45 protein-coding genes (1 of these 45 only partly in view) are annotated in these 45,261 nt (G+C 70.4%); 12 read left to right on the top strand and 33 right to left on the bottom strand.

The annotated features are described in order from the left end of the window. From LBW94_RS41160 to LBW94_RS41150, 3 genes are all read left to right on the top strand, one after another. Positions 1–1,080: carotenoid biosynthesis protein (locus LBW94_RS41160; RefSeq protein WP_416277056.1), on the top strand; the 1,080-nt coding region annotated here is incomplete at its 5' end. A 172-nt stretch (positions 1,081–1,252) separates the two neighbouring features. Beyond that, positions 1,253–1,882: an LppM family (lipo)protein gene (locus LBW94_RS41155; protein WP_225059869.1), complete on the top strand. Its 630-nt coding sequence runs from the start codon at positions 1,253–1,255 to the stop codon at positions 1,880–1,882. Beyond that, on the top strand, positions 1,879–3,063 hold the full coding sequence (locus tag LBW94_RS41150) for a glycosyltransferase family 2 protein (RefSeq protein WP_225059783.1): 1,185 nt from the start codon (positions 1,879–1,881) through the stop codon (positions 3,061–3,063). Before LBW94_RS41155 ends, LBW94_RS41150 begins: the two co-directional genes overlap by 4 nt. 104 nt (positions 3,064–3,167) lie before the next feature. On the opposite strand, the gene LBW94_RS41145 is transcribed toward LBW94_RS41150, so the two are convergent. The 4 genes from LBW94_RS41145 to LBW94_RS41130 form a co-directional block, all read right to left on the bottom strand. Continuing rightward, a complete protein-coding gene (locus tag LBW94_RS41145) occupies positions 3,168–4,286 on the bottom strand; it encodes a phytoene/squalene synthase family protein (RefSeq protein ID WP_225059784.1) in 1,119 nt (372 codons plus the stop codon). Continuing rightward, the gene (locus LBW94_RS41140) at positions 4,283–5,884 is read right to left on the bottom strand and encodes an alpha-(1->6)-mannopyranosyltransferase A (RefSeq protein ID WP_416277055.1); all 1,602 of its coding nucleotides are present in this window, start codon (positions 5,882–5,884) and stop codon (positions 4,283–4,285) included. The genes LBW94_RS41145 and LBW94_RS41140 overlap by 4 nt, the downstream gene beginning before the upstream one ends. 129 nt (positions 5,885–6,013) lie before the next feature. Next, a complete protein-coding gene (crtI, locus tag LBW94_RS41135; RefSeq protein ID WP_225059786.1) occupies positions 6,014–7,549 on the bottom strand; it encodes a phytoene desaturase family protein in 1,536 nt (511 codons plus the stop codon). Beyond that, positions 7,546–8,685 carry a polyprenyl synthetase family protein gene (locus LBW94_RS41130; protein ID WP_225059787.1) on the bottom strand — a complete coding sequence of 380 codons (1,140 nt, stop codon included), beginning with the start codon at positions 8,683–8,685 and terminating at the stop codon, positions 7,546–7,548. The genes crtI and LBW94_RS41130 overlap by 4 nt, the downstream gene beginning before the upstream one ends. A 258-nt stretch (positions 8,686–8,943) precedes the next feature. On the opposite strand from LBW94_RS41130, the gene LBW94_RS41125 reads away from it, so the two are divergent. Both LBW94_RS41125 and LBW94_RS41120 read left to right on the top strand, forming a co-directional pair. Then, complete coding sequence (locus LBW94_RS41125) at positions 8,944–9,864, top strand: methylenetetrahydrofolate reductase (RefSeq protein ID WP_225059870.1); 921 nt, start codon at positions 8,944–8,946, stop codon at positions 9,862–9,864. A 100-nt stretch (positions 9,865–9,964) separates the two neighbouring features. Beyond that, complete coding sequence (locus LBW94_RS41120) at positions 9,965–10,717, top strand: hypothetical protein (RefSeq protein WP_225059788.1); 753 nt, start codon at positions 9,965–9,967, stop codon at positions 10,715–10,717. Positions 10,718–10,791: 74 nt separating this feature from the next. Here LBW94_RS41120 and LBW94_RS41115 read toward each other — a convergent pair whose 3' ends face one another. Next, entirely contained in the window at positions 10,792–11,160 is a 369-nt protein-coding gene (locus LBW94_RS41115) for an Rv2175c family DNA-binding protein (protein ID WP_225059789.1), read from the bottom strand. Positions 11,161–11,295: 135 nt separating this feature from the next. Here LBW94_RS41115 and pknB point away from each other — a divergent pair, with 135 nt between their 5' ends. Further along, complete coding sequence (gene pknB, locus LBW94_RS41110; RefSeq protein WP_225059790.1) at positions 11,296–13,257, top strand: Stk1 family PASTA domain-containing Ser/Thr kinase; 1,962 nt, start codon at positions 11,296–11,298, stop codon at positions 13,255–13,257. An 85-nt stretch (positions 13,258–13,342) separates the two neighbouring features. Here pknB and LBW94_RS41105 read toward each other — a convergent pair whose 3' ends face one another. Further along, positions 13,343–13,642, bottom strand: a complete 300-nt coding sequence (locus LBW94_RS41105; RefSeq protein WP_266273345.1) for a hypothetical protein — start codon at positions 13,640–13,642, stop codon at positions 13,343–13,345. Positions 13,643–13,660: 18 nt separating this feature from the next. Further along, complete coding sequence (locus LBW94_RS41100; RefSeq protein ID WP_225059792.1) at positions 13,661–15,046, bottom strand: class II 3-deoxy-7-phosphoheptulonate synthase; 1,386 nt, start codon at positions 15,044–15,046, stop codon at positions 13,661–13,663. Between the two features lie 144 nt (positions 15,047–15,190). On the opposite strand from LBW94_RS41100, the gene LBW94_RS41095 reads away from it, so the two are divergent. Further along, entirely contained in the window at positions 15,191–15,685 is a 495-nt protein-coding gene (locus LBW94_RS41095) for a polyadenylate-specific 3'-exoribonuclease AS (protein WP_225059871.1), read from the top strand. 440 nt (positions 15,686–16,125) lie between these two features. Here LBW94_RS41095 and LBW94_RS41090 read toward each other — a convergent pair whose 3' ends face one another. From LBW94_RS41090 to LBW94_RS41045, 10 genes are all read right to left on the bottom strand, one after another. Then, complete coding sequence (locus LBW94_RS41090; RefSeq protein WP_225059793.1) at positions 16,126–16,851, bottom strand: lysophospholipid acyltransferase family protein; 726 nt, start codon at positions 16,849–16,851, stop codon at positions 16,126–16,128. A gap of 158 nt (positions 16,852–17,009) precedes the next feature. Continuing rightward, entirely contained in the window at positions 17,010–18,074 is a 1,065-nt protein-coding gene (locus tag LBW94_RS41085) for an ROK family glucokinase (protein WP_225059794.1), read from the bottom strand. Next, positions 18,071–18,439 (bottom strand): hypothetical protein, encoded by a 369-nt coding sequence (locus LBW94_RS41080; protein WP_225059795.1) that lies wholly within the window; start codon positions 18,437–18,439, stop codon positions 18,071–18,073. Before LBW94_RS41080 ends, LBW94_RS41085 begins: the two co-directional genes overlap by 4 nt. Then, positions 18,432–19,667, bottom strand: a complete 1,236-nt coding sequence (locus tag LBW94_RS41075) for an ArsA family ATPase (RefSeq protein WP_323138051.1) — start codon at positions 19,665–19,667, stop codon at positions 18,432–18,434. Before LBW94_RS41075 ends, LBW94_RS41080 begins: the two co-directional genes overlap by 8 nt. Before the next feature lie 32 nt (positions 19,668–19,699). Then, positions 19,700–20,137 (bottom strand): SRPBCC family protein, encoded by a 438-nt coding sequence (locus tag LBW94_RS41070; protein WP_225059796.1) that lies wholly within the window; start codon positions 20,135–20,137, stop codon positions 19,700–19,702. A gap of 59 nt (positions 20,138–20,196) precedes the next feature. After that, complete coding sequence (locus LBW94_RS41065) at positions 20,197–20,589, bottom strand: polyketide cyclase / dehydrase and lipid transport (RefSeq protein WP_225059797.1); 393 nt, start codon at positions 20,587–20,589, stop codon at positions 20,197–20,199. 10 nt (positions 20,590–20,599) lie between these two features. Then, positions 20,600–21,763, bottom strand: coding sequence for a glycosyltransferase family 4 protein (locus LBW94_RS41060; RefSeq protein WP_225059798.1), 1,164 nt, complete (start codon positions 21,761–21,763; stop codon positions 20,600–20,602). Positions 21,764–21,954: 191 nt separating this feature from the next. Further along, complete coding sequence (locus LBW94_RS41055) at positions 21,955–22,968, bottom strand: hypothetical protein (RefSeq protein ID WP_225059799.1); 1,014 nt, start codon at positions 22,966–22,968, stop codon at positions 21,955–21,957. A gap of 82 nt (positions 22,969–23,050) precedes the next feature. Beyond that, the gene (locus LBW94_RS41050) at positions 23,051–24,082 is read right to left on the bottom strand and encodes an NlpC/P60 family protein (protein WP_225059800.1); all 1,032 of its coding nucleotides are present in this window, start codon (positions 24,080–24,082) and stop codon (positions 23,051–23,053) included. 174 nt (positions 24,083–24,256) lie between these two features. Continuing rightward, on the bottom strand, positions 24,257–24,877 hold the full coding sequence (locus LBW94_RS41045) for an NlpC/P60 family protein (RefSeq protein ID WP_225059801.1): 621 nt from the start codon (positions 24,875–24,877) through the stop codon (positions 24,257–24,259). 536 nt (positions 24,878–25,413) lie between these two features. On the opposite strand from LBW94_RS41045, the gene LBW94_RS41040 reads away from it, so the two are divergent. After that, positions 25,414–27,426, top strand: coding sequence for a DEDD exonuclease domain-containing protein (locus LBW94_RS41040; protein ID WP_225059802.1), 2,013 nt, complete (start codon positions 25,414–25,416; stop codon positions 27,424–27,426). Positions 27,427–27,504: 78 nt separating this feature from the next. Further along, entirely contained in the window at positions 27,505–27,780 is a 276-nt protein-coding gene (locus LBW94_RS41035) for an Lrp/AsnC family transcriptional regulator (protein ID WP_225059803.1), read from the top strand. An 80-nt stretch (positions 27,781–27,860) separates the two neighbouring features. Here LBW94_RS41035 and LBW94_RS41030 read toward each other — a convergent pair whose 3' ends face one another. The 5 genes from LBW94_RS41030 to LBW94_RS41010 all read right to left on the bottom strand — a co-directional run bounded on the left by LBW94_RS41030 (position 27,861) and on the right by LBW94_RS41010 (position 32,898). After that, complete coding sequence (locus tag LBW94_RS41030) at positions 27,861–28,223, bottom strand: hypothetical protein (protein WP_225059804.1); 363 nt, start codon at positions 28,221–28,223, stop codon at positions 27,861–27,863. Positions 28,224–28,406: 183 nt separating this feature from the next. Beyond that, entirely contained in the window at positions 28,407–30,038 is a 1,632-nt protein-coding gene (locus LBW94_RS41025; protein ID WP_225059805.1) for a cytochrome b, read from the bottom strand. 73 nt (positions 30,039–30,111) lie between these two features. After that, positions 30,112–31,248: a ubiquinol-cytochrome c reductase iron-sulfur subunit gene (locus tag LBW94_RS41020; RefSeq protein WP_225059873.1), complete on the bottom strand. Its 1,137-nt coding sequence runs from the start codon at positions 31,246–31,248 to the stop codon at positions 30,112–30,114. 97 nt (positions 31,249–31,345) lie between these two features. Further along, the gene (locus LBW94_RS41015; protein ID WP_225059806.1) at positions 31,346–32,224 is read right to left on the bottom strand and encodes a c-type cytochrome; all 879 of its coding nucleotides are present in this window, start codon (positions 32,222–32,224) and stop codon (positions 31,346–31,348) included. A gap of 62 nt (positions 32,225–32,286) precedes the next feature. Next, the gene (locus tag LBW94_RS41010; protein ID WP_225059807.1) at positions 32,287–32,898 is read right to left on the bottom strand and encodes a cytochrome c oxidase subunit 3; all 612 of its coding nucleotides are present in this window, start codon (positions 32,896–32,898) and stop codon (positions 32,287–32,289) included. A gap of 244 nt (positions 32,899–33,142) precedes the next feature. Between LBW94_RS41010 and LBW94_RS41005 the strand changes: the two genes are divergently transcribed. Together LBW94_RS41005 and trpD are read left to right on the top strand one after the other, a co-directional pair. Beyond that, complete coding sequence (locus tag LBW94_RS41005) at positions 33,143–33,568, top strand: ribonuclease E inhibitor RraB (RefSeq protein WP_225059808.1); 426 nt, start codon at positions 33,143–33,145, stop codon at positions 33,566–33,568. Between the two features lie 57 nt (positions 33,569–33,625). After that, positions 33,626–34,681, top strand: a complete 1,056-nt coding sequence (gene trpD, locus LBW94_RS41000) for an anthranilate phosphoribosyltransferase (RefSeq protein ID WP_225059809.1) — start codon at positions 33,626–33,628, stop codon at positions 34,679–34,681. A gap of 18 nt (positions 34,682–34,699) precedes the next feature. Here the strand turns inward: trpD and LBW94_RS40995 are convergent, their stop codons facing one another. Further along, the gene (locus LBW94_RS40995) at positions 34,700–35,155 is read right to left on the bottom strand and encodes a MarR family winged helix-turn-helix transcriptional regulator (RefSeq protein ID WP_225059810.1); all 456 of its coding nucleotides are present in this window, start codon (positions 35,153–35,155) and stop codon (positions 34,700–34,702) included. A gap of 80 nt (positions 35,156–35,235) precedes the next feature. On the opposite strand from LBW94_RS40995, the gene LBW94_RS40990 reads away from it, so the two are divergent. After that, a complete protein-coding gene (locus LBW94_RS40990; RefSeq protein ID WP_225059811.1) occupies positions 35,236–36,084 on the top strand; it encodes an NAD(P)H-binding protein in 849 nt (282 codons plus the stop codon). 12 nt (positions 36,085–36,096) lie between these two features. Here LBW94_RS40990 and LBW94_RS40985 read toward each other — a convergent pair whose 3' ends face one another. From LBW94_RS40985 to LBW94_RS40940, 10 genes are all read right to left on the bottom strand, one after another. Further along, positions 36,097–36,516, bottom strand: coding sequence for a DoxX family membrane protein (locus LBW94_RS40985; RefSeq protein ID WP_225059812.1), 420 nt, complete (start codon positions 36,514–36,516; stop codon positions 36,097–36,099). Next, positions 36,513–37,247 carry a YoaK family protein gene (locus LBW94_RS40980; RefSeq protein ID WP_225059813.1) on the bottom strand — a complete coding sequence of 245 codons (735 nt, stop codon included), beginning with the start codon at positions 37,245–37,247 and terminating at the stop codon, positions 36,513–36,515. The genes LBW94_RS40985 and LBW94_RS40980 overlap by 4 nt, the downstream gene beginning before the upstream one ends. A 22-nt stretch (positions 37,248–37,269) precedes the next feature. After that, complete coding sequence (locus LBW94_RS40975) at positions 37,270–38,028, bottom strand: hypothetical protein (protein ID WP_255634694.1); 759 nt, start codon at positions 38,026–38,028, stop codon at positions 37,270–37,272. A 65-nt stretch (positions 38,029–38,093) separates the two neighbouring features. Beyond that, complete coding sequence (locus tag LBW94_RS40970) at positions 38,094–38,672, bottom strand: cupin domain-containing protein (protein ID WP_225059815.1); 579 nt, start codon at positions 38,670–38,672, stop codon at positions 38,094–38,096. Next, the gene (locus tag LBW94_RS40965; RefSeq protein WP_225059816.1) at positions 38,669–39,472 is read right to left on the bottom strand and encodes an SDR family NAD(P)-dependent oxidoreductase; all 804 of its coding nucleotides are present in this window, start codon (positions 39,470–39,472) and stop codon (positions 38,669–38,671) included. The genes LBW94_RS40970 and LBW94_RS40965 overlap by 4 nt, the downstream gene beginning before the upstream one ends. Then, positions 39,469–40,236, bottom strand: a complete 768-nt coding sequence (locus LBW94_RS40960) for a cupin domain-containing protein (protein ID WP_225059817.1) — start codon at positions 40,234–40,236, stop codon at positions 39,469–39,471. Before LBW94_RS40960 ends, LBW94_RS40965 begins: the two co-directional genes overlap by 4 nt. A gap of 15 nt (positions 40,237–40,251) precedes the next feature. Further along, a complete protein-coding gene (locus tag LBW94_RS40955; RefSeq protein ID WP_225059818.1) occupies positions 40,252–41,409 on the bottom strand; it encodes a 2-deoxy-scyllo-inosose synthase in 1,158 nt (385 codons plus the stop codon). Positions 41,410–42,169: 760 nt separating this feature from the next. Continuing rightward, complete coding sequence (locus LBW94_RS40950) at positions 42,170–42,622, bottom strand: MaoC family dehydratase (RefSeq protein WP_225059819.1); 453 nt, start codon at positions 42,620–42,622, stop codon at positions 42,170–42,172. Then, on the bottom strand, positions 42,619–44,106 hold the full coding sequence (locus LBW94_RS40945; RefSeq protein ID WP_225059820.1) for a long-chain-fatty-acid--CoA ligase: 1,488 nt from the start codon (positions 44,104–44,106) through the stop codon (positions 42,619–42,621). Before LBW94_RS40945 ends, LBW94_RS40950 begins: the two co-directional genes overlap by 4 nt. Before the next feature lie 31 nt (positions 44,107–44,137). Next, positions 44,138–45,261, bottom strand: partial view of an acyl-CoA dehydrogenase family protein gene (locus LBW94_RS40940; RefSeq protein ID WP_225059821.1) — the 3' portion only. The gene runs 34 nt beyond the window's last position; 1,124 of the gene's 1,158 nt are visible here — the last part of the coding sequence; the start codon falls outside the window, past its right edge — the gene reads right to left on this strand; the stop codon is at positions 44,138–44,140.

Here is a 45,261-nt window from a genome sequence, read left to right as displayed (position 1 = left end):
TCCAGCGCGGCACAGCCGTCCAGCGCGGCACAGCCGTCCAGCGCGGCACGATCGGTCGGCTCAGCGCCGACGATCGTGCCGCCGCAACGAGCCGATGACCGGGGGGCGGCCGACCCGGTGTGGCAGGGCAGTTCGATGCGGGGCGGCGCGGATACGCCGGTGGCCGATGCCGCGGCGGGTGGGGTGTGGCGAGTATCGGAGTGGTGGGGGTTCGCGGCGCTGTTGGGGGCGTGGGTGCTGGCGCAGATTGCGTATCCGCTGACGGGTGGGGGTGGGCGGGATCTGGTTGTCGTGGTGGTTGTGGGGCTGGCGGCGGGGATTTCGGTGCTGCATGCCTGGGTGACCGGCGGGGGGCGATGGGTTGCGGGGCTCGTGGTGATCGTGGCGGGGGTCGGATTGGTTGTCGAGATCGCCGGTGTTCGTTGGGGTTTCCCGTTCGGGTGTTACGGCTATGCGGCGGGGCGGCTGGGGCCGGAGATCGCGGGGGTGCCATGGGTGGTGCCGCTGGCGTGGGTCGGGGGGTGGTATCCGGTCCGGATAGTGGCGGGGTATCTGTCCGCACGGGGTGCGGTGCGGGTGGTGCTGACCGCCGTGGGGGCGGTGGGATGGGATCTGTTTCTGGATCCGCAGATGGTGGCGGACGGGCAGTGGGTGTGGTGTTCGGCGCGGGCGAGGCTGCCCGGGTTGGCCGGGATTCCATATACCAATTTCCTGGGGTGGTTCGGGGTGGCGCTGGTGATGGCGGTGCTCTGGGAGCTGCCAGGTCGGCGGGGTGATGGTGGTTCTCGGGTGTGGTCCGTCGGTGAGTTGCGCGCGGCCGCAGGCGACTCGGCAGCTGTTCTGGGGCGGACCGGACACGGCTCAGCAGTTGCACCCGGGCGGACCGGGCGTGGCTCGGTGGAGCCTTTCGGGCGATACGGGTGGGTGCCGGTGGTGATGTTCCTGTGGACGTGGCTGGGGTCGGCGCTGGCGCATGCGGTGTTCCTCGGCCTGCCGTGGTCGGCGGGGTACGGGTGGGCCGGGATGGGAGTGCTCGGGGTTCCATTGGTGCTGTCGTGGGCCCGGCGGTGGCGACCGTGATCATGCTGCGTCCCGGTGTATGCGGCTCGGAACGGCCGGTCGTGGCACGATGAGAGCCGTGCAGCCGAGTCCGACTCATATCCAGCCCGAACCAGCCCGGCCCGGCGGGGCCGACGTGCCGGCGGCGCGACGCCGCCGGATCTGGTCGGTGCTGCTGCTCGCGGCGTTGCTGATGCCGCTGCTGGCCGGATGCCTGCGGGTGCAGGCATCGATGGGCGTGTCGTCCAATGATCGAGTGTCGGGGCGCATCGTCGTCGCGGTGGTTCCCAGCGGGCCCGCCGACAAGGGCCCGGAGCTCAAGGTGCCCGAGGCGCTGACCAGCAAGGTGCGGATCGAACCGTATTCGCAGGACGGCTACATCGGCAGCCAGGTCTATTTCGACGATCTGACCTTCGGCGAGGTGCAGCAACTCGGCGGGCTCTCGGACCAGACGCAGGGCATGTTCACCCTCCAGTTCATGCGTGCCGGTGACACCGTCTCGCTCAACGGGCGCGTCGATCTGAAGTCGGTGCCGGAGCAGGGTTCCGACATCCAGTTCAAGGTGGCGTTCCCGGCCCGGGTGGCGACCACCAACGGCACCCGCGAGGGTGATTCGGTCGTGTCCTGGAAGCTGCCGGCCGGTGACGTCAGCACGCTGCGCGCCGAGGCGACCTACTCCGATCCGAACACCCGCTCGTTCGCCGCCTGGGCCGGCATCGTGGGTGGCATCACCCTCGCCGCCGCCGCGCTCGCGGCCGTGATCGCCTATGTGAGCCGCAATCCCGACCCGCCGCGTCCGGGACGTCGGCGGCAGCACGTGTGAAGCTCGTCGTCACCGCCGGAACCGGGATCGCGGCCGTGGGCTGCGCGCTCGCGGCGGTGAACCGGATGACGGTGCGCCGGCTCGGCGCGCGGGCCACGGCGGTGATCGAACCGGTCACGGTCTGTGTCCCGGCCCGCGACGAGGCTGGCCGTCTGCCCGGCCTGATCGCGGATCTGCAAGCCCAGCGCGGGATCTCACGGCTGCGAGTGCTGATCCTGGACGACGCCTCCACCGACGGCACCAATGCCGCCGCGCTCGACGCCATCGGTGACGACCTCCGATTCACCCTGCTGGACAGCGCCGCCGGTCCCGGCCCCGGCTGGACCGGCAAGACCGCCGCCTGCGCGCGGCTCGCCGAATTCGCCTACAGCACCGACGATTCCGCGGCCACACCGACCGGGGTGCTGGTCTTCCTCGATGCCGACGTCCGGCTGGCGCCCGAGGCCCTGGCCGCAGCCGTGGGCGAATTGCGTTCCAGCGGAGCGGCTCTGGTGTCACCGTGGCCCTACCAGCGCACCGGGTCCCGGGCGGAGGCGCTGGTGCAGCCGCTGCTGTGCTGGTCCTGGGCGAGCACGCTGCCGATCGCGACGGCCAACCGCAGCCTGCGGCCGTCGACGGTGGTGTCGTGCGGGCAGTTCCTCGCCCTCGACGCCGCCGCGTATCGCGCCGCGGGCGGACATGCCGCGGTCGCCGGCGCCGTCACCGAGGACCTGGCCCTGGCCCGGCTGCTGCGCCGCGCCGGTCACCGCACCGCGCTGGTCGCCGCGGGCCGCCTGGCGAGCACCCGAATGTACTCCGGCGCAACCGAACTCGACGACGGTTACACCCGCTGGCTGTGGTCGGCGTACGGCTCCCCGATCGGCAGCGTGGCCGTCGGCGCCCTCGCGGGCCTCGCCTACCTCGTCCCGCCTCTGGCCGCGATCCTCGGCCGCGGCGCCACCCGCCGCCTCGGCCTGCTGGGCTACGCCTGCGCCGTGACCGGCCGCCTGCTGACCCGCTCCCTGGAATCGGGCCGCCGCCCCCGCCGCGCCGACGCGACCGCCGCCCTGGCCCACCCCGCCTCGATCGCCGCCTACCTCACCCTCTCCACCCGCTCCCACCTCCGCCACCGCGCGGGCACCCTGCAATGGAAGGGCCGCACCCTCCCCGCCCCGACCGCTCACCCCTCCGCGGCCCCCTGAAAAGCGCTCGGCCACATCATTTCACGCCGGGACGAAGCACCCGGTGGCCGCGACGGAGCTCGACCAGGTGAAGCCTCGGAGCCGATCGCGCAGTGCCGCAGCCGCTATCGGCCCGGTCGCAGGGCAGCGGTGGTGAATTCCGTTGCGGCGACCCGGAGCCGGCGGTGGCCGGGAACGACGGCGCGGCGGTGGAACACCGTGTAGTCGTTGCGCTCGATCTCGTCGAGGATTCCGGCGTACAGGCGAGTGGCGGTGCGGATGGCCGGGCGGACCCGGGGGTCCAGCAGGTCGATACCCGGCGTGGCGATGCGGTAGAGCGCGCGGTTGGCGGCGATCAGGTGGATCAGGGCGCGGCGCAGGCGGATATCGGTGTGGCCGGTACGGCGGCAGTGCGCGAGCAGTGCGGGGTCGACGCCGAAGGCGGACAGTTCGTCGAGGGGAAGGTAGACGCGGTCGCGGTCGAGATCCTCGGCGACGTCGCGCAGGAAGTTGGTGAGCTGGAACGCCTCACCGAGCGCGGCCGCCGCCGGTTCGGCCGCTGCCACCGGGACGACGGTGCCGAGGATCGGCAGCAGTTGCAGGCCGATGGCGGCGGCCGAACCACGCATGTAGCCGCGCAGTTCGGCCATGCTGGCGTAGCGGTTCCGGAACAGGGCAGTGCCGGGCACATCCATCCGCATGGCGTCCAGGAAGGTCCACACGTGCGCGGGATCGACCCGGAAGCGGGCCAGCGTGTCGGCGGCGGCATCCAGGACCGGATCCACGGCGGCCGGCACCGGCCCGCAGACGTCCGAGACCGGACCCGCTGCCTCCGGCGCCGGACCGTCGAAGTCCGGGGCCGGAGCGCCTGGGTCCACCACCGGACCAGCAGAATCCAGGATCGAACAGCCGAGATCCGGCACCGGACCGGCAGAGTGCCGGATCGGGCCGCCGAGGTTCGAGACCGGATCGGCAAGCCGCTGCGCCCGGTCCAGGCGGGCGCGCAGGCGACCCTCGATGTCGTCGATCCGATCGGCGGCGTCGGGGGCGCCGTGGTCGACGATGTCGTCGACCGTGCGGGCGAAGGCGTACAGGGCGTGGATCGCGAGCCGCCGCGGCGGCGACAGCAGCCGGGTGGCCAGGAAGTAGGTGCGGCCGTGGGTGGCGGCGATGGTCCGGCAGTGCCGGTATGCGGCCGTCAGGGCCGCCGGGTCGGTGCGGGGTCCGGCCGGACCGGCCGTCACGGCCGGGGTTTGGTGTCGGCGCGCAATCGCAGGGGGTCCACCGTCCGCAGCGAGAACGCCGCGAGCACCGCGACGAAGGTCGCCGCCGCCACATGCCAGAAGTTGTACAACCCGTTGGGTCCGCCCGGCTCGAACACCAGCATCAGCCAGGTGCACAGACCGACCAGCAGCATCAGCGTCGGCGCGGACAACGCGAAACCGGCGGCCAGGGCCAGCGGCCACGAGTAGTACCACGGCAGCGCCGCCGGGGAGAGGATGACGATGCCGACGAAGGCGATCAGGATGCCGAGCACGGCCTCCCGTTCGGAGTTCTTGAACCGCCACCAGGCCCACGCCAGGGTCACCACCAGCGCCAGCATGCACAGCATCCGGGTGTAGACCAGCACATTGTCCAGCCGCAGCGGCGTCACCCAGGTGACCATGTGCGCCAGGATGGTGGGCAGCGAGAGCCAGTTGATGACCTTCTTCGAGCCGGACAGCGCGGTGAGCCAGCCGATGCCCACCCCGGCGGCCGCGGAGGCCGCGACGAACACCGCCGCGAACACCGACAGTCCCAGCCCGCCGATCTTGGCGAAGGTCCAGATCGGGTGCGGTAGCGGGCCCTTGTTCTCGGCCGTGCGTCTCTCGCGCTCGTGGATCATCCAGATCCACACCAGGAACGGCAGCGCGACCCCCGCCGTCGCCTTGATCGCGACGCCGATGGCCACCACCACGATCCCGCCCGCGTGGTGATGTTCCAGCACCAGCGCGATACCGGCGGCCATCAGGCCGACCATCAGCATCTCGTTGTGCGCGCCGCCGATCAGATGGATCAGCACCAGCGGGTTGAGCACCGCCAGCCACAGCGCCACCGTCGGCTTGCCGCCCAGATGTTTGGTCAGGTGCGGCACGGCCCACATCATCAGCGCCAGGCCGGGCAGCATCACCAGCCGCATCGCGATGGTGCCGGCGACCACGTTGCTGCCGGTGACCATGGTGATGGCCCGGCCGAGCAGCAGGAAGATCGGACCGTACGGGGCGGTCGTGGTGGTCCAGACCGGGCTCACATTGTCCAGCAGCACACCGGGATTGACGACCGGGCCCACTTTGTACGGATCGAAACCGTCGCGCAGCAGCGCGCCCTGCGCCAGATACGAGTAGACGTCCTGGCTGAACATCGGCACGGAGAACAGCAGCGGGAAGATCCAGATGCCGACGATCCAGCGCAGTTCGGTGAGGCTGACCGTGCTCTCGTATCCGGCGTAGCCCAGCGTGATGCGGCCCAGCCGCACCCAGGCCAGGATCATCGCCAGCACGCCCAGCCAGACCACGAGGGTCGCCAGCGCGTATCCGTGGCCGAAACGCAGCCAGGACAGGTGCGCCTCTTCCAGCAGCGGATCACGGCGGCGGACGGCGCCCGCGCCGAGGCCGCCGAAGGTCATCATCAGCGAGCCCCAGAAACCGAGCAGCGCCGCATGGCCCTCGGGACTGCGGAAGAAGTCGGCGGCGGTACGCATCCGCCTGCGGGGGGTATCTGATACCGGGACCGGCGTGCGCGCGGTGACCTGGGCGGTCACCGGTCGAGGCCTGGTGGCGGTATCCGGCTCGGGGGTCGGCATAGTTCGTCGGTCCCCCCGGAAGTCGGTGCGGTCGGAACCGCGGCTTGATAGGTCGCCGCTAGTTTAGTGGTACGTCGGCAACACTAGCGCGCCGGTTCGCCCGGATCCCGCCCAGGCATGGGTCACAGTTCAGCCCGTGACCCGCTCGGCGGCCAGTTTCCCGGACAGCAGCGCGGTCGGCACCCCCACCCCCGGGGTGGTTCCGCAACCGGCCAGCACCACGTTCGCGGCGGTGCGCGGTAGGTTCCGGGTGCGGAACGGGCCGGTCTGCCGGAACAGGTGCGCCGCCGAGAACGGGGTGCCCGCGAGCATCCCCCGCGCCCGCCAACCGGCCGGGGTATCGAGCTGGTCGACAGTGAAATGGGCCGCGATGCCGCGATATCCGCGGGCCTCCAGCACCGCCAGCAACTCGTCCAGGTACGCCCGCCCGATCCGGTCCCAGTCCAGCGGGGCGGCGTCCAGATTCGGGCACGGCGCCAGCAGCGACAGCGGCTCGTGGCGGCCGTCCGGGCGGTCGACGAACATCCCCGGATCGGTGAGCGCGGGCCGGGTCAGCAGCAGGGAGGGGTCGCTCATCACCCGGCCCCGGCCCGGCGCCGCGGCGATCTCGGCGAAGGTCCCGGCCCAGGCCCGCCCGAAGTCGATGGTGTGATGCGCCTGCACCGGCCAGCGCGCCGCCACCGCGGCGGGCACCGTGCCGTGCGCGACCACCGCCGAGGGCGAGGCCCGCACCCGGCGCGGGGCCGGCCCGAACCGGTCCAGGCTGCCCAGATCGGCGGTGAGCACCACGGCGTCGCAGTCCAGGCGGCGGCCGTCGGCGAGGCGCACCCGCTCGGCCCGCCCGGCGGCGTAGTCGAGACCGGTGACCTCGGCACCCAGTTCCAGCCGGCCACCGGCGGCGGTGAAGGCGGCGGCCAGCGCGGCCGGCACCGCCCGCATCCCGCCGTCGGGGAAGTACACCCCCAGCGAGGTGTCCATGTGCGGGATGGCGCCGTAGACGCCGAGCGCCCGGGCGGGCGTGGCCCCGGCGTACAGGGCCTGGAAGGTGAACAGCCGGGCCAGCCGCTCGTCCCGCAGTATCCGGTCCACCCGCGGCCCCAGCCGGCCGAAGCCGCCCAGCCGGGTCAGCCGCAGCAGGGCCGCGCGCTTGGCCGGGATCCGGACCAGATCCAGTGGCGAGTCGAAGTTGGTGTCCATGAACTCGCCGTAGGCGGCGTCGTAGATCGCCGCCAGCCAGTCCCGCAGCCGCCGGTACCGGGCCGCGGCGGCGGGCCCGCAGGCGCGGGTGACCTCGGCGGCCATCGCCTCCGCGTCCGAGTACACGTCGATGGTCGAGGCGTCGGCGAAACGCGCCCGATAGGCCGGGGCCAGCGAGCGGATGCGCAGTCCCAGCGCCGCGGCCTGCGCGCCGACCGCGGCCAGCGCGTCGTCGATCAGCTCCGGCAGGGTGAGAATCGTTGCACCGGAATCGATTTCGTAGTCCGGGCCGCGATACACGCCGACCCGGCCGCCGGGGTGGTCGGCGCGTTCCAGCAGCGTGACCGTGCGGCCGGCGCCGGTCAGGTACAGCGCCGCGGACAGTCCGGCGAGCCCCGCCCCGATCACCACCACCCGATCGGTCGGCCCGGCCACGGTCCGCGGCCCGGCGCCGCGGCCGCCGGTCATGCGACGCGCTCGGTGGCGGCCAGCGCCATGGCCCGCAGCTGTTCCTTGGCGGCGGGGGCGGTGGCGCTGCCGTCGAGCGCCGCCAGGCCGCGTTCGGTGAGGGTGGCGATACGCTGCTCGACGGCGTCGACGGCACCCAGGCCCGCGATGACCGCGCGCAGCCGGGTCACCTCGTCCGGGGACAGATCGGCGCCGAGGCTGTCGCGCAACAGGGTGGCGGCGGCCGCGTCGGCGCGGTCGGCCCGGCGCAGCGCCTCCGCGATCAGCACCGTGCGCTTGCCCTCCCGCAGATCGTCGCCGGAGGGCTTTCCGGTCACCGCCGGATCGCCGAACACGCCGAGCAGATCGTCGCGCAGCTGGAAGGCGATGCCGATATCGGTGCCGAACTCGCGGTAGGCGGTGATCAGCGCGGCGTCGGCGTCGGCGAGCGCGGCGCCCAGGTGCAGCGGACGTTCGATGGTGTAGGCGGCGGTCTTGTAGCGGTTGATCCGCAGCGCCGCCTCGACCGATTCGTCGCCGCCGGCCTCGCCGTGGATGTCGAGCAACTGGCCGCCGAGCACCTCGGTGCGCATGGCCGCCCAGACCCGGCCGAACCGCGCGAACGCCGCCGGATCCAGGCCCGCGGCCGCGATCATGTCGTCGGCCCAGGCCAGGGCCAGGTCGCCGACCAGGATGCCCACGCTGATCCCGAAATGCCCGGCGTCACCGGCCCATTCCCGATCGCGGTGGCGCTGTTCGAAATCCACGTGCACGGTCGGGAAACCACGACGGGTGCGGGAGGAGTCGATGATGTCGTCATGGACGAGGGCGCACGCCTGCACCAGTTCCAGCGCGGCACAGGCGGTCAGCACCGCCGGGGCGGCCGGGCCGTCCGGATCGCCGCCGGCGCCCAGCCAGCCGGTCCAGGCGAACGCCGGGCGGGTCCGTTTGCCGCCGCGCAGCACGAAATCCTGCAGGGCCGCCGCGGCCGCGACCACGATCGGGCCCATCTCGGCGACCGCGCCGCGCCGGTCGGCGAAGAAGCCGGTCAGCGCGCGCTCGACGGCGGCGACCACGGCCGCCCGGTCGGTCGGCGCCGGACGGGGCGGGGCACTCGGACCAGCGGACAACAGAACCTCCCAGACTGTCCTCGACATGCCGGCGCGGATCCGTGCTGCGACATGTGGTTCGGGCGCGGGGGCGCCTCCGAGTGGAACTCTACCGACTCGCCACGCCCGCTTCGTCCCGGTGTCGACCCAGGTCGCGACGGACCGCCTCGGTTCGGCGCGCGGGCCGGAGCGGGGCGTTCCCACTACACTGGACCGGTGAGTGTCGACAACGTACGGGCGCGCGGCCGTGTCAGCCCCCCGGTCACCGGCCGGCATTCCCGGGCGGCGGCCACCGGAACCCGGTCCGTGGTGGGGCAGCTGGGGCCGCGACGCGACGGAGCCGTTCCCTTCTCGGTCGAATTCAATCCGCCGCGCGATGCCGCGGGCGAGGAACGGCTGTGGCGCGCGGCGCGCGAGTTCGAGCGCATGCATCCGGCGTTCGTGTCGATGACCTACGGGGCCGGCGGTTCCACCCGCGATCGGACGGTCCGGATCACCGGGCAGCTGGCGCAGGAGACCACGCTGCTGACCGTGGCTCATCTGACCGCCGTGGAGCACAGCGTCGCCGAACTGCGGTCGATCGTCGGCGCCTACGCCGATGCCGGCATCCACAATCTGCTGGTGCTGCGCGGCGACCCGCCCGGCGATCCGCTCGGCGAGTGGCACAAGCATCCCGAGGGTGTGGAGTACGCCGAGGAATTGGTGCGGCTGGTCCGCGGGCTCGGCAACTTCCATGTGGGCGTGGCGTCGTTCCCGCGCGGTCATCACCGGTCGCCGGACCTGGACCACGACACCCGGCACCTGGTCGCGAAACTGCGTGCGGGCGCGGAATATTCGATCACCCAGATGTTCTTCGACGCGGACGACTATCTGCGGCTGCGTGATCGGGTGGCCGCCGCTGATCCGGTCGAGGGCGCCAAGCCGATCATTCCGGAGCTGATGCCGATCACCTCGCTGCGTACCGTGCAGCGGGCCGAGGAGCTGTCCGGCCGCCCGCTGCCCCCCGTGCTGGTGCAGCGGCTGGAGCGGGCGGCGGGCAACGATCCGGAGGCGAACCGGGCCGCGGTGCGCGAGGTCGGCATCGAGATCGCCACCGAGCTCGGACAGCGGCTGATCGCCGAGGGTGCGCCCTGCCTGCACTTCATCACCCTGAACTTCGCCAAGGCCACCGGCGAGGTGCTGGCCAACCTGGGCTACACCGTGACCGCCGCCCCGGTCGGCGCCTGATCGGCGTTTCACCCGCCTAATCAGCCAGAAGATAGCTGCCCGGCAGTACCGTCGGCCTCGACCCGTTCGTGTCGAGGACCCGACGCCGAGGAGCCCGCGGATGTCCCTGTCGTTCCGTGTCCCCCGCTCACCACTGCGACTGCGCAACGGAGGGCCGGCGCGTGCCCACCGCGCGCGGCCGGCCGCGCCGGCCGCCGCCCTCGCCGTGCTGCTCGGCCTCCTGACCGGCACCGCGACCAGCGCCGCAGCGCAGGATGCCGAGGTTCCCGCCGATCCCGGATCAGCGGCAGCGACGGCGGCGGGCGGGCTCGACGGTGGTGCAGCGGACGGGCTGCAAGCCCTCGGGGTGCGGCCGTTCCTGTATCCGTCGGCGGCCCCGTTCTGCGACGACGGCAGCACGCTCGGCCTGGTCCCGGCCTACGCGGGCGCGGTGCCGGGGCCGTGGCCGAAGACCTCGGTCACCCTGCCGGGACTCGATCCGGCGGCGGTGAAGTCGGGGCAGACCATGTTCGCCTTCGTGCCCTACGGGGTGAGCCCGGACAGCACCAACACCTCCGGCATGCGGGTGATCTGGTGGAACGCCACCACGCACCGGGCCGGCGCGGCCACCATGGGCACCCTGTCGGACGTGCTGGGCACGATGATCCCGCCGCAGGTGCCCCCGGCGCTGCGGCCGCTGGCCGAGCAGGTGGTGCAGGGGGTGTTCGGGCATGCGCTACCGATCGGCGGCGTCCGCGCGGTACCGGTCGACACCGGATCCGGCACGGTGCTCGCCGCCGTCTTCGGCTCGGTGCGCAACGGCGCCAACACCTGCTGGTTCCTGCCCACCGTCGGGATCACCGAGGTGCCCTGAGGTATCCGGCGAACCACGGCCGGGCCGAGCCGACACGCCCGCGCCCTGTCAAGGCGTCTGGCGCGGGCTCCGGCTCAGAACGGTTCGGCGGCGGCGCGGCGCAACACCTCGCGGGCGAGCGGGCCGTGGAGGGCGTCGATGGGACGGCCGGGCAGCGTCTCGTCGTCGGCGTAGATCCATTCGAGGATTTCCTCGTCGGTGTATTTGGCGTCGCGCATGACGGTGATGAGCCCGGTCACGTGCTTGGCGACCGCGCCGGTGGAATCGAAGAAATCCTTCGGAATCCCGGCAACCCCGCCCCGGCGCACCGCGATGAGCTCATGATCGCGCAACATCTGATGCACTCGGGTCACCACCAGACCCAGCTGATCGGCCACATCCGGCAGTGGGAGCAGGCCCGCCGACTCCGGGATGACGTCATCGCTGCATGGAAATGCACTCACGGCAACAACCGTAGTCCGTGTCCGAAGTCACGTCGTGAGAGCCCCGGGCGGATTCGACTATTACGATCGGGTGAGCCGTCACCTGGACGGCTGTCGCACGAGCGAGACCGCTGTTGAAAGTCGAGGGCACCAGAGTTGATCGGCCAACTGCTGGACGAGCGTTATCGCATCGACGCGCCGATCGCACGCGGGGGCATGTCGATGGTGTTCCGGGGGATGGACACCCGATTGGACCGGCCGGTCGCGATCAAGGTGATGGACCCGAAATTCGCCGGTGATCCACAGTTCCTGACCCGGTTCGAATTCGAGGCCCGCGCGGTCGCGAAATTGAAGCACCCCTCCCTCGTCGCCGTCTACGACCAGGGCATCGACGGCGAACATCCCTTCCTGATCATGGAATTGGTGGAGGGCGGCACCCTGCGCGAGTTGTTGCGTGAACGCGGCCCGATGCCGCCGCACGCGGTGCGCGCGGTCGCCGAACCGGTACTGGAGGCGATCGGCGTGGCGCATCACGCCGGGCTGGTGCACCGCGACATCAAACCGGAGAATGTGCTCGTCTCCGACGCCGGTGATGTGAAGATCGCGGATTTCGGCCTGGTCCGGGCGGTCGCCGCCTCGAATATGACCTCGGCGAGCGTCATTCTCGGCACCGCCGCCTATCTCGCGCCGGAACAGGTCACCGACGGCAAATCCGATGCCCGCAGCGACGTCTACTCCTTCGGCATCCTGATCTTCGAACTGCTGACCGGACGCACCCCGTTCACCGGCGACACCTCGCTGTCGATCGCCTATCAGCGGGTCGAGAAGGATGTGCCGAGCCCGAGCCGGTTCATCGCGGGCGTGCCACCGGAATTCGACGCGCTGGTCGCCCGCGCCACCGCCCGGGAACCCGCACACCGTTTCACCGATGCCGCCGAGATGGCCGCCGAACTGCGGCGCATCTCCACCGAACTGCGGCTGCCCGGCTACCGGGTGCCCGCGCCGCGCGAATCCGCCGAGCACCAGTCCGCCCGCTACCGCATCCAGCCCGTGCCGCAGCCGGTCCACACCGACGTCACCACCCGGATGCCACCCGTCGAGGCGGGCGGGCGCAACACCCGGGTGCTGACCGCCGCACAGCCGCAGACCCGGGCCGCCCACTACCCGGACGACCGCTACGGCGGCGGCAACGGGTACGCGGCCCCGCCGCCGCACAAACCGTACGTGGCCGAACGGGTGCGCTCGCGGCGCCGGGTGCTGATCTGGTCGGCGGTGGTGGTCGTGCTGGCGCTGGTTCTCGGTGGCGGCGGCTGGTGGCTGGGCGTGGAACGGTATGCGGCGGTGCCGCCGATCGCCGGTCTGAACGCCGACCGCGCCACCGGCACGCTCCAGAACGCCGGATTCGCCACCACGGTCCGCAACAAGGCCTCCGACGTGATCCCGGTCGGCGGGGTGGTCGGCACCGACCCGCCCGCGGGCACCCGGGTGGTCAAGGGGTCCACCGTGGCGGTGCTGGTGTCCAGCGGTCAGCCGAAGGTGCCGGACTTCCAGGTCGGGCAGGACACCAAGTCCGTGAACCAGGCCATCCGCGACGCCGGGCTGGTCCCGGTCGACGGCGGTGAGCGCCCGAGCACCGCGGCCAAGGGCACGGTGACCGAACTCGATCCGGCCCCGGGCACGGTGCTGCCCAGCGGCGCGACGGTCAACATCTATCGCAGCAAGGGCTCCACGCCGGCGAAGGTGCCGGATCTGCGCGGCAAGTCGCAGGACGAGGCCACCCGGGCGCTGTCCGACGTCGGACTGAGCGTGCGGGGCATCCAGTCGCAGTTCGATCGCAACTTCGACGCCGGGGACGTGGTCGGCAGCGATCCCGACAGCGGCACCAGCCTGCTGTCCGGCGATTCGGTCACGCTGTTCGTCTCCAACGCGGTGAAGGTGCCGGATGTCGGCGGCCGCAGCGTGACCACCGCCCGCGCGATGCTGGAGGCGGCCGGGTTGCAGGTGAACGTGAGCCAGATCTTCAGCAACGACCGCGGCACGGTCCGCATCCAGTCGCCGGGAGCGGGTGCGCGGGTGGAACCGGGCAGCACGGTGTCGCTGACCGTCCTGCCCTTCTAGCGCCGCAGACACCGGGCGTCCCCGGTCCGAGGGGGCTGTGATCAGGGACGCGCCGGTCGGGCGACGGCGAGCAGCAGGGTGCCGGTCAGGCGACGGCGAGCAGCGGGGCGCCGGTCTCCGGATCGTTGATCGCGAGCACCGCGTTGGTGGTGAACAGCTCGACCGGTGCGCCCTCGATGCTCGGGCTGATATTCGTGGTGACCTGCGCGGTCGCCCCCTTCGGGTCGTAACCCCAGGAGATGTTGAAGATCAGCAATCGGCTGCCGTCGCGCAACACGACCTCCGACGGGGCACCGTCGCGGTCGCGGTCGCGCAACAGCCGCAGGATAGTACGGTCGGCCTCCTCCACCCATCGGGTGAAATCGCCGCGGAAGAGCATGAACAATGTCGCGCTACCGGTCCGTCATCGCAGCATCTCGGCGACCAGGAAGGCCAGCTCCAGCGACTGCTGCGTATTGAGGCGCGGGTCGCAGGCGGTCTCGTAGCGATCCTCGAGGTCGAGGTCGGAGATGTCCTGGGCGCCACCGAGGCATTCGGTGACGTTCTCACCGGTCAGCTCGATGTGCAGGCCGCCCGGGTGGGTGCCCAGCGAGCGGTGCACCTCGAAGAAGCCCTGCACCTCGTCGACGATGCGGTCGAAGTGCCGGGTCTTGTATCCGGTGGAGGATTCGTGGGTGTTGCCGTGCATCGGATCGCACTGCCAGATCACCTGGTGACCGGTGGCCTGCACCTTCTCGATGATCGGCGGCAGCACGTCGCGCACCTTGCCGTTGCCCATCCGGGCGACCAGCGTGAGCCGGCCCGGCTCGTTGTGCGGATCGAGCCGCTCGACGTACTCGACGGCCAGCTCCGGGCTGGTGGTCGGGCCGATCTTCAGGCCGATCGGGTTGGCGAGCAGCTCCGCGAAACCGATGTGCGCGCCGTCGAGTTGCCGGGTGCGCTCGCCGATCCACAGGAAGTGCGCCGACAGGTCGTACAGCACCGGATCACCGGCGGAGTTCTCGGCCAGGCGCAGCATCGCGCGCTCGTAGTCGAGCACCAGCGCCTCGTGGCTGGCGTAGATCTTGGCCGCCTGCAGGCTGGGGTCCTGGACCCGGCACGCGGTCATGAACCGGAGGCCGTGATCGATCTCCTCGGCCAGCTGCTCGTAGCGGGCGCCCGCCGGGGACTGGGCGACGAAGTCGCGGTTCCAGTCGTGCACGGCGTGCAGGTCGGCCATGCCGGCGCCGGTGAGGGCGCGGACCAGGTTCATCGCGGCGCTGGCGTTGGCGTAGGCCCGGACCAGCCGCGACGGGTCGTGCGCGCGCAGGGCCTCGTCGGCGACCAGCGAGTTGATCATGTCGCCGCGGTAGGACTTGAGGCCGAGGGCGTCGAGGTCCGCGGAGCGGGGCTTGGCGTACTGGCCCGCGATCCGAGCCACCTTCACCACCGGCAGGCTGGCGCCGTAGGTGAGCACCACCGCCATCTGCAAGAGGGTGCGGATATTGCCGCGGATGTGCGGCTCGGTGTTGTCGGCGAAGGTCTCGGCGCAGTCGCCGCCCTGCAACAGGAAGGCCTCCCCGCGGGCGACCTCCGCGAGCCGCATCCGCAGCTCCTCGACTTCGGCGGGCACGCAGATGGGCGGCACGCTCTCCAGTACGGTGCGCATCTTTCCGGCCGTCTCCGGGTCCCACGACGGCTGTTGCAGCGCGGGGCGTGACAAGGCGTCGTCCAGTCGCCGGCGCAGCTCGGTGGGCAGCGGCGGCAACTCCGGCAGGCGGTCGATGGGTACGTCGACAGTCCAGTTCACCAGTCAAGAATAGAGACCCCTCGAAAGCGAACGGTAACCCGGAGGTAGGGGGTGATGAACGATCGTGGTCCGGCGGGGTCGTAACCTCGAGGCGATCGCCGGTCCGGACGGGGCCTGCGACGGCGACGGCGAGGGAGCGGAACGATCGCACTCAGATACTTTTACGACTGCGAGTTCATCGAGGACGGGGTCACCATCGATCTGGTCTCGATCGGCGTGGTCTGTGAGGATGGGCGCGAATATTACGCGGTCTCAACGGAATTCGATCCGGAGAAGGCCGGGCCGTGGGTCCGGCGGAATGTGCTGCCGAAGCTGCCCTCGCCCGGTTCGCCGCTGTGGCGCAGCCGGGATCGGATTCGTGACGACCTCTTTCGGTTCCTGCTTCCCCGGCCCGGTGTCAACCCCGAATTGTGGGCCTGGGTGAGTGCTTATGATCACGTCGCGCTGTGCCAGTTGTGGGGGTCGATGGTGGACCTTCCCACCGCGCTGCCGCGGTATACCAACGAGCTCAGGCAGCATTGGGAGCATCACGGGCGGCCGGTGTTGCCGCCGGTGCCTGCGGATGCTCACAGCGCTCTGGCGGATGCTCGGCACAACCTGGCGAAGTTCGAGGCGATAGAGACCCACCGCCGGGCTTGAGGTTTCGGGCTGTATTTTTGGCCTTCGCTCTGTGTTTTTGGCCTTCGCTTCGCTGCGGCGGGTTCTCGGCCCCTGAGTCTCGATTCTTCCCTCCTCCGCTCCTCCGCTTCGCTCCCCCGCTCCGTCAGTCCAGAATCGAGACGGGCCGAGAACATTCGGGGTATGCCTACTCGGTGGTGACCGGGCCTTCAGCGGGTGGGCCGGATGTCGGGGCTGCTTGGGGGGTGACCGTTAGCGGAGGTGAGGGGGGTGACGAATTGGGGGGTCCGGCCTGCTGGTTGGTGACCGCGAACCGGGGTGAGTCGGGTGTCGGGGCTGTCTGCTGGTGGCACAGGCCGGAGGTGAGGCGGGCAGCGCGATCCGGGTGGCCGGTCTGCGGATTGGTGACCGGAATGGGAGGCGCGGTGTGGGGCCCGGGTGGAGATCACCCGGGCGTTCTTTCAGCTCGCGAGGGATTCGGGGGTTCGGTCCGCGTCGGGGCGGCTGCCGGAGGGGACGCCTTTTTTCAGGCTGGCGGCGTAGACGTCGACGTATTCCTGGCCGGACATCCGCATGAGCTCGTACATGATCTCGTCGGTGACCGAGCGCTCGATGAAACGGTTGCCGCCCATGTCCTCGTAGCGGGAGAAGTCGATCGGCTTGCCGAAGCGGACGGTGACCGGGCGGCGGCGAAACTTGAACGGGCCGGGCGGGCAGACCTCGTCGGTTCCGGTGAGGGCGACGGGGATGACCGGGACGCCGGTCTCCAGGGCCAGGCGGGCCACTCCCGTCTTGCCCTTGTACAGGCGGCCGTCGGGGGAGCGGGTGCCCTCGGGGTACAGGCCGACGACGCGGCCCTGTTCGAGCAGGGTGCGGGCGGTGATCAGGGCGTCCTCGGCGGTGTCGGCGCCGCGGCGGTCGATCGGGTACTGGCCGGTGCCGGAGAAGAAGAACTTCTGCAGGCGGCCCTTCAGGCCGGGGGTGGTGAAGTATTCGGCCTTGGCCAGATAGGTGATGCGGCGCGGGCTCATCAGCGGAGTGAACAACCAGTCGGTGAACGACAGATGGTTCCCGGCGAGGATGACTGCACCGTTGGCCGGAATGTTCTCCACACCCTCGGCGCGAGGCCGATTGTAGAAATGGAGAAAAGGTCCCACCAAGAGGAACTTCAGCAGCCAGTAGAACATCGCGTCCTTTCCGGAGGATCGATCTCGCCATCCGTGGGGAGCATCGTCGGCCGCCCACGGTCCCCGCCATATGTTGCCGACTCTACCGCCGGGGTACAGCGGTGACCAAGCCCGCAACGGGGAATTCACAGCCTCGAACCACCGCTGTATCGGGCCGTTCAGCGGTGCGCCGGAGCTTTGCCGTCGGTCGTGGAGTCCTGGCCCGACGGGGTGTTCGGGGCCGGATCCGGCGCGGCGGCCGGGTCCGGTTCGGGTGCCAGCGCGGCCCGCGCCAGTTCCGCGGCGCCGATCATGCCGGCCGCCTCACCCAGTTGCGTGGTGCGGATGCGGGCCAGCGGGCGGTGCCGGGCGCCGGTGATGGCGGCGGCGTAGTGGTCGCGGGCATCGTCGAGATACAGCGCCGCCGAGGAACTCACGCCGCCTGCGACCACGATCAGGTCCGGGTCGAACAGGTCGCTGACGGCCGCCAGGCCCAGGCCCAGCCAGCCGGCGAATTCCAGCATCACCTGGATGGCCACCGGGTCGCCGTCCTGCGCCGCGCCGGCTACCCGCCGTCCGGTCAGGGAGCCGGGATCCCGGGTGACCTCCCGGGCCAGGATGGTGGAGCGCAGCGGATCGGTGGCCAGCGCCTCGATCGCGGTGTCCACCAGAGCGGTTCCGCTGCAATAGCGCTCCCAGCAGCCGCGCTTGCCACAGGGGCAGGACCTGCCGTTCGGCACCACTTGCAGATGGCCCAGTTCCGGTGCGACACCGTAACTGCCGCGGTACAGCTCGCCGCCGACCAGCAGCGCCGCCCCGATTCCGGTGCCGATCGCCACCAGTACCGCGTTGCGGGCCCCGGCGGCCGCGCCGAACCGGTATTCGGCCCACATCGCGGCGTTGGCGTCGTGCTCCAGGATCACCGGCAGCCCCAAGCGATCCGACAGCCGGCGCGCCACCGGCGTGTCCTCCCACGGCAGGTGCGGGGCGAAACGCACGGCGGTCCGGGTCTCGTCGACGAAACCCGCGACCGCCAGTCCGACCGCGCCGATGGCGTGCCGGGCCCGCAGTTCCCGCACCGCCCGGGCCAATCCGTCCTCCAGCGCCCGCTCCGAATGCGGGGTCGGAGCCTGCACGGTGTCGCGCACGTCACCGGCGCCGTCGACCACCGAGGCGCGGATGTTGGTGCCCCCGACATCGATGCCGACGGTCAGCGGCCGTTCCCGCCCGAGCTGTGTGGTCATGACTTGATCTGGACCGGAATCGGCTGGTAGCGGGCGGAAGCGGGCCGTTGCGCGGGCTCCGGGCGGTCCGGCGCCACCGGGTCGACCGGCACCCCGGCGAGCGCCTCACGCAGCACGGTCACGATGGCGGTGCCGTGCGCGGCGATCGTGGCCACCGCCTCGTGGTGCTCGCCACGCACCAGCGCCGCGGTCGCGCACAGCGGGCACCAGCCGCAGCCGTCCCATTCCGGGCGGTCGTCGGCGGCGGCCCGGCGCAGCACCGGTTCCACCCGCTCCAGCAGGGTTTCGGCGAGCAGCCGCAGCTCCTCGGTGAATTCGGACATGTGGTCGGCGGTCGAGTGCCCGGCCGCGCTGCCGTCATTCATCGGGCCACACCTCGGGGTCGGGGCGGAAGCGCACGATCAACTGATCACCGTCGAGTTCGGCGGCGTCGACGACGCAGCGCCGCAACACCGGCGCGAGGCGCATCCGGCGCCGGACCCCGTCCGCTCCCACGATCAAATCGTCCTCCACTCGTCCCAGCCGCAACGTCGCCGGGTCGGCGACGGGCACCTGCATCCGCAGTGTGAACACCGAACCGAGGCCCGCCCCGGATTCCAGCCCGACCAGCGGTTCACCGGCGCGGGCACGGCCGGAGTTCACATCGCCGCCCAGCATAGGATCCCGGCCGTCACCCTGGCCCGTCGTGCCGCCGGACGGAGCGGGAACCAGCCCGGCCAGCCCTTCGATCCCGACCGGCTCGGCGTCGCCGTATTCGGTGATCGCCACCGGGATACCCGGAAATCGGCCGCGTAGCTCGTCGACCGCGCGCAGCTGGGCGCCACGCTGCCGGTCGTACCAGTGCGCCGCCGGATGGGCGTCGGCCGGCACCGGCGGTTGCGGTGGCAGCACCTTGTTGACCACCACCCGATCCAGCCGCAGCCCCAGCAGCGCCGCGGCCGACCGCACCCGCGCGGACTCCGCGAGCGCCACCCGCTCCGCGGCGGTGACCAGCACCGCCGCGGTCCGGGTGCGGTCGGCGAGCAGATCGCGGGCGGCGGCCACCTCGGCGGCGATGCGGTCCACCGCCAGCGCGACCAGGGTCCGGCGCAGGTCGCCACCGCTGAGACCGGGCATCCGGGCGGAGGTGGGCCAGATCCGATCCAGATAGCCGAGCAGGGTCGCGGGCGCGGAGAGGATGCGCAACAGGTCGGCCGTCGGCGGACAGTCCAGCACGATCGCGTCCCAGTCGCCGGTGCCCGCGAACCGGCCGATCTCCACCAGCAGCAACAACTCCTGCACCCCCGGCAGCCCGGTCAGCTCCGCCGGATCGAGCGCGGCCAGGTCGACGCCGTGCTCCCGGCCGACCCCGGACAGCAGCGGCGCCACCGCCGCGAACCGATCCTCGACCAGTGCCAGCGAGTCGATTTCGAGCACGTCCAGTCCGGGCAGCACGGCGGTGGGCGCGGGGTCGCGCGGGATCGGCAGGCCCAGCGCGTCGCCGAGCGAATGCGCCTGATCGAGGGAGGCCAGCAACACCCGGTGGCCGGCGCGGGCCCGGGTGATCGCGGTGGCGCACGCCAGCGTCGTCTTGCCGACCCCGCCCTTGCCTATGAAGAGTTCCAGAGGAGTTGCCGGAGCGTCCGTCAGCCTTCGACCCGTTTCTTGAGTTCCTTCAGCGCCGTGTCGGTGATGACCTTCTCGGCCTTGCGTTTGAACATGCCGATCATCGGGATGGTCAGGTCGACGGTGAGTTCGTACACGACCTGGGTGGCGCCGTCGGGCTGGTCGATCAGCTCGTAGCTGCCGTCCTGCGCCTTCTGTAGCTCACCGGTGACCAGATGCCAGCTCACGGCCTTGCCGTCGGGCCGCCAGGTGTAGGACAGCACGTAGGTGTCCTTGACCACCCCTGCGTCCAGCACGAAACGCGCGGTCTGGGCGCGGCCGTCGCCGAACTTGTCGAGAATCTCCACCGAACGCGCCGCCGAAACCCATTCCGGATACGACTCCAGATCGGCGATGACGGCCATCACCCGATCCGACGGGGCATCGATGATGATCGACCTCTGAGTCCGGTCGGCCATGACAGACAGCGCTTCCTTATCGGTAGTAGGGGCTGAATTACGTTGTGCGGTAACCCGGCTCAGGCGGCCCGGTGCGGTGCGCCGGGGGCGACACCGGCCGGACGACCGGCCTCCAGCCGGGCCTTGATCTCGAAGGCCATCGTGCGCCCGGCCACCCGGCGAGCCCGATTGGCGACCGACAGCGCCCGCGGCGGCACCGGCTGCTGCGGCTCGGCGTGCAGGAAATAGTGCAGCACCACCCCGTCCAGGCAGGGCTCCAGCCACACTTCCATGGTACCGGTGAGCGCGCCGGCCACGGTCCAGCGAATTCCCTTGTCGGCCCGGTCTTCTCGGACCTCGAGCGACAGATCCGGCCACCAGCCGCGCCAGCGGCCCGGGTCGGCGAGCAGCCCGGCCACCGCGGCACCCGGGGCCGCGACGAAGGTCTGGTCGGCGATCTGAATACTGCTCATGCCGGTGAGCCTAGCTCGAGAACCCGACAGAATCGGACGGCACGGTGAGGTCGAGCAGTTCCCGTAGCCGCCCGCCCATCACGTCCCACCGCCACCGGTCGGCCACCCAGGCCCGGCCCTTCGCGCCCATCGCCGCGGCCGCGTCGCGATCGGACAGGATGTCGACGAGCGCGTCCACGATCTCCCGCTGCGAACGGCCGTCGACCACCGTGCCGGTCTCACCCTCGAGCACGGTTTCCGGGGCGCCACCGGACCTTCCGGCCACCACCGGCACGCCGGTCGCCGACGCCTCCAGGTAGACGATGCCGAGCCCCTCGACATCCAGGCCCGCGCCACGGGTGCGGCTGGGCATCGCGAACACGTCGGCGATGGTGTGGTGCGCGGCCAGTTCCGCCGCCGGCACCCGGCCGGTGAAGACCACGTCGCCGGTGAGCCCGGTGGCCGCGACCAGGCCGCGCAGCCGATCCTCGTACGGCCCGCCGCCCGCGATCACCAGTACCGCGCCGTCGATCCGCTCCTTGATCTCCTGCATGGCCACGATCAGCGCGTCCTGCCCCTTGCGCGGCACCAGCCGGGACAGGCACAGGATGGTCGGCCGCTCGCCGAGCCCGTACCGGGCCCGCAACTCCTGCCGTGCCGCCGGATCCGGCCGGAACACCGTGCTGTCGACCCCCGGCGGCAGATACTCCAGCGCCGCCTGCGGACCGAACGCGGCGGCGAACCGGCGGCGGGTGTACTTGCTGACGTAGGTGACGGTGTCGGTGGTGTTGCCGATCGCCCGCAACGCCTGCCGGGCCGCGGGCAGCATCGACCAGCCCACCTCGTGACCGTGGGTGCTGGCGACGATCCGCCGCGCCCCCGCGCCCCGCAGCAGCGGCGACAACAACGCCAAGGGCGCCGCGGCTCCGAACCACACGGTGTCGCACCGCTCGTCGCGCAGCAGCTTCGCCGCCCGGCGCAGCACCAGCGGCGTCGGCAGCATCAGCGTGGTGGGGTGGCGCACCACCTGGAACGGCTGCCGGGCATCGAACCGCAGGTGACTGTCGCCGCGCCAGCGCGGCGCGTACACCACCAGCTGATCCGGCGGCAGCTGCATCGCCAGCGTGTGCACATACGACTGGATGCCACCGGGCCGCGGCGGAAAATCGTTGGTCACCAGCAGAGTGCGCGCCATTACGCGAGTCTATTGCCGTCCCGGACCGGGCCACCGGCCACCCCCGCCGACCGCGAACCGCTTGCGGCGCAACGCCGATCGCGGTATCGGAGCCGCCCGAACCCTGATACCGGCAGCGCCGGAGCCGCCTCCACCCGAGCCCGCCTGCCGACCTGAGCCGCCTGCCGACGGGGGCCGCCCGCCGGTCGAGGTCAGGCGGCGGCCTGCGCGGCGAGCCAGTCCCGCCAGCCGGCGACGAAATCGGCGTGGCCGATGCCGAGCGTGTCGCGGAAGACGGCGTCCAGGGCGGCCGGATCCTTCGGTCCGGTGGCCGCGTGCCGGTACAGGTCCACCACCTTCGGCTCACCGAAACGGCCGGTGGCGAAGGTGTTCGCCGACCAGGCCGTCTCGTAGGCGAGGGCGGCATCGGTACCCGGGCCCGGCACGAAATCCGCATCGGGCGGCAGATCGGCGGGCAGTTCACCGGCGCGCACCCGCGCGGCCAGCGTCGGCGCCTGCTGCGCGAAGGACCGCCGCTCGCCGCGATGTCCGGAGTACTCGGCGAAACCCTCCAGCACCCATTGCGGGGAACCGTCCGCGGTCCGCGCCCGCGCGGCCACGTGGGTCAGCTCGTGCCGCAGCGTCTCCCGGAGGCCGTCGGCGCCGAGCCGCCGCGCGGCATCGGGGGCGAACACCACCCGCTGGCCGGTGGGCCGGGTACCGGGCAGGAACGGATCCGCGACCGACGCGGCGGCCACCTCCGGGGACACCTCGCCGGCGGCATGGGTGAGCGCGGCGAATTCGGCGGAACTGGAGGCCACCGCCACGACCGCGGCGCGGGACCAGTCCGGCCCCCACAGTTCGGTGACGGCGGTGACCGCGGGCCCGATCTCCTTGGCCAGCGCGTCGACATCGCCGCGCTGGCGGGCATGGCCGAAGACCACCGACAGCCGGCCGTCCTCGGCGGACAGTTGCTGGACCACCACCGGGCCGAAGCCCTCCATCGTCCGCCGCACCTCGGGCAACTGCGGATCGGCGGCCGGTTCCGCACCCGCGGCCTGCGCCAGCGCGGGCATCGGCCGCACCGCCGGCGGCACAACGGATTTCGGGAGCAGCACCAGCGCGCCGCCCACGGCGGTCAGCGCCACCACCATCGCGACGATGACGACGAACTCGAATCGCCGCCGTGCCGCCAGCCAACCTCGAAACCGCCGCAGTCCGCTCATCCTCACCTCTGAGTTCGATGGGCCCCGCTCGATCGGCGAACGGCCGCGCTGCGCCCGGCTCCGCCTCGGTGACGCTTCCGACCTACTGCTTCATCCCCATCCAGTAGCGACGGGCCGAATGGAACGGGGTGGACCCCATCGGCGCGACCGCGACCGGCACTCCGAACGTCGACGCGTGCAACAACAGGCCGTTGCCCGCGTAGATGCCCACATGCGAGGCATCCGAATAGAAGAACACCACATCGCCGGGTTGCAGATCGTCCCGCGAGACCGGGGTGCCGACGGTGGCCTGCGCGAAGCTGGTGCGCGGCAGATTGATTCCGACCTGGTGGAAGGCCCACTGCACCAGACCCGAGCAGTCGAACTCGTCCGGCCCGGTCGCACCCCACACGTACGGGTCGCCGATGCGGGTGAGCCCGGCGGCCAGCGCGCTGGTGCCGCTGCCGGGGACCAGCCCCTGCAACAGGGTCTCGCGATCGAAGCCGGGCGGGAACAGCGAACCGAGGCTGGACTTCTCCCCCGCCGACAGCTGCCCCCACGCCTGGATGACCTGAGCCATCGCCGCCTGGAGGTCGGCGCGCTTGCGTTCCAGATCGGTGCGGACCGCATCGGCCTGGGCGGCGGCGGTGTGCGCGGCGTCGGCGGCGGTCTTGGCCGTGGTGTCGGCGATCGTCGCGGCCTTGTCCGCCTTGGCCAGACCGCTGTACTGCTGCGCGGTCTGCGCGGAGATCACGTCGAGCGCGGACATCTGGTCCAGCATCTGCTGCGGCGAATCGCTGACCAGGACCGAGAACAGGCGGTCGGTGCGGGCACCGGTGTAGGCGGCGATGGCGGCCCGATCGACATCGGGCTGGTATCGCTGCACATCCGCCTCGGCGGCGTCCAGAGTCTGTGCGGTGACGGCCTGTTTGGCGTCGGCGTCGCGGGCGATGCCCTCCTTGGCATCCAGATCGGTCTGCGCGGCGAGGGCCTGCTCGTTGAGTTGCTCGGACTGCCTGGACAGATCGAACAGTCGCTGCACGGCATCACTGGCGCTGGTCGGTGGATCCGCCGAAACCCCGCCGGCGGCGCAGACGCCGAGGACCAGTGCCCCGACGGCCAGCGAACCGCTCATCAGGCGTTTGGTGCGGTGCGTGTCCGGGTGTGCTGCCACGAGCTGCCGTGCCCCGTTCTCGAACTGGTATTCAGATGGATCGGAAGGTCTCGATGAGGTTACGAAACGGCGGCGGCGCGTGTCCAGTGGACCGCGAATCGATCACGGCCGCCGCCGGTCTCGCGACGGCCCGTTTCAGAACCGCCGGGCGCCGGTCACCGGCATCGAGTACAGGGGCGCGACATCCACGGGCTGCCCGTAGTCCGAGGCGTGCACGACATTGCCGTCGCCCACATAGATTCCGGAGTGGCTACCACCGTAGAAGGTCACCACGTCGCCCGGCTGCAGATCGTCCAGTGACACCGGATCGCCGGCGCCCTCCTGCTCGTAGCTGGTGCGCGGCACATCCACACCGGCCTGCTCGTAGGACCACTGCACCAGACCGGAGCAGTCGAACGAGTCGGGTCCGGTGGCACCCCAGCTGTACGGCGCGCCGATCTTGCTCATCGCGGCGTCGACCGCGCGCTGGCCCGGGGTCTCGGCCGGCGGGGGCGGCGGCGGCAGGAACGGCGCGAAGGGCGGCGGCAGCAGGCCGGGGGCAGGTGCGGGCGCGGCCGTGGCGGGATCGACGTCCACACCCGGGATGTCGTCCGGAACCGGGATGTCGTCGGGCAGGTCGATCTGCCCGATACCGGCGACGGCGACCGTCTGTGCCGCAGCGGGAACCGCGGGCAGCAGCAGCGCGCTGAGGGCGGCGGCTCCGACGGCTCCGACGGCAACGGTCCGGTACACCCGACCCAGCTGCTTGATCGCCATGATTCGTCTCCTCATCTGCCCCACGGCATCGCACCGGGTGATGCGCCGAACTCCGTGAGGTCTCGGAGTGATTACGAACGCATAACGGCGTCCTGTAAAGCTGCGGCGATGCGAAAGGTCCGAAATACATAAATGATCTCGATAGCCCTCGAGATATATCTCACACCAATCACAAACGCGTAACTTCAGAATATTCACCGGTGGGCGACACGCGCCCACCGGCCGGGGACACGCCCGGGTCGCGCGGCGGAGCGAGCCGACGAACGGCAGGTCGGCAACACCCTCGCGACCACGGAACAGACCGTTCGGTTCTTGAAAAGAATCGATCGGTCCCGGGGTCGCGAACCGGCCGCCGACGGGGCGGACCCCCGGACCCCGACCGCCCGGCATTCATCTGGAAAGCGAATATATGTGAGCCTGGTCACAGAGAGGTGTAATCGGGCAATCCGGAGCCCGCACGTAGGAGCCCTCGAGACTGCACGGGTACCCTTCGCGGAGCCGGGGAGATGTCGTACCCCGCCCCTACGCTCCAGGGCGTGTCCCAGCCCGTACCACGTCCCCGCCAGGCCCAGCTCGCCCTCGAGTTCCCCGGCGGCTCCGAGCGCCCCGGCGACGACCCGGACGTCCCGCTGTACGACACCACCTTCGTCGTGGTCGACCTGGAGACCACCGGCGGCAGCGCCGACGGCGACGCCATCACCGAGATCGGCGCGGTCAAGGTGCGCGGCGGCGAGGTGCTCGGTGAATTCGCCACCCTGGTCGACCCCGGCTGCCCGATCCCGCCGCAGGTCGTGCAGCTCACCGGCATCACCACCGCCATGGTCCGGGACGCGCCGCGCATCGAGGCGGTGCTGCCCGGTTTCCTGGAGTTCGCCGCCGGGGCCGTGCTGGTGGCCCACAACGCCCGCTTCGACACCCGCTTCCTGAAGGCCGCCGCACAGCAGTGCGACCTCGCCTGGCCGGCCCCACCGGTGCTGTGCACGGTGCAACTGGCCCGGCGCGTCCTCGACCGCGACGAGGCGCCCTCGGTTCGCCTGTCGGTGCTCGCCCAGCTGCTGGGCTCCGGCACCCGCCCGACCCACCGCGCCCTGGACGACGCTCGCGCGACCGTCGACGTCCTGCACGCGCTCATCGAGCGCGTCGGCAACCTCGGCGTGCACAGCCTCGCGGAGCTGATCGGCTATCTGCCGGAGGTGACCCGACGGCAGCGCGCCAAACGGCACCTCGCCGCCGACCTGCCCGCGACACCCGGCGTGTATCTGTTCCGCGGCCCCGGCGACGAGGTCCTCTACATCGGCACCGCGGTGAATCTGCGCCGGCGGGTGCACTCCTATTTCACCGGTTCCGACACCCGCACCCGGATGCGGGAGATGGTCGCGCTGGCAACCCGGGTGGATCACGTCGAGTGCGCGCACGGCCTCGAGGCCGGGGTGCGGGAATTGCGCCTGCTGGTCGCGCACACCCCGCCCTACAACCGCCGCTCGAAATTCCCCCGCCGCGCCTGGTGGCTCACCCTCACCGACGAGGCGTTCCCGCGCTTCACCACCACCCGCACACCGACCCCGGATACCTTGGGCCCCTTCAATTCCCGCTCCCACGCCGTCGCCGTCGCCGACACCCTCGCCGACTGGTGCGGCATCCGCACCTGCACCACCCGGATCCCCCGCACCGGCCGCCACGGCCCTGACTGCCCACCCGCCACGGTCGGCGGCTGCCCCGCCAGTGTCTTCGGAAAGCATTCGGACGCAACCGAATACGCTATCGCCCCGAACCTGGTCCGCGACCTCTTCGCCGGCCGCACCGACACCCCCCTGCACACCATGCGGCAACGCATCGAAAACCTCGCCGCCACAGAACAATTCGAGGCCGCCGCTCGACTACGCGACCGCACCCTCACCGTGATCCGCGCCCTGCGCCGCACCCAGCGCCTGGCCGCCCTGGCCCGCCTCGCCGAATTCGTCGCCGCCCGTCCCGACGGCGCCGGCGGCTGGGAATTCGCCGTCGTCCGCTACGGCCGCCTCGCCGCCGCGGGCACCGCCCCCCGCGGCACTCGCCCGATGCCGGTCGTGGACGCCCTGACCGCGAGCGCAGAGGCGGTGATCGGCCCGCCTGTTGCGCCGCCCCGCGATTCCGGCCATACCAGTGGGAGCCTCGGCAGTCGGTCACAGGTCCCACCCGAGGAGCGCACGGGTGGGAGTTTCCCGGGGAGTTACCCCTGTGCACTCGAAATCGGTCGTCGGCTGTCCGGTTCGGCTGCGGGGCTGTTGGACGGGGTGCCGGGCGGGCTCGGAGATATCTGTGGGCGCTGTGGGAAAGAGGACGACGTGCGGCGGGGGTGGTGTGGGGCCGAGGGGGCGTATCCACCGCTGCGCGGGGCTTCGCCGGAGGAGACCGGGCTGATCGTGCGGTGGCTGGCACAGCCGGGTGTACGGATCGTGCGGACCACGGAGGGGTACGCCGAGCCACGGCTCGGTGCCGGACGGTGGGGTGAGTGGGCGGCGCTTGCCGCGGCGGCCCACGCCGATGCGAGCGATTCCGCAGCGGAGTAACCGGACGACTTCGGCACCGGATCGGCCGGGGCGGGTGGAGACCCGGGCGGGGAGCAGGGCCGATCTAGACTCGGTCGCATGATTACCGCGATCGTGCTGATCCATGCCGAGGCTGCCCGCATTCCCGAGACCGCGCAGGCGCTGGCCGACCTCGCCGGGGTTGCCGAGGTGTACTCGTGCGCGGGGGATGTCGATCTGATCGCGGTCGTGCGGGTGCGGGACCACGAGGAGATCGCCGAGGTGGTCACCGGGCGGATCAACAAGACGGCGGGCGTGTTGCGAACCGACACCCATATCGCGTTCAAGTCCTATGCGCGGGCGGATGTCGAGGCCGGGTTCTCGATCGGGGAATGACCGGCTGATCGCGTGTGGCCGACGGCAGCCGAGAGGCGGTAGCCGGGGCAGCGGCCGATGAACGTCGCGCCCGCCTCGGCTCAGCCGAGCAGCACGGAGGCGCCGATCGGGGAGGCCCTCTTCCCGATGTCGATCGACTTGGTGACGCCGCCCGTGCAGCCCGGCAGCAGGTAGACGCGGGCGGGGCCGTCGCTGTGGTTGACCACCCGCAGCCGCAGCGGGAAGCTGCGCACGGTGACGCAGCGCGCTGTGCCCGAATACGAGCGTTCGTTGATGAGCACCCCGCTGGGCGCGGCCTGGGCGACGGCGGGTACCGCGAACATCACGGTCGCGGCGGCGAATACGCCGGACAGCAGCACAGCGCCGAATCTCGTTCCGGTGCCCCCCGACGGCGCCGGATCGCAATCGCCCCGGATGTCATCAGGGGCTGTCGGCTCACTCACGGTGAGACTGTAACCTGAGTCACCCGCCACGCGGGAGAATTACGCGCCCGGTGCGCCCAATTCGCCCGGTCGCGTGGACATCCGGTGACGGCCCGGCGAATTCCGTGTCCTTCCCGACATATAGCGAGGCCCCGAACCGGATGCGGTTCGGGGCCTCGAGGTTTGCGGAGCGGAGGCTCGGCGTCAGTGGTGGTCGTGATCCCCGCTGCCGCCGGTGAGCTGCGCTTGGACCTCGGCCAGGATCGACAGCTGCTTGTGCTCCTGCTCGTGCTCCACCGCGACCAGCGTCTCCTGCTGGTCGAGCGGGTCCGCGATGAGGAACGAGCCGGTGCCGGGCTTGCCGGCCGCGCCGAGCTTGTTCATCTTCTTGGGCACGGGGGCGCCCTGGTACTCCAGCGGGATCGGGTGACCGTGGTGGTCGACCGGGCCCAGCGGCTGGTGCACCTCGATGTACTCGCCGTGCGGCAGGCGCTTGATCACGCCGGTCTCGATGCCGTGCTCCAGCACCGCGCGGTCGCTGCGCTGCAAGCCGAGGCACATCCGGTAGGCGGCGAAGTACGCCAGCGGCGGCGCCACCAGCAGGCCGATCCGGAAGATCCAGGTCGTCGCGTTCAGCGAGATGTCGAACTTCATCGCGATGATGTCGTTCACACAGGCCAGGGTCAGCACCAGGTAGAAGGCGATGGCCATGGCGCCGATGGCGGTCCGCACCGGCACGTCGCGCGGCCGCTGCAGGATGTTGTGGTGGACGTCGTCGCCGGTCAGCTTCTTCTCGATGAACGGGTAGGCGATCAGCACCGTGAACACCAGGCCCATGATCAGCGCCACCCAGAACGCCGCCGGAATCGTGTACCGGCCCAGGTAGAGCTCCCACGGCGGCATCAGGCGGGCCATGCCGTCGGTCCACATCATGTAGAAGTCGGGCTGCGAACCCGCCGACACCTGGGACGGGTTGTACGGGCCCAGGTTCCAGATCGGGTTGATCTGCAACACGCCGCCCATGATCGCCACGATGCCCAGGGTGAACATGAAGAACGAACCCTGGTCGGCGGCGAACACCGGGATGATGCGGGCGCCGACCACGTTCTTCTCGGTGCGGCCCGGCCCGGGGAACTGGGTGTGCTTCTGGTACCACACCAGCGCCACGTGCGCGCCGATCAGCGCCAGGATGATGCCCGGGAACAGCAGCACGTGCGCCACGTACAGCCGCGGGATGATGATCGTGCCCGGGAAGTCGCCGCCGAAGATCAGCCAGTGCGTCCAGGTGCCGATCAACGGAATGCCCATGGTGATACCGCCGAACGCGGCGCGCAGGCCGGTACCGGAGAGCAGGTCGTCCGGCAGCGAGTAGCCGAAGAAGCCCTCGAACATCGCCAGGATCAGCAGCAGCGAGCCGATCACCCAGTTCGCCTCACGCGGCTTGCGGAACGCGCCGGTGAAGAAGATGCGGAACAGGTGGATGATGATCGAGCACGCGAACAGCAGCGCTGCCCAGTGGTGCACCTGCCGCACGAACAGGCCGCCGCGCACCTCGAAGCTGATGTTCAGCGCGGTCTCGTAGGCCCGCGACATGGTCACGCCACGCAGCGGCTGGTAGGCGCCGTTGTACACCACGTCGGTCATCGACGGATCGAAGAACAGCGTCAGGTACACACCCGACAGCAGCAGGATGATGAACGCGTACAGCGCGATCTCACCGAGCAGGAACGACCAGTGGGTCGGGAAGACCTTGTTGATCGACCGCTTGACGAACGCGGCCGCCCGGTAGCGCTCGTCCATCTCGTTGGCCTGTGCGGCCGCTTTGCCAGGACTCATGCCTGTCCCTCGCTAGCGTTCGGGCCAGGCATGTGCCCGGCACGCTGTGCTGATGATTCGCTCGCACGCTCGCTCATGAACGACGCTCCCAGTAGGCCGGGCCGAGGGGCTCGATGAAGTCGTGCGCGGCGACGACGTAGCCCTCGGTGTTGACGGTGATCGGCAGCTGCGGCAGCGCGCGAGCGGCGGGACCGAAGATCGGCTTACCCCACTCCAGCGCCGAGAACTGCGACTGGTGGCACGGGCACAGGATGCGGTTGGTCTGCTGCTCGAACAGCGAGGTCGGGCAGCCCAGGTGGGTGCAGATCTTCGAGAAGGCGAAGTAGTCGCCGTAGTTGAAGCTCTCCTGGCCCTTACGCTTGATCGCCTTCTGCGCGTCCTCGGTGCGGAAGCGGATCAGCATGACCGCGTTGCGGATGCCGCGCAGCGACTGGAGGGTCTCCTCCTCGTTACCGCGCCATTCTTCCTTCCACGGGAAGACCGTCTCCATCGCGCCGGCGTCCAGATCCTCCGCCTTGACCAGCACGATGTCCTCCGGGCGACCGGTGTCCTTGCGCAGGTAGATGGTCTGTCCCGGGTAGTCCGGGGTCCAGCCCGAGACCCACAGCGGCGACTTGTCACGCTGCGCCCACGGATTCTTGATCAGGCCGCCGACGAACACCAGCAGCGCGCCGACGCCCAGCACGCCGACGCCGAGGCCCGCGGTGCGGGTGATCAGCTTGCGGCGGGCCAGCGTCGAGGTCTCCAGCGAGTCCTGCAACTGGGCGACCAGGGTGCGGCGATCGGTCTGCGGGGACGGCCCGTCGTGCCGCTCCTGGATGGAGATCTCCGCGGGGATGAACTTCTTGCGGATCAGCACCATCGCGACGCCGATGGCCAGCACCGACAGGCCCAGCAGCAGGCCGTACAGCGGCGTGGTCAGCGAGTAGATGCCGGCGCCGGACTCGTCGCGGGACTTGTAGCGCCACGGCCAGAAGAGGAAGACACCGATCAGACCGGCCGCCGACAACGCCGAGACCAGGAACCAGAACGCCACCTGGCGCTCGGCGCGCTTCTCGGCGCGGGTGCCGGGCACGGGCCAGCGCGGTTCGCGGTAGACGACGTCGACGCCGTCGAGCTTGGTGCCGAGCGCGACCAGCTCCTCCTGCGACATCGCGTCCAGCTGGTCGTCGGTGGGGTTCAAGTCGCCGTGCCCGCTGGGCCCGCCCATGTCGCCTCGCTCCGTTTCTGTACTCATGGCTGCATCCGTTCGTCATGAACGGGGCGCTGCGTGGTTACGCAAGCCGCCGCCTCCGCGCCTGGTCCGTTCATGACCGCGAACCGATCCACATCGCCGAACCCACCAGCGCCACGATGCCGACGACCCAGATGGCCAGGCCCTCGGTCGCCGGGCCGAGCCCGCCGAGGCCGTAACCGCCCTCGGGGTGCGAGTCCATCCGGTTCTTCAGGTAGGCGATGATGTCGCGCTTCTCCTCCGGCGACAGCTGCCGGTCGGAGAACTTCGGCATGTTCTGCGGGCCGGTGAGCATCGCGTCGTAGATCTGCTGCGCGCTGGCCGACTCGAGCGGCGGCGCGAATTTACCGGAGGACAGCGCGCCGCCCTTACCGGTGAAGTTGTGGCAGGAGGCGCAGTTCATCCGGAACAGTTCGCCACCGCGGCCGAGGTCGGCATTCTTGATCAGCGAGTCCTCCGCGATCGAGCCGTCCGGGTCGCGCACCACCGTGGGGCCGCCGCCGTTGGAGGCGACGAACGCGCTCAGCGCGTCGGTCTGGTGCTCGTCGAACTTCGGCGGCTTGCGGACGATCTGCGAGCTGTTGGCGGCGGCCGGCATGCGGCCGGTGGACACCTGGAAGTAGACGGCGGCCTCGCCGACGCCGATCAGGCTCGGACCACGGTCCTGGATACCCTGCAGGTTGGCGCCGTGGCAGGTGACACACGAGGTGTCGTACAGCTGCTTGCCCTCGCGGATCAGGGCGGCCTGATCCTCGTCGGCGGTGGCGACCTGCGCGTGCGGGGTCAGCGCCGACGCCGCGAAACCGGCTCCGACCAGGCCCATCAGAAGAACCAGGCTACCGGCCAGCTTGCGGCGCAAGCGGCGCTGCTTCCGGGTCTTGGTGGCCTGAGCGCTCGAAACGCCGTCGACCCCGCTGATGGGGTCCGGCGCTGACGGGGGAGATGAACTCATCTGTGTCCCTTTGGAGTAGACGGAACCGACGTGTGCAAAGGCTGGTGTAGTTCTGATCCGGCTCAGCGGACGAAGTAGATCGTGGCGAACAGCCCGATCCACACGATGTCGACGAAGTGCCAGTAGTAGGAGACGACGATCGCCGCGGTGGCCTGCGCGGGGGTGAACTTGCTGACCTTGGTGCGGACCAGCAGGAAGATGAACGCGATGAGACCGCCGATGACGTGCAGACCGTGGAAGCCGGTGGTGATGAAGAACACCGAGCCGTACGAGCTGCTCGAGATCGAGGTGCCCTCGGAGTACAGCGCGTGGTACTCGGTGCCCTGACCGCAGACGAAGAACAACCCCATGAAGAACGTCACCACGTACCAGCGGCGCAGCCCGAACACGTCGCCCTTCTCCGCGGCGAACACACCCATCTGGCAGGTGAAGGAGGAGGCGACCAGCACGGCCGTGACCGGCACGGCGAGCTTCAGGTTCAGCTCGGTCGGTTCCGGCGGCCAGTTACCGTGGGCCTGCGCGCGCGCGACAAAGTACATGGCGAAGAGGCCGGCGAAGAACATCAGCTCGCTCGACAGCCAGATGATGGTTCCGACGCTGACCATGTTGGGCCGGTTCAGCGAATGCACGCGCTGAGTAATGGCCGATCCTGGGGTCCCTACTGCGGTCGTCACGCCGGTAAGTATGACTCGTCGTAGTACGACAGGAGTACCCGGGTGGGAATCTTGACCCCCTCTGTCGGAAAGCGCAGCGTCCCAGCGGCACTCGCAGCACCCCGGCGTGTCCCGATGGTGATGGCTTTCGCCCTGGTAGAGACTCTTTCGCCCGATTCCGCCGACGGTCTCCGAGCGCCGGGGCACACCCGCGCATGTCCGGCCCGGCGCCACCGCCACGACGCCCGCGGACGATGATGACCGCATGGGCGTACGAACGTGGTGGCAGCGGTTTTCGAGCCGGCAACCCGCTCCGGCACTGGACACCCGGCCGGATCTGGTCGTGGTCGCCGCGAGCTTCGACGACGCCGAAGCCTGCTCGACGGCCCTGGCCCGCGGCGTCACCTGGGATCCCGACGCCCCCGTCCTGCTGCGCCACCACCTGCGACTGCCCGCCGACCGGATCGAACAGGTGCTGGCCATCGCCGCCCAGGACGGCTACTCCCCCGCAATCGGCGGCGAGGACCTGCTGTATCTGCAACGCGAACAGCTCCTCGACGCCCTGCACTGCGCCCAGGAACGCGCCCGGATGGCGAGTCTGGCCCAGCGCCACGACGGTGACGCCCTGGGCTGGGAGGCCCTGCAACCGGCTCCGCCGCCGGGCGACAACCCGATCGCCCCGGCACACTAGGCTGCTGGTGCACAGGTTCCCCGGCGTCCCGCCGGTGGCAGCGAAGGAGTAACGGCGATGACCGCGCGCAGCTGGCCCGAGATCCTCGGGTCCCTCACCGATGGTGTCGATCTCACCGCGGACGAGGCTGCCTGGGCCATGGACGAGATCATGTCCGACAACGCCACCTCCGCCCAGATCGCGGCCTTCGGCGTCGCGATCAAGATGAAGGGCCCCACCCCCACCGAACTGGCGGGCCTGGCCACCGGCATGCTGCGGCACGCCACCCGCGTCCCGCTGACCATCCCCGCGATCGACATCGTCGGCACCGGCGGCGACCGCTCCGGTTCGGTGAACATCTCCACGATGTCCTCGGTGGTGGTGGCCGCCACCGGCATCCCCGTGGTCAAACACGGCAACCGCGCCCTGTCCTCGCGCAGCGGCGGCGCGGACGTGCTGGAGGCCCTCGGCGTCCGCATCGCCCTCGGCCCCGAGGCCGTCCTCGAATGCGTCGGCAAAGTCGGCATCGCCTTCTGCTTCGCCCCCCTCTACCACCCGGCGCTGCGCTTCGCCGGCGCCGCCCGCAAGGAGATCGGCATCCCGACGGTCTTCAACGTCCTGGGCCCCCTCACCAACCCCGCCCAGCCGAAGGCGGGCCTGATCGGCTGCGCCTTCCCGGCCCTGCTCCCCGTCATCGCCGGCACCTTCGCCGAACGCGGCGCCAACGCCCTGGTGGTCCGCGGCGACGACGGCCTGGACGAGATCACCACCGCCGACCTCACCCGCGGCTGGCTGGTCACCGGCGGCCGTGCCACCGAGATCACCATCGACCCCACCCGCCTGGGCATCCGCCGCGTCGAGCCCGCGGCCCTGCGCGGCGGCGACGCCGACGCGAACGCCGCCATCGCCCGCGAGATGTTCGCCGGCGCCCCCGGCCCCGTCCGCGACGCCGTCCTCCTGAATTCCGCCGCCGCCATCACGGCCTACGAACTCACCCCCCAGACCGCCGCCACCGACCTCCACACCACCCTCGCCGCCAACCTCACCCGAGCCGCCGCATCCGTCGACTCCGGCGCCGCCACCACCCTCCTCGACCGCTGGGCCACCCTGAGCCACGAACTCGCCACCGACTGAGCCGTATCCGCCTACCGCTCAGTCCGGGATCGCGTCCGTGTGATCGGTTGGGGCGCCGACCAATTCGGCCGCGGTGTCGTGGATCTTCGCGAGTGCCGCCAGGAGGCCGGCGAGTTCCTCCGGGGTGAGGCGCGCGGTGATGCTGTCCTCCAACGCCTTCCGGTCGGCTTCGATCGGATCCTGGAGGGCGCGACCGGCTTCGGTAAGCCACAGGCGGACCAGGCGCAGGTCCTGTTCGTCGCGGCGGCGTTCCAGCAGGCCCGCGGCGGCCATCCGGTTGGCCGCCTTCACCACCGTCGGGGTGGTCACGTTCAGGGCCGCGGCCATCTCCCCCGGGGTGCGGCCGTCGTCGTCCCACAGCGCGGCCAGCACCAGGTTCTGGCCCAGGTGCAGTCCGTGTCGCCGCATATCGCGATCGGCCAAGGCGCGCACCAGTTTCGAGGTGCGGCCGTGCAGGTCCAGGAATTCCGGCACGGGTCTCCTCCGGGGTTGACGGGAAACTCGTTTGCCGTCTAACGTTTTTATCGTTAGACGGCAAACGATCTGGAGGGACAATGATACTGGTCACCGGTGCCACCGGGAATGTCGGCAGTGCGCTGGTGCGCGCACTCGATCGGCGCGGCGTGGAGGTGCGGATACTGGTGCGCGAACCGGCGCGGGCGGCGGATCTACCCGCGCGAGCGCGGCGCGTGGTCGCCGATCTGACCGATCCCGCTACGCTCCCACCGGCTTTCGAGGGCGTCGACGCGGCCTTCCTGATGATTCCCGGGCTGGCGGTGGCGCCGGCCGCCGCGGCGGTGGCCGCGGCACGGCGGGCCGGGGTGCGGCGACTGGTCCTGCTGTCGTCGTTCAACGTGCTCGGGGATCCGATGCCCGCGATGGGCCGCTGGCATCACGAGCGGGAGCGGATCGTCAGGGACAGCGGCATTTCCGCGACGATCCTGCGGCCCGGCGGCTACATGACCAACGCGCTGGAGTGGGTGACCGCGATCCGGGCCGGGCAGCCGGTGCTGGATCCCAGCGGTCCGGGCCGCTACGCCCCGATCGACCCGGCCGATATCGCGGCGGTGGCGGCGCTCGCTCTCACCGAGGACGGGCACGACGGCGCCGAGTACGTCCTCACCGGCGACGAAACCTTCACCGCCGCGGAACAAGTCGCGGTGCTCGCGGCCGCGCTGGGCCGAGTGATCCCGGTGCGCACGGCCGCCACCCCGGAGGAGGCGGTCCGCGCCCGCTACGCCGACGGCGCCCCGCCCGCACTGGCCGAGGCCATCCTCGAGGGCTTCACCCTGATGCGCGCCGACACCACGGGCCTGCGCACCGACACCGTGGCAACCCTGCTCGGCCGCCCGCCGCGCACCTTCGCGGACTGGTGCACCCGCCATGCCGGCCGGTTTCGCTGACCGGCTCCGCGCCTACTGCCCGGCGCTCCGGACCGGACCGCGCCGATCGTCGAGGCAGGCGAAGGCCAGGCCGCCGAGCATGGCGAGGTTCTTCTGGAACTGGATGCGCTCGAATCGCCAGACCTCGGGCTCTCCCTCCTGCCAGAACCCGTGTCCCGCAACGGTGGTCGGGACCATCGAGATCGCCAGCACGGCCGCCGACACCCGCGGGAACAGGCCCAGGGCGAGCAGGAGACCACCCACGGCCTGCACCGCGCCGTTACCGCGGACGATCGACTCGTCGTCCCCCGGCAGCGGCACGAACCGGCGCAGCGCCGCCAGCGTGTCCGCGGCGATCTCGACCCGCTGACCGGGTGCCCGCGCGACCTCCCAGCCGAGTATCGCGTACGTCGATCCCGTGAGGATCCGGGCGGCGGTGCGTAACAGGATCACGGTCGAATTCCCATTTCTTCGGTCGTTCCCGGATGAGCTGCCGCCGGCGACGGGTCCGGTTCGGGTGCGTAGTGGAAGACGCCGGCGGCGACCGCGACGAGCCCGGCGCCGGCGGCGATGGCCGCGGCCGGGGACAGCCGCAGCAGCACGGCGCCGCCGCCCGCGCCGCACAGCATCGCCGCGATCGAGCCCAGCCGGCGGCCCGGTTTGGCGCCGGTGCCGCCACCCAGGACCGAATCCGCCGCCAATCCCGTGATCGTCAGGGTCAGCACCGTCGTGGTGAGGTCGGGGGGCGCGAGCCTGCGCACGGTGGCGTTCTGCAATCCGAAGCACACGGCCAGCACCACGAGCAGCCCGTAGGTCCCCGGCCTGGATCCGCCGAGCACGCCGGCGCCGGTGAGCACGGCCGCGACCGCCATCACGACGGCTTGCAGGCCGAAAACTCCGGTGAGCCAGCGGCGGGGGCGGTCGTGCAGGTGACTGCCCGCACGACCGCCCAGCAGGGAACCGGCCAGAAAACCGGCGATGGCGACCAGCGAGGCGGCGGCCGACAGCCCGGACCCGGGGTCCAGACCGAACCCCAGGAAGACGATGTTGCCGGTCATGTTCGCGACGAACACATGTCCGAGCGCGAGATAACTGACGGCATCGACCGATCCGGTGGCCACGGTCAGCAGCAACAGCGCTGCCACGGCCCATCGACGTGCGACCGGCAGTCCGGGTGCGGCCATCGGTTCGCCCTTCCTCTCTGTGTCAGGCCGGCGCGGCGTCCGGTTGCACCGCGGCCGCCGGGGACACCCGTGCCCGATTGATCGCGAAATAGCTGTAGCCGATGCCCACTACGAGCAGCACCGCCAAGGCCAGGGTGGTTCCGTAGTTGCCGAGGTCGAGACCGCCCTTGGCATGAGATTTCGAGAAGAAGTTTCCCATGGTGGTGCCGAGCGGGCGAGTGAGCACGAACCCCAGCCAGAACAGCAGGACTCCGGAGATCCTGGTCGTGTAGTGCGCGATCATGATCACCACCATGATCGCGGCGATGAGCGCGCCGCTCGGCCAGAAGCCCAGGTGTAGGCCGTCGGCGAGATAGTCGCCGAGGGCGGTGCCGAGGGTGTTGGACATCAGGATCGCGCCCCAGTACAGCAACTCGGCGCGCCGGGTGGTGATCTGCTGGACGTCGAAACTCAGCCCGGTGCTCCGCCAGATCAGGAAGACCAGGATCAGGCCCGCGCCCATGACGGTCATGCCCCACTCGTAGCCCAGGCCGCTCTTGGTGCTGATGCTGGAACCAGGCCCGCGGTCGATGAAGTCGGCCAGGGTGGTGCCCATACTGGTCGTGGCCACGATCGCCGCCCAGTACAGCGCGGGATGGAATCGGCGCACCCCCAGCTGAGCGGCGAGGCAGACGGCCAGGATCACGAAGAACAACACCGTCGACATGGCGTAGCCGAGATTCAGCGACAGCGACAGCGAATCCCCGCCGGTCTCGCCGAAGGTGGTGGCGGCGATCTTCATCGCCCAGAACAGCGCGGTGACCTGCGGAAGCTTGTAATCGGAGAGCAAACTGCGGACGGATGTGTTCACTGGCTCGTACTTTCTGTCTGGCCGCCCCACCAACTGCCGGTCGAACTCACGCCGTATCGGCGCGCCAAGTCCTCGGCCTTGTCGAGGTCGTAGCTGATCCCGTAGCGGGCGCCCAGCGCGTGGATCACGTCCTGGCCGGTCTCACCCGCCTCGGTGAGTTCACCGAATCGGAGGAAGTAGCACTCGAATTCGCCACCGGGGTTGCTGATCTCGATCATCCGCGCGGGCGTGCCGGTGGCATTCCACAGCGCGTGGCGCACCCCGCGCGGGCGGAAGATGCAACTGCCGGTCGGGGCGACGAACTCCTCGTCCCCCACCAGGAAACCCAGCTCACCTTCCACGACATAGCTGACCTGGTCCTGAGCGGTGTGCGTGTGCGGCGCCACCATGACGCCGGGGCCCACCGGCTGTTCGTGCATCGTGTAGGCGCCGCCGGTCCATTCGGCGGACACCTTGTACACCACCGACATCGATCCGGTGCGGATCGCCCGGCCCGCTCCGGGCGGCAGGAAGGCGACGGTGTCGCGCAGGGTCGACGGCACGGATTCGGGTACGGTGTCCGGCGCCGTGGTCACAGCAGACCACGGATGCTGCCGCCATCCACTCCCCAGATCGTGCCGGTGACGAAGGACGCCGCGTCGGAGGCGAGGAACGTGATGACCCGGGCGATCTCCTCGGGCCGGCCCATCCGACCGGCCGGAATCTGCCGCTGCGAGAGTTCGTGTTCCACTGCGGCTTTCGCGTCCCGGCCGTGCAGATTGCCGAGGGTGTCGGCGAATCCGCCCGGTCGTGTCCACAACGGCGTCCACACCGGGCCCGGCGCCACCGCGTTGACCCGCACGGCCGGGCCCTCGGCCAGCGCCAGGGATTTGGTGACCGACAGCAGCCCCACCTTGGACACCTGGTAGTCCATCGGCGCGGCCTCGGGCTGGCGGGCCAGATCGGAGGAGTTGCTCACGATGCTGCCGCTGCCACGTGATCGCATCTGCGGCAACACGTATCGGATCGCCCGCAGCGCCGAGAACAGATTGATCTGCAACGTCGCCGCCCAGTCGTCGTCGGTGAGTTCGTCGAACGACCGTGCGAAACACCGGCCGACGTTGTTCACCAGCGCGTCGACCCGGCCGTCGTGGGGCCGCAGCGCGGCCTCGAGCCCCTCGGAAACCCCGTCGGCGGTGGACAGGTCGGCCACGGCGGTGGATACCTCCGCGCCGAGTTCCGCGACCTGCTCCGCGGTCGTCTTCAGTTCCGTCTCGTCCACGTCGATCAGCGCCAATCGTGCGCCCTCCCGGGCGAATTCGAGCGCCGTGGCCCGGCCGATCCCGCTCGCCGCGCCGGTCACGACGACGACGCGGCCTTCCAGCTCCAGGTTCATCCGACGGCAACTTCCGTGGCGATCAGCCGAAGTTCTTCGCCCGCAGCGGTATTGGTGATCCGCCGGTCGGTTCCGGCCGGTACCGCCACGCACAGTCCCGGACCGCCGGTGTAGGTCTCGCCCTCGACGGTGATCGCGGCGCTGCCGTCGAGGACGAGGACCACCTCACACGTCTCGGGCAGCGCGTAGTCCCCCAGCGTGCCGTGCGGTTCGAGCAGGATCTCGCTGAACGCCTGCCAGGGCCCGGTGAACAGACCGGCCAGCGCGACGGACGACACCCGGACCGGCTGCGGCGAGCCGCGGAAACCGTCGACCGGCGCCATCCCGTCGGCCATCCGCACGAACACCGGCTCGAGTTCCCGTGCGTCACCGGGGTAGACCTCGGTGACGAAGAAGACCATGTCCTGCTCGCCGTGGTTGTCGATGGCGTGCCGGGTCCCGATCGGCGTGGTGATGAGATCTCCGGCCCGCACCTGGTGTGTGCGGCCGTTCACCCGCATCGTGGCCGCACCGGACACGATGTAGTAGATCTCCTCGGTCCGGCTGTGCACATGCTCCCCCACCCCGGCTCCCGGCAGGAGCGTGACGTGCTCGACGGTGTTCCATTCACCCTGCAGATGCGCGCCGTAGGCGAGTTGCTTCCAGCGGGCCGTGCCGGTGCCACCGATCTGCCTGATGGTGGTCGCCGGACCGCTGGTGTCGTTGACGATCGGCCCGTATCCGCGGTATTCCACCGGCGGCTCGGCGGTGATCTGCTCTGTCATGGTCGGCACTTCCCGCTAGGCGGCGACCGTCGTCCCGGACGACGGTTCCGGAAGGTAACTGTTGATGGCGGACCGCAGGATGTCCTCGTCCACTTGCGTGATGATGTTGTCGCCGACCCAGTGCGGGCGGCCGAGCCCTTCCAGCACGATCATGTCGGCGGCGCCCGGCCGGGCCGGGACGTAACCGCGCTTGTTGTCCCGCCGGACCACCGCCAGGATCTCGTCGACCGTCAGCTGCCCCGGTAGCGCGACGGGAGAGCCGTTGCGCTCCAACAGGATCCGGTGCGCCTCCGCATCGCTCTCGTCCATCAGGCCGAGCAGGCACGACACGCGCGCCGCGACGAGCATGCCGACGCCGATCGCATGGCCGTGCCGCAATTGCCCGCCGGTGAGCAGTTCGGCCGCGTGCCCGACGGTGTGCCCGTACTCGAGGACCAGCGCCTCACGTTTCTCCCGATGGTCCAGGCGCATCACGCTGATCTTGGCGGTCACGCACAGATCGATGAATTCGGAAATGGTCCGCATGTCGTACACGGCGTCCGGCCGCAATTTCGCGGCAACCTCGTCGTACCGGTCGGGACAGATTCCCAGCACGTTCTTGATGGTCTCGCAGAGTGCGGACCGGATCTCCTCCGGCGGCAGCGTCGAAAGGAAATCCAGATTGTTCCACACCAGTACCGGCGTGTAGAAGGTGCCCAGATGGTTCTTGCCGATCCGCGAGTTGACCGCCTGTTTCAGCGAGAGCACCGAATCCGACATGCCGAGCAGTGTGGTCGGCAGGTGGACCAGCCGAATTCCGCGGAATATCAGCGCGGCCAGCAGACCCGCGACATTGCCGGCGAGCCCGCCGCCCAGGGCGACGATCACTGTGTTGCGGGTGGCCCCCGCGCCGATGACCTGCTCGGCCAGCCGGTCCAGCGTCTCGACGTTCTTGGCCTTCTCCGAGTTCGGCACGGTGAACACTGCCGTGGCCGCGACCGCGGCGAGGCAGGTCTCGGCCGCCGCGACGAGGTCCGCCGGCACCCCTTCGTCGGTCACCACGGCGAACCGGTCGGCGTCGAGTTCGGTCATTCGACGGGCGAATTCGTCCCAGGACCGATCACCGGATTGCACATGGAATGGATAGCGGATATCTCCGAACTGTACTTCGCGTTCGAAGGCGATGGCGGACATGCCCGTTCGCTCCTGTCAATTCGATGAATTGCACGGAAAACAACTCAGCCGTGCCTCGTCGCAGACTGTTCGAGCAGACTTCGCGACGCATTACCGGCCGGCCGTGGCGATTCGCCGCTACCTCTACTACAAGCACAGACAGTACACCGGACCGACCCGTCTGTTAATTACCGAACAATGAACAGCCTGCAACGTGCGCCGCCGGTACGGCGACATCCACGAAAATCATACGAAAATGCTACCGACATTCTCCGCACCCGGAACCGGAAGACCTCCGATGTCTACGGAAAACGCACTACTTCCTAAATGTCTGAAATGTGAAGTTCTATTTCCGGGTCGCCCGGACCGAGCAGTCCGTACCAACGAGTTGGAATCCGTTCCGTACGGAGATGATCGTCGGCGGGACAGACCTTGTGCGGAAGCGGTTTTCCACCGTACGACGCCCGGACGTGAAAACTGCTGAATGCAGCCTTCTGATCGGATAATTCGGCGTATCGCCTGTCAATCCCGATATACGACTGCCGAATTCGGCGGCGACGGCGCGGCCCTGCCCGTCCGGTCCGCAACGTCCGGACCCGAGCGGGCAGCGGCAGGGCGGACCCGGGCGGCCGGCGTGCGCGGAAAGGTGCGGCCGTGGCGCGGGGCCGAGGCACAGAGAAGACGAAAAATCCGGCCGCCCAAGCATTCTCGGGGGCCGGACTCGATTCGTCGGCGGCGCGGTCGCGGCGGCGGGCAGGATCCGCCCGCCGCCGCCACCGGCTCAGCTCAGCAGCCGGGCGATGCCCTCGGCGACGCAGGCGGGCTTCTCGGCGCCCTCCAGTTCGATGGTGATCCCACGGATCGCCTCGATCCCGCCGGGTATGTCCTTCACCGCGACCAGCGTGACCCGGGCCCGGATGCGGCTGTCGACCGGGACCGGGGTGATGAAGCGAACCTTGTTGAGGCCGTAGTTGATTCCCATCTTCACCCCGCCGACCGTCACCGCCTGGTTCACCAGCGGAACCGACAGCGACAGCGTCAGGAAGCCGTGGGCGATCGGGCGGCCGAACGGGCCCGCCGCCGCCTGCTCCGGGTCGACGTGGATCCACTGGTGGTCGCCGGTGGCATCGGCGAAGGTATCGATGCGGGCCTGGTCGACGGTCAGCCATTCGCTGACCCCGATCTCGGTGCCGACCGCCGCCCGGAAAGCGTCGAAGTCCGGGAAATCCGTCACAGGAATCGCTCCTTCAGTTCACGTTTGAGCACCTTGTGGGTGGGGCCCAGCGGCAGTTCGTCCAGGAACTCGACCCGCCGCGGATATTTGTACCGGGCGACGTGCTCCTTGGCGAAGTCGATGATCTCCGCGGCGGCGACCTCGCCGTCGGGGACGACGACGGCCACCACCTCCTCACCGTATTTCTCGTCGGGCACACCGATCACGGCGACCTGCGCGATCCTCGGATGACGCAGCAGCGCGGCCTCGACCTCGGTCGGGTACACGTTGAACCCGCCGCGGATGATCATCTCCTTGATCCGGTCGACGATCGTCAGGAAGCCGTCGGCGTCCACGACCCCGAGGTCACCGGTGCGGAACCAGCCGTCCACCACGGCGGTCGCGGTGGCCTCCGGATTGCCGATGTACTTCTCGAAGACGTTGTGCCCGCGCACCACCACCTCGCCGACCTCGCCCTGCGGCAGGAAGACGATCTCCTCCCGCACGGTGGGGTCGGCGATCTCGACGTTCACGCCCCACACCGGCTGCCCCACGGTGTGGGGTTTGATGCCCAGCAGCGGCTGGTTCACGGTCACCGTCGGCGAGGTCTCCGACAGGCCGTAACCCTCCAGCACCGGCGCGCCGTACGCGGCCTGGAACTCCTCCAGCACCGACGGCGGCAGCGACGCGCCGCCGGAGATGCAGAAACGCAGCTCCGGCAGCCGCTGGGCCTCCTGCGCCGCCTTGATCAACTCGACGAACATGGTCGGCACGCCGTGGAAGATGTTCACGCCCTCGGCCAGCATGAGTTCGACGGCGGCCGCGGCGCCGAACCGCGGCAGCAGCACCAGCGCGGCCCCGACCCGCCACTGCGAGTTCAGCGACACCGTCTGCCCGAACACGTGGAACAGCGGCAGCGCCCCCAGCGCGATATCGCCCGCGCTGACCTGGTTGGCGTCGTAGGTGTTGACCGTGGCGCACATGACCATGTTGAGGTGGGTCAGCTCGGCGCCCTTGGGCCGGCCGGTGGTGCCGCTGGTGTAGAAGATCACCGCCGGATCCAGCGGGCCGCGGGTCACGAAGGTGGGGATCGGCTCGGCGGCGACCAGGCTCTTCGGGTCGATGCTGGGGATGCCGGCCCGCGCGGCCGCGGCGTCGCCCACCGGCGCCACCGTCGGGTGCGCCAGCAGCAGTGCGGCGCCGCTGTCGCGCAGCACGTGTTCCACCTCGTCGGCGGACAGCAGCAGGTGCACCGGCACCACGACGCCGCCCGCGGCCAGGATCGCGTAGTAGGCGCGCGGGAAGTCCGCGACGTTCGGGCACATGAGCGCCACCCGGTCACCGGGCCGCACCCCGCGCTCGATCAGCGCCGCCGCCTGTTCCCGCACCTGCCGCCACATCTGCGCGAAGGTGATCCGCTGCTCGCCCTCGACCAGGGCCAGCCGATCGGGCACCCGCCAGGCGGGTTCGGCGAGAATGCTCGCCACCGACAACGTCGCTGTCATCGAATGCGCCTTCCTGCCGGTCGAATTCGGCCTACAGCCCCATGTCCTTGGCGATGATCGTCTTCATGATCTCGTTGGTGCCGCCGTAGATCCGGTTCACCCGGTTGTCGGCGTACAGCCGCGCGATCGGATATTCGTTGATGAAGCCGTAGCCGCCGTGCAGTTGCAGGCAGCGGTCGATCACGCGGGCGGCGACCTCGGTGCAGAACAGCTTCGCCGACGCGGCGTCGGCCGGGGTCAGGGTGCCGGCGTCGAGCGCCTCGATGCCGCGGTCGCAGACCGCCTCGGCGGCGTCGACCTCGGCCCGACAGGCGGCCAGCTCGAACTTGGTGTTCTGGAAGCTGGCGACCGGCTTGCCGAACACGTTGCGCTGCTGCGTGTACTCCTTGGCGAACCGGATCGCGGCCGCGGCCTGCGCGTAGGCGCCGACCGCGATCGACAGCCGCTCCTGCGGGAGGTTCTGGCCCAGGTAGGAGAAGCCGCGGTGCTCCTCGCCGAGCAGGTCCTCGACCGGCACCTTCACATCGGTGAAGGACAGTTCGGCGGTGTCGGAGGTGCGCAGGCCCAGCTTGTCCAGCTTGCGGCCGACGCTGTACCCCTCCGACGCGGTGTCCACGACCAGCAGCGAGATGCCGAAGCGGCGGTCGTCCTCGCGCGGCGCGGCCGTGCGGGCGCAGACGATCACCCGGTCGGCCAGCACGCCACCGGTGATGAAGGTCTTGGCGCCGTTGAGCACGTAGTGGGTGCCGTCCTCGGACAGCTTCGCGGTGGTCTTCATCCCCGCCAGGTCGGAGCCGGTGCCGGGCTCGGTCATCGCGATGGCGAACATGATCTCGCCCGCGGCGAAACCGGGCAACCAGCGCTGCTTCTGCTCCACGGTGGCGAGCTTCTTCAGGTAGGGCAGGCAGAGGCCGACGTGCACACCGGATCCGCCGACCGACACGCCGGCGCGGTGCACCTCCTCCATCAGGATGGCCTCGAACTTGAACGAATCGACGCCTGCGCCGCCGTACTCCTCCGGCACCTCGATACCGAAGACGCCCAGCTCACCCAGCTTGTAGTAGAACTCGCGCGGGACGATCCCGGCGGCGTACCACTGCTCGTGGTACGGCAGCACCTCGGCCTCGATGAACGCCCGGATGGTCTTGCGGAAGG

Origin of the sequence: Nocardia sp. alder85J (genome assembly GCF_020176955.2) — a bacterium.
GTDB lineage: Bacteria > Actinomycetota > Actinomycetes > Mycobacteriales > Mycobacteriaceae > Nocardia.
This window is presented reverse-complemented; position numbering and strand designations above follow the sequence as displayed.

Coding starts and splice junctions, on each gene's coding strand:
- LBW94_RS41140 (WP_416277055.1), bottom strand. CDS start 5,884: ATGCCGACCCCCGAGCCGGATACCGCCACCAGGCCTCGACCGGTGACC.
- LBW94_RS41025 (WP_225059805.1), bottom strand. CDS start 30,038: ATGAGTCCTGGCAAAGCGGCCGCACAGGCCAACGAGATGGACGAGCGC.
- LBW94_RS41085 (WP_225059794.1), bottom strand. CDS start 18,074: ATGACCACACAGCTCGGGCGGGAACGGCCGCTGACCGTCGGCATCGAT.
- LBW94_RS41035 (WP_225059803.1), top strand. CDS start 27,505: ATGATTACCGCGATCGTGCTGATCCATGCCGAGGCTGCCCGCATTCCC.
- LBW94_RS40945 (WP_225059820.1), bottom strand. CDS start 44,106: ATGACAGCGACGTTGTCGGTGGCGAGCATTCTCGCCGAACCCGCCTGG.
- trpD (WP_225059809.1), top strand. CDS start 33,626: ATGACCGCGCGCAGCTGGCCCGAGATCCTCGGGTCCCTCACCGATGGT.
- LBW94_RS41015 (WP_225059806.1), bottom strand. CDS start 32,224: ATGAGTTCATCTCCCCCGTCAGCGCCGGACCCCATCAGCGGGGTCGAC.
- LBW94_RS41070 (WP_225059796.1), bottom strand. CDS start 20,137: ATGGCCGACCGGACTCAGAGGTCGATCATCATCGATGCCCCGTCGGAT.
- LBW94_RS41080 (WP_225059795.1), bottom strand. CDS start 18,439: ATGAATGACGGCAGCGCGGCCGGGCACTCGACCGCCGACCACATGTCC.
- LBW94_RS41055 (WP_225059799.1), bottom strand. CDS start 22,968: ATGAGCGGACTGCGGCGGTTTCGAGGTTGGCTGGCGGCACGGCGGCGA.
- LBW94_RS41065 (WP_225059797.1), bottom strand. CDS start 20,589: ATGAGCAGTATTCAGATCGCCGACCAGACCTTCGTCGCGGCCCCGGGT.
- LBW94_RS41130 (WP_225059787.1), bottom strand. CDS start 8,685: ATGTCGAGGACAGTCTGGGAGGTTCTGTTGTCCGCTGGTCCGAGTGCC.
- LBW94_RS41005 (WP_225059808.1), top strand. CDS start 33,143: ATGGGCGTACGAACGTGGTGGCAGCGGTTTTCGAGCCGGCAACCCGCT.
- LBW94_RS40955 (WP_225059818.1), bottom strand. CDS start 41,409: ATGTCCGCCATCGCCTTCGAACGCGAAGTACAGTTCGGAGATATCCGC.
- LBW94_RS41050 (WP_225059800.1), bottom strand. CDS start 24,082: ATGAGCGGTTCGCTGGCCGTCGGGGCACTGGTCCTCGGCGTCTGCGCC.
- LBW94_RS40965 (WP_225059816.1), bottom strand. CDS start 39,472: ATGAACCTGGAGCTGGAAGGCCGCGTCGTCGTCGTGACCGGCGCGGCG.
- LBW94_RS41045 (WP_225059801.1), bottom strand. CDS start 24,877: ATGGCGATCAAGCAGCTGGGTCGGGTGTACCGGACCGTTGCCGTCGGA.
- LBW94_RS40975 (WP_255634694.1), bottom strand. CDS start 38,028: ATGAAGATCGCCGCCACCACCTTCGGCGAGACCGGCGGGGATTCGCTG.
- LBW94_RS40990 (WP_225059811.1), top strand. CDS start 35,236: ATGATACTGGTCACCGGTGCCACCGGGAATGTCGGCAGTGCGCTGGTG.
- LBW94_RS40960 (WP_225059817.1), bottom strand. CDS start 40,236: ATGACAGAGCAGATCACCGCCGAGCCGCCGGTGGAATACCGCGGATAC.
- LBW94_RS40980 (WP_225059813.1), bottom strand. CDS start 37,247: ATGGCCGCACCCGGACTGCCGGTCGCACGTCGATGGGCCGTGGCAGCG.
- LBW94_RS41155 (WP_225059869.1), top strand. CDS start 1,253: ATGCCGCTGCTGGCCGGATGCCTGCGGGTGCAGGCATCGATGGGCGTG.
- LBW94_RS41020 (WP_225059873.1), bottom strand. CDS start 31,248: ATGGGCGGGCCCAGCGGGCACGGCGACTTGAACCCCACCGACGACCAG.
- LBW94_RS41090 (WP_225059793.1), bottom strand. CDS start 16,851: ATGTTCTACTGGCTGCTGAAGTTCCTCTTGGTGGGACCTTTTCTCCAT.
- crtI (WP_225059786.1), bottom strand. CDS start 7,549: ATGACCGGCGGCCGCGGCGCCGGGCCGCGGACCGTGGCCGGGCCGACC.
- LBW94_RS41120 (WP_225059788.1), top strand. CDS start 9,965: ATGTCCCTGTCGTTCCGTGTCCCCCGCTCACCACTGCGACTGCGCAAC.
- LBW94_RS41060 (WP_225059798.1), bottom strand. CDS start 21,763: ATGGCGCGCACTCTGCTGGTGACCAACGATTTTCCGCCGCGGCCCGGT.